The following is a 57671-nucleotide window of genomic DNA, read 5'->3' as shown; positions in this document are numbered from 1 at the left end:
CTCCTCCTCGCGGACGACGACCTGCACGTAGCCGGAGGCGTCGCGCAGGTCGAGGAAGACCACGCCGCCGTGGTCGCGGCGGCGGGCGACCCAGCCGGCGAGGGTGACGGTGGTGCCGGCATCGGACGCACGCAGCGTTCCGGCGTCGTGGGTGCGGAGCACGTCGGGCCTTTCGGTGGAGCGGAAGGAGGGGGTGGCTTACCAGCGGTCGTGCACGTGGGCGCGGATGCGCTCGTCGTACACCCGCTCGAGGTCGGCGAGCTGGGCGTCCGACAGCGGCGCCATGGTGGCTGCGGCGACGTTGCCGCGCACCTGGGTGACGTTGCGCGCGCCCGGGATGACGGTGGTGACGCCGGGCTGGTCGATCACCCAGCGCAGCGCGAAAGCCGCGGTGGGCACGGCGTCGCCGGCGATCTCGGCCACCTCGCGGGCGGCCGCGACACCGACGTCGAAAGGCACGCCGGCGAAGGTCTCGCCCACGTCGAAGGCCTCGCCGTGCCGGTTGAAGTTCCGGTGGTCGTTCTCCGGGAACGTCGTCGACTCGTCGTACTTGCCGCTGAGCAGGCCGCTGGCCAGCGGAACGCGGGCCAGGATGCCCACGCCGGCGTCGGCAGCCGCGGGCAGCAGCTCCTCCAGCGGCTTGCGCCGGAAGATGTTCAGGATGACCTGGATGGTGGCCACCCCCTCGTGCTGCAGCGCGGTGAGACCCTCGGCCACCGTCTCGACCGAGACGCCGTAGGCCGCGATCGAGCCGTCCGCCACGAACCCGTCGAGGGCGTCGTAGACGCGCTGGTCGGAGTAGACGGCGGTCGGCGGGCAGTGCAGCTGGACCAGGTCGAGGGTGTCCACGCCCAGGTTCCGGCGCGACCGGTCGATCCACGCGCGCAGGTTCTCGGGCGTGTACTGCTCCGCGGTGAAGGGGTCGGCACGGCGGCCGGCCTTGGTGGCGACGAACGGCCGGTCGGCCCGGGGCGCGAGCGCCTTGCGGATGCGCTCCTCCGAGCGGCCGTCGCCGTAGACGTCGGCGGTGTCGAGCAGGGTCACCCCGGCGTCGAGCGCGGCGTCGAGGACCTCGGCGGCGGTGTCCTCGTCGACGTCGCCCCAGTCACCGCCGAGCTGCCACGTGCCCAGCCCGATCACGCTGACGTCGGCCCCGGTCTTCCCGAGCGGTCGCTGCTCCATCGAAGAAGTCACCCCTCCACACTCGCACGCACCCGGTCGAACAGCTCACCCACGGGGACGGCGACCTGCTCACCTGTGCGCATGTCCTTGAGCTGGCCCACGCCGTCGGCGAGGTCCCGCTCCCCGATGACGACGACGTGCGAGGCACCCGACCGGTCGGCGGCCTTCATCGCGCCCTTGAGGCCGCGGTCGCCGTAGACCGTGTCGGCCGCGACCCCGGCGGCGCGCAGCTGACCGACCAGCCGCACGGCCACCCGCTTCGCCTCGGCGCCCAGCGGGACCACGAACGCCTGCACGCCCGCGACCGCGCCGACGTCGAGCCCCTCGGCCTGGACGGCCAGCAGGGTGCGGTCCACCCCGACGGCGTAGCCGATGCCGGATACGTCGGGGCCGCCGAGCGCGGCCGAGAGCCCGTCGTAGCGCCCCCCGCCGCCGATGGCCGACTGCGCGCCGAGGCCGTTGTGCACGAACTCGAACGTCGTCTTCGTGTAGTAGTCCAGCCCGCGCACCAGCCGCGGCGCCTCGGTCCAGGTCACGCCGAGGTCGGTGAGGTGCTGGCGGACGGCGTCGTAGTGCGCCTTCGTGGTGTCCGACAGGTGGTCGACCATCAGCGGGGCCTCGTCGAGCTGGGCCTGCACCTCGGGCCGCTTGTCGTCGAGCACCCGCAGCGGGTTGATCGCCGCCCGGCGCCGGGTCTCCTCGTCGAGGTCGAGCTTCGCCAGGTAGGCCACCAGCAGCTCGCGGTACTGCGGCCGGCAGGTGGCGTCCCCCAGCGAGGTCAGCAGCAGCTCGAAGTCGGTGAGCCCGAGGTCGCGGAACCCCTGCACGCCCAGCGCCACCACCTCGGCGTCCAGCGCGGGGTCGTCGACGCCGAGCGCCTCCATGTCCACCTGGGTGAAGTGCCGGTAGCGGCCGGCCTGCGGCCGCTCGTAGCGGAAGGCCGAGCCGACGGTCCAGAGCTTCGCCGGCAGTGCGGCGGCGTGCAGCCGGTGCTCGATGAACGCCCGCATGAGCCCGGCCGTCAGCTCGGGGCGCAGGGTCAGCGACCGGCCGCCCCGGTCCTCGAACGTGTACATCTCCTTGGTCACGACGTCGGTGGACTCACCGACCCCGCGGGAGAAGACGGCGGTCTCCTCGAACACCGGCGTCTCGACGTACCCGTAGCCGGCCCGGCGCAGCGGCGCGGTCAGCGCGTCCCGGACGGCGAGGAACCGTGCCGAGTCCGGCGGCAGCGTGTCGAAGGTGCCCTTCGGGGCGGTCAGCCCGCTCACAGCCCGCGCCCCTTCGGCGCCTGCGCGGCCTCGGCCAGGTAGGGGTTGGTCGCCCGCTCCCGACCGATCGTGGTCGCCGGGCCGTGGCCGGGCAGCACCACGGTCTCGTCGTCCAGCGGCAGCACGACGTCGCGCAGCGATCGCAGCATCGCGTCCCACGAGCCGCCCGGCAGGTCGACGCGGCCCACCGAGCCCGCGAACAGCACGTCCCCGGCCAGCAGCCCGGGCGCCTCACCGAGGTCGAGGGAGAACATCACCGAGCCCTGGGTGTGCCCGGGCGCGTGCCGGACGGTGAGATCCACCCCGGCCAGCGACAGCACCGCGCCGTCGTCCAACGCGCGCACCTCCGACGGGTCCGGCAGCCGGACCCCCGTGATCAGCGGCGCCAGCTGCGGCCCGTGCCAGCGCACCGGGTCGGAGAGCATCCCGAAGTCGTCGGGGTGCAGGTAGGCGGGGATGTCGTAGCCGTCGCACACCGGCAGCACCGAGAAGGTGTGGTCCAGGTGCCCGTGGGTCAGCACGACCGCGACCGGCTTGAGACCGTCATCGGCGAGCATGCGGGCCAGGGGCTCGACGGCGTCCATGCCCGGGTCGACGACGACGCACTCCTGGCCCGGCCCGGAGGCGACGGCGTAGCAGTTGGTGCCGAACGCGCCGGCGGGGAACGAGCGGATGAGCACCCGTGCAGGTTACGCGGGGCTCCCCGCCGCACCCGGCGCTGCCAGGGATCGCCCAGCCGCGGCACCTAGACTCGCACCCCGACCAGCGCCGCCGCCCGCCGCACCCGGCCGTGCACCGCGCCCCGTCCGCCCGAGGAGTCCGCCCCCGTGCCCACGAACAAGCAGCGCCGGGAAGCCGCGCAGCGCCACCTGCAGCGCCAGCTGGAGCGCCGCACCGAGCAGGCGAAGAAGCGCCGCCGCAACCTGGGGCTGCTGCTCACCGCGATCGCCGTCGTCGCGATCGTGGGCGCCGCGCTGCTCATCACCAACGTGTTCGGCGGGGACGAGGAGACCGACGACCTGGCGGCCGACCCGACGACCCCGACGGCCACCTCGTCAGCGGCGCGCACCACCAACGCCGACGGCACCGTCACCTGCGAGTACCTGCCCGACGAGTCGGGGAACACCAACCTGACCGACGTCGGGACGCCGCCGAACCCGGAGGCCACCCCCACGCAGGGCACCGCCACCCTCCTGATGAGCACGAACCAGGGGGATCTCACCCTCACGCTGGACCGGGCGCAGGCCCCGTGCGCGGCGGCGAGCTTCGTGTACCTGACCGAGCAGGGCTTCTACGACGACACCTCCTGCCACCGGCTGGTGAACGCCGAGACGTTCGGGGTGCTGCAGTGCGGCGACCCGACCGGCACCGGCGCCGGCGGTCCGAGCTACAAGTACGCCGAGGAGGTCACCCCGGACACCACGTACCCGCGGGGCACCGTCGCCATGGCGAAGACCGCCGCGCCCAACAGCACGGGCGGCCAGTTCTTCCTGACCTTCGTCGACACCGAGCTGCCGCCGGAGTACACCGTGGTCGGCTCGATCGACGAGGCGGGGCTGGCCGTGCTCGACGAGGTGGCCGCCGGTGGGGTCCAGGGCGCGGACGGCCCCGGCGACGGCGCGCCGAACATCCCCGTGACGATCGAGGACATGGCCGTCGTCGGCTGAGGCGCGGCGCCGCCGTCGGGCGCCGGCACGTCCTGGCTCACCTGGCGGGGTCCTGGCTCAGCGTCGACAGTGAGCCAGGACCCCGAACGATCAGGTGACCTGATCATCAGGGGACGACCCGGTCCGGCGGTCGCCGTGCGGGCTGCGGCTACGCGGTGACGCGCTCGACGTCGAAGACGCCGTCCACGTTGCGCACCGTCTGCAGCACCGCGCCCAGGTGCGCCGGGTCCGCCAGCTCGAAGGTGAACCGGCTGATGGCCACGCGGTCGCGGCTGGTCTGCACCGACGCCGAGAGGATGTTGACCCGCTCGTCGGCCAGCGCCTTGGTCACGTCGGAGAGCAGCCGGTGCCGGTCGAGGGCCTCCACCTGGATGGCCACGAGGAACACCGACCCCGGCGACGACGCCCACTCGACCTCGACCAGACGTTCAGGCTTGCTGCGCAGGTCCCCGGCGTTGGTGCAGTCGGTCCGGTGCACGCTCACGCCGCCGCCGCGGGTCACGAACCCGAGGACGTCGTCGCCGGGGACCGGGGTGCAGCACTTGGCGAGCTTGGCCCAGACGTCGGTCATGCCGTGCACGACGATGCCCGGGTCCCCACCGGCCGAGCGGCGCGCCACCGGCCGGCGGGTGGGGATCGCGGTCTCGGCGATGTCCTCGGTCGCGCCCTCGCTGCCGCCGAGCGCGGCCATGAGCTTCTCGACCACGGAGGCCGCGGAGAGCTGGTTCTCCCCCACCGCGGCGTAGAGGGCGGTGACGTCGGCGAACCGCAGGTCCTTGGCCAGCGTCGACAGCGCCTCGCCGCCGAGCAGCCGCTGCAGCGGTAGCCCGGCCTTGCGCATCGCGCGGGTCAGCGACTCCTTGCCGGCGTCGACGGCGTCCTCGCGGCGCTCCTTGGTGAACCACTGGCGGATCTTGGTGCGGGCGCGGGAGGAGCCGACGAAGGTGAGCCAGTCCTTCGAGGGGCCGGCCGTGGGCGACTTCGAGGTGAAGATCTCGACGACGTCGCCGTTGCTGAGCTTGCTGTCGAGCGACACGAGCGAGCCGTTCACGCGGGCGCCGATGGTGCGGTAGCCGACCTCGGTGTGCACCGCGAAGGCGAAGTCGACGGGCGTGGAGTCCCCGGGCAGGCTCACCACGTCGCCCTTGGGCGTGAAGACGAAGACCTCCTGCGGCCCCAGGTCGTAGCGCAGGGTCTCGAGGAACTCCCCCGGCTCCTGGGCCTCCCGCTGCCAGTCCAGCAGCTGGCGCAGCCACAGCATGTCGTCGGGCGAGCCGGCCTTGGGCGGCGCACCGCTCTCCCCCGCGGCCGGCTTGCCCCCGGCGCGGGCCTTCTCCTTGTACTTCCAGTGCGCCGCGATGCCGTACTCGGCGGTGCGGTGCATGTCGTGGGTGCGGATCTGCAGCTCGACCGGCTTGCCCTGCGGCCCGATGACGGTCGTGTGCAGCGACTGGTACATGTTGAACTTCGGCATCGCCACGAAGTCCTTGAAGCGGCCCGGCACCGGCTGCCAGTGGGCGTGCATGATGCCGAGCGCGGCGTAGCAGTCGCGCACCGAGTCGACCAGGATGCGGATGCCGACGAGGTCCCAGATGTCGGTGAAGTCCCGGCCGCGGACGATCATCTTCTGGTAGATCGAGTAGTAGTGCTTCGGCCGCCCGGTGACGACCGCGTCGATCTTGGCCGCCTTCAGCTGCTCGGTCACCGACGCGGCGACCTCGGCCAGGTAGGTGTCGCGGGAGGGGGCCCGCTCGGCCACCAGCCGCACGATCTCGTCGTAGCGCTTGGGGTAGAGCGTGGCGAACGCGAGGTCCTCCAGCTCCCACTTGATCGTGTTCATGCCCAGCCGGTGGGCCAGCGGGGCGAGGATCTCGAGCGTCTCGCGCGCCTTCTTCTCCTGCTTCTCGGGCGGGAGGAAGCGCAGCGTGCGCATGTTGTGCAGCCGATCGGCCAGCTTGATGACCAGCACCCGCGGGTCGCGGGACATCGCCACGATCATCTTGCGGATCGTCTCGGCCTGGGCGGCGTCACCCAGCTTCACCTTGTCGATCTTGGTGACCCCGTCGACCAGGTGGGCGACCTCCGAGCCGAAGTCGGTGGTGATCGTCTCCAGGGTGACGCCGGTGTCCTCGACCGTGTCGTGCAGCAGCGCCGCGATCAGGGTGGTCGTGTCCATCCCGAGGCCGGCGAGGATGGTGGCGACGGCGAGCGGGTGGGTGATGTAGGGGTCGCCGCTCTTGCGCTTCTGGCTGCTGTGCGCGGTCTCGGCGACGTCGTAGGCGCGTTGCAGCAGCGCCAGGTCGGCCTTGGGGTGGCTCTGCCGGTGCAGCGACGCCAGTGGCTCGAGCACGGGGCGCACCAGGCCGCTGCGCTGCCCGGCGACGATCCGCCGGGCGAGGCGGTCGCGCACCCGCCGGCGGGGGGTGCCGAAGTCGGCGTCGGGCGGGTCGGCGCCGACGTCGTCGGGACGGCGGACCGCGGGCCGCTCGGGCAGCGGGCTGCGGACCGGCGCCTCACCCACCGCATCGGCGACGGCCCCACCGGAGACCGCACCAGGCCGCGCCACAGCCGCGTCGGCGGCTACTTCGGAGGCCACGGGCGACTCCTGCGGCTGGCAGAGGGGGGACCCCCACCATGCTAGCCGGACCGCGCCCGCCGCCGCCCGGGCGGCGAGCGGGTTCTCCCTCGGTCAGGTGGTCCAGAGTGCGTGCACCGGGTGCGGTGCCAGGAGCTGCCGCCCCCCGAGGGCCGCCAGCTCGACGACCACCGAGACCGCCGCCACGACGCCGCCGAGCTGCTCGACCAGGGCCACGGCGGCGCCGAGCGTGCCGCCGGTGGCGAGCACGTCGTCGACGAGCAGCACCCGCTGACCGGGGCGGACCGAGTCCGCGTGCAGCTCCAGCGTCGCCGTCCCGTACTCCAGGGTGTAGTCGGCGGACACCCGCTCGCGCGGCAGCTTGCCCGCCTTGCGGATGGGCACCACGCCGACCCCGGCGTCGAGCGCCACCGCCGCGGCCAGCAGGAACCCGCGCGCCTCCACCCCGGCGACGACGTCGAACGGCCGCGGACCGGACCCGTGCGGCGCCGCCAGCCCGTCGACCATGCGCCGGAAGGCGGGCCCGTCGGCGAAGACCGGGGTCAGGTCGCGGAAGACGATGCCCGGTTCCGGGTGGTCGGGGACGTCGACGGTGAGGGAGGCGATGAGCTCGTCGAGCGGCTGCTCGACCGGGGCCGCGCTCACCGGCGCCGCTTGCCCGACGGCCGGCTGGAACCGGGGCGCTGCGGGCGGGCACCCGGCCGCGGGGCGGCGCTGGCGCCCCGCGGCGCGTCCGGCCGCACCGACGGCGGCGACTCGACGACGACGTCGGCGGTGACGGCACCGGGCAGCTCGGAGGCCGCGGCCGCGCCGGTGCTCCGGCGCCGGCGGGCACTGGCCACGGGGCCGGCCGGGACGGCGGCGCCGTCGGCCCGCGCGGCCGAGGAGCGCCTGGCCAGCACCCGCCGGCGCAGCGCCTGCTGGGCCGGCTCGCGCTCCTTGAGGTCGGCGACGATCGGCGTGGCGAGCACGATCGACGAGTAGGTACCGGCGGCCAGGCCCACGAAGAGCACGAGGGCCAGGTCCTTGAGGGTGCCCACGCCGAGCAGGCCGGCACCCACGAAGAGCAGCCCGGCGACCGGGAGCAGCGCGATGACCGAGGTGTTGATCGACCGCATCAACGTCTGGTTGACGGCGAGGTTGGCCGCCTCGCCCCAGGTCATGCGGGCGCTGCGCTCCAGGTCGCGGGTGTTCTCGTCGACCTTGTCGAACACGACGACGGTGTCGTACAGGGAGAAGCCGAGGATCGTGAGGAAGCCGATGACCGTCGACGGCGTGACCTCGAAGCCGACCAGGGCGTACACCCCGGCGGTGACGACGATGTCGTGCGCGAGCGCGGCCATGGCGCCGACGGCCATCTTCGGCTGGAAGCGCACGGCGAGGAAGAGCACGACGGCGACCAGGAAGACCGCCAGCGCCACGAGCGCCTGGTCGGTGATGTCCTGGCCCCACTCCGCGCTGACCGACTCCGGGCTGACCTGCTGCGGGGCGATGCCGACGGCCTCGGCCATCTCCTCCACCACGGCGCGCTCGGTCTCGTTGTCCAGCTGCGAGGTGCGGATGAGCAGCGTGTTGCCGCCGACGACCTGGGCGGAGGCGACATTGGCGCCGGCGTCCTCCGCCGCGGCGCGCGCCTCCTGCAGCTGCTGCTCGGTGCCGGGCAGCCGGAAGCTGTTGCCGCCCTCGAAGTCGATGCCGAAGTTGAACCCGCGGAAGACCATCGAGAGCAGGCACAGCAGCACCACGACTGCGGTGATCCGGTAGATCAGGCGGCTGCGACCGACGACGTCCAGGCCGGCCTCGCCGTTGTAGAGCCGGTGGGCCAGTCCGCCGCGTCCGCCGCGTCCGCCGGGCGCGGCCGGGGTGGCGGCGTCGTCGTCGCTGCCCGGGTCCTGGGGCAACCCGGCGTCGGCGAGCGCCTCCTCGCCGGTGCTCACCGGCGGCTGCTCGGAGGTCGGCTCGGCCGGGTCCGTCGGGCGGGTCATGAGGTGCTCCTGTCCTGCCGGCCGCCGACCGCGGCGGTGGCACCGACGAGTTCCCGCGCCGGTGCGGCGGGGCCCGTGCGACGGGTGTGCTCCACCCGGCCGAGGCCCGAGAACCGGTTCTTGCCGAAGTTCTTGAACCGGGAGAGCACGGCCATGAGCGGGTGGGTGAAGAGGAAGACGACGACGAGGTCGAGCACCGTCGACATGCCGAGGGTGAAGGCGAAGCCCTTCACGTCGCCGATCGCGAGCAGGTACAGGATCGCCGCGGCCAGGAAGCTGACCGCGTCCGCGGAGAGGATGGTGCGCCGCGCCCGGACCCAGGCCCGGGGAACCGCCGACCGCAGCGACCGGCCCTCCCGGATCTCGTCCTTGAGCCGCTCGAAGTACACGACGAAGGAGTCGGCGGTGATGCCGATCGAGACGATGAACCCGGCGATGCCGGCGAGGCTGAGGGTGAACCCGATCTCCCGCCCCAGCAGGATCAGGCAGGCGTAGACGACCACCGCCGAGAGGATCAGGCTGGCGATCATGACGAGGCCGAGCAGCCGGTAGTAGACCAGCGCGTACACGAAGACCAGCGCGATGCCGAGGGCGCCCGCGATGAGGCCAGCCTCCAGCTGCTCCTCGCCGAGCTCGGTGGAGATCGACTGGGCGGTCGCCTGGGTGAAGGTCAGCGGCAGGGCGCCGTACCGGAGCTGGTTGGCCAGCTCGGTGGCCGACTCCTGGTCGAAGCTGCCCTGGATGGTGGTCTGGCCGTTGATCGCGCCCTGGATGGTGGGCGCGGAGACGACCCGGCCGTCCAGGGTGAACGCCACGTTCGACCCCACGTTGGCCGCGGTGTAGTTGGCCCACGTCTCCCGCCCGCCGGACCGGAAGTCGAGCAGGACGATCCAGCTGCCGTCGGTCGGGTCGGTGGCGGCGCTGGCGTCGTCGATCTCGGTGCCCTCGATGATCGTGGGCCCGAGCAGGTACTTGACGGTGCCGTCCTCGCTGCACGCGGCCACGAAGTCCTCGGGCCGGGTCACCTCGCCCAGCAGCTCCTCCGCGTCGCAGGTCAGCGTCGCGAACTCGGCGGCGGCCTCCTCCTGCGTGACGGCGGGGGCGTCCGGGTCCGGCAGCGTGGGGTCGGCGACGGCGCCGTCGCCGGTCGCCGGGTCCTCCGCCGCGTCGCCGGTGTCCTCCGCGGCGCTCCCGTCGGCCGTCTCCCCCTCGGTCGCCTCGGCGTCGGTGCCGGGCTCCTCCTCGGCGGGGCCGGCGGGGGCCACCTCCAGCACGGGCCGGAAGCGCAGCTGCGCCGTGGCACCGAGCTCCCGGGCCTGCTCGCCGTCGTCCCCGGGCACCGAGATGACGATGTTGGAGTCGCCCTCGGTGACCACCGAGGCCTCGGCGACGCCGAGGCCGTTCACCCGCTGCTCGATGATCCGCCGGGCCAGCTCCAGGTCCTCCTGGGCCGGCGCCTGGCCGTCGGGGGTGCGGGCGGTCAGGGTCACCGTCGTACCGCCGCGCAGGTCGAGGCCGAGCTGCGGCGTCCGGGTGTCCCCGGTGAAGAAGACCAGCCCGTAGAGCAGGGCGACGATCAGCACGAACGCGCCGAAGTAGCGCCCCGCGGGGAGGGTGCGGTTGGCCACGGAGGTCCCCCGGGTCAGACGGTGCCGTCGGCCGGGCGCGCGGGGTCCTCGTCGGACGGCGCGGCCCCGGCCGGGCGGCGGACCTCGAGGATCGCCTGGCGGGCGAAGGTCGCCACGACACCCGGCGCGATCTCGAGGTCGATGGTGCTCTCACCGACCCCGGCCACCGTGCCGTGCATCCCGCTGGTCGTCATGACCGGGGTGCCGACGGTCAGGGAGGCCAGCAGAGCCGCGTGCTGCTCCTGCATCTTCTTGCGCTGTCGCGCGGGCAGCACGAACAGCACGACGGCCAGCAGGGCCAGCATGATCAGCGGGAAGTACTCCACGACAGGTGTGCCTCTCTTCCGCGACTGGTTGCTCGCGGTGGGTGCGGCCCGGGACGGGACCGCTCGGGTGCATCGGTTGCCGTACGCACGGCGACCAGGCGGGACGCGCACGGCCCGGCCTGCGAGTTGCGCGCCAGCGTCCGGGAGTCTAGGCGTCGAACAGGGTCTCTGACGACGACCCCGGTGCCTGTGGGTCTGCTGTGACCCGGCCGAGCGCGACGCCGCCGGCCGGCAGCGGCCGGCCGAGGTGCGCCCAGGCGGCCTCGGTCGCGACCCGCCCGCGCGGCGTGCGGGCCAGCAGCCCGGCGCGCACCAGGAACGGCTCGCACACCTCCTCGACCGTGTGCGGCTCCTCGCCGACGGCCACCGCCAGGGTGGCGACGCCGACCGGCCCGCCACCGAACTTGCCGACCAGCGCGTCCAGCACCTCCCGGTCCAGCCGGTCCAGGCCCAGGTGGTCGACGTCGTACAGGGCCAGCGCGGCCTCGGCGACCTCGCGGGTCACCCGGCCGTCGGCCTCCACCTCGGCGTAGTCGCGCACCCGGCGCAGCAGCCGGTTGGCGATGCGCGGGGTCCCGCGGGAGCGCCCCGCGATCTCCGCCGACCCCTCGTCGGTCAGCTCCACCCCGAGCAGCGCCGCGCTGCGGGCCAGCACCCGCTGCAGGTCGGCCGGCTCGTAGAACTCCATCTGGCCGACGAAGCCGAACCGGTCCCGCAGCGGGCCGGTGAGCAGCCCGGCGCGGGTGGTGGCGCCGACCAGCGTGAACGGGTTGATCTCCAGCGGGATCGCCGTCGCCCCGGGGCCCTTGCCGACGACGACGTCGACCCGGAAGTCCTCCATCGCCATGTAGAGCAGTTCCTCGGCGGGGCGGGCGATGCGGTGGATCTCGTCGATGAAGAGGACGTCGCCGGGGGCCAGGTTCGACAGCATCGCGGCGAGGTCGCCGGACCGCTCGATCGCCGGCCCGCTGGTGATCTTCACCGAGGTGCCCAGCTCGGAGCCGATGATCAGCGCCAGGCTGGTCTTCCCCAGCCCGGGCGGGCCGGAGAGCAGGACGTGGTCGGGCGTGCGGCCACGGCGGCGCGCCCCCTCGAGCACCAGGGCCAGCTGGCGGGCGACCTTGGGCTGGCCGATGAAGTCGTCGAGCGAGTGCGGGCGCAGCGCCGACTCGACGACCCGCTCCTCGTCCCCCGCCTGCGGCGACACCGACCACTCCGGCGCCGCCTCGGCGGCCAGCTCACCGGTCAGCGACCGGTCGAACGGCGCGGTCACGACCTACCCAGCAGCTGGAGCGCCCGCCGCAGCAGCACCGCGACCTCCACGCTCCCGGTCGCCGCGAGCTGCTCGTCGGCCACCGGGGCCAGCTGGGCGACCGCCCCCTCGGCCTCCTTGCCGCTCCACCCCAGCCCGACGAGGGCCGAGGTGAGCTGGTCCCGCCACGGGGCCACCGGCGTGACCGACGGCAGCCCGGCGGGCGCCGGCGCGTCCAGCGAGGTGTCGGTGCTGGTCGAGCCGAGGCGGTCGCGCAGCTCGAGGATGAGCCGCTCGGCCCCCTTCTTGCCGATGCCGGGGACCTGCATGAGCGCCTTGACGTCGGCCATCGAGACGGCGCGGCGGACCTCCCGCGGCGGGTGGATGGCCAGCACCGCCTGGGCCAGCCGCGGCCCGACGCCGTTCGCCGTCTGCAGCAGCTCGAACAGCTGGCGCTCGTCGTCGTCGGCGAAGCCGTAGAGGGTGAGCGAGTCCTCGCGCACGACCAGGCTGGTGGCCAGCCGGGCGGCCTCCCCCACCTGCAGCCGGGCGATCGTCCCCGGGGTGCACTGCACCGCCAGGCCGATCCCGCCGACCTCGACGACGGCGCCGTCGGGCCCCACCGCGGCCACCCGGCCGTGCACGCTGGCGATCATCGGGCCGCCACCCCCGTCCACCGGGGCAAAGTGCCGGTGGACCGCACCGGCGCGCCGATCCCACCGGCGATCGCGGCGGTCCGCAGCCGCTGCTGCGCCGGGCCGCGCCACGCGTGGCAGACCGCCAGCGCCAGGGCGTCGGCGGCGTCGGCCGGCTTGGGGGCGGTGGCGAGCCCCAGGACCCGGGTGACCATGAGGGTGACCTGCTCCTTGTCCGCGCGGCCGTTGCCCGAGATCGCGGCCTTCACCTCGCTGGGCGTGTGCCAGGCGACCGGGCGGTCGGCCTGGGCGGCGGCCAGCGCGGCGACGCCCGCCGCCTGCGCCGTGCCCGTCGCCGTGCCCTTGTTGTTCTGGGTGAACACCCGCTCGATCGCCACGACGTCGGGACGGTGCTCGCGCAACAGCGCCGTGACGGCGGTGTGCAGCTCGAGCAGCCGCAGCTCGAGGTCGAGCTCGGCCATGGTGCGGACCACGCCGACGCCGACCGCCGTCGGCCGCGCCCCCGGGCGCCCGTCGACCACGCCCCACCCGCACCGGGTGAGGCCCGGGTCGATACCGAGCACCCGCATCGTCACGCTCCCGTCAGCCGAACTGGTGTTCGACCGAGGCTAACCGCAGCCCCCGACCGGACCCCGTCAACACGCCAGGTGATCTGACGAATCGGCCCCGGGGCAGGGACCCGCCGCGAGCGCAGCGAGCGGTGGGGGCACCGGGGTCCTTCTAGGCGTCGGCGGTGACCTTCTCCATGACGTCGTCGGGCACCTCGTAGTTGGCGTAGACGTTCTGCACGTCGTCGAGGTCCTCGAGGGCGTCGATGAGCTTGAAGACCTTGGTCGCCCCGTCCTCGTCGAGCTCCACCTGGACGCTGGGCAGGAAGCCCGCGTCGGCGGAGTCGTACTCGATACCGGCCTCCTGCAGCGCGGTGCGCACGGCCACCAGGTCACCGGGCTCGCAGATGACCTCGAGCGTGTCGCCCAGGTCGCGCACCTCCTCGGCGCCGGCGTCCAGCACCGCCATCAGCACGCTGTCCTCGTCGACGTCGCCGGACTTCGGCACCACGACCACGCCCTTGCGGGAGAAGAGGTAGGAGACCGAGCCGGGGTCGGCCATCGACCCGCCGTTGCGGGTCATGGCGGTGCGGACCTCCATGGCCGAGCGGTTCTTGTTGTCGGTGAGGCACTCGATGAGCACCGCGACACCGCCGGCCGCGTAGCCCTCGTAGGTGATGCCCTGGTAGTCGACGCCACCGGCCTCGGCGCCCGATCCGCGCTTGACCGCACGGTCGATGTTGTCGTTGGGCACCGAGCTCTTCTTCGCCTTCTGGATGGCGTCGAAGAGCGTCGGGTTGCCGGCGGGGTCACCGCCGCCCGTGCGGGCGGCGACCTCGATGTTCTTGATCAGCTTGGCGAAGAGCTTGCCGCGCTTGGCGTCGATCCCGGCCTTCTTGTGCTTGGTCGTCGCCCACTTGGAGTGGCCGCTCACGGCTCTCCCCTCTCTGCGTCGGCCAGGTGAGCGCGCACGATGTCGACGAACAGCGCGTGCACCCGGCGGTCCCCGGTCAGCTCGGGGTGGAAGCTGGTGGCCACCACGTCGCCCTGGCGGACCGCGACGATCCTACCGTCGGCCGCACCGCCCACGACCCGCCCGAGGACCTGCACCCCCGGGCCGGCCTCCTCCACCCACGGCGCGCGGATGAAGACGGCGTGCAGCGGGCCCCCGCCGAGCCCGTCCAGCTCGACCCGGGTCTCGAAGGAGTCGGCCTGCCGGCCGAAGGCGTTCCGCCGGACGGTCACGTCCAGCCCGCCGACGGTCGGCTGCCCCGGCGGGGCGCCGACCAGCCGGTCGGCGAGCAGGATCATGCCCGCGCAGGTCCCGTAGGCGGGCAGCCCCGCGCGCACCGCCGCGCGCAGCGGCTCGAGCAGACCGAACCGCCCGGCCAGGGTCCCCATCGTCGTCGACTCCCCGCCGGGGACGACGATCCCGTCGACGCCGGCCAGCTCCTCCGGCCGGCGCACCGGCCGCGGCTCGGCCCCCTCGGCCCGCAGCACCGCGAGGTGCTCGCGGACGTCGCCCTGCAGCGCCAGCACCCCGATGACGGGGGCGGTCACCACCCGCGGGTGGCGTAGCGCTCGGCCGCCGGCAGCGTCGAGACGTCGATCCCGACCATCGGCTCGCCCAGCCCGCGCGAGACCTTGGCGATCACGTCGGGGTCGTCGGAGAACGTCGTCGCCTGCACGATGGCCGCCGCCCGCTGCGCCGGGTCGCCGGACTTGAAGATGCCCGAGCCGACAAACACGCCCTCGGCGCCCAGCTGCATCATCATCGCCGCGTCGGCCGGGGTGGCGATGCCACCGGCGGTGAACAGCACCACCGGCAGCTTGCCGAGCCGGGCCACCTCGGCCACCAGGTCGTACGGCGCCCGCAGCTCCTTGGCGGCCACGAAGAGCTCGCTCTCGTCGAGGGTGCCCAGCGCCTTGATGCCGGCCCGGATCGACCGCATGTGCCGGGTGGCCTCCACGACGTTGCCGGTGCCGGCCTCGCCCTTGGACCGGATCATCGCCGCGCCCTCGGAGATGCGCCGCAGCGCCTCGCCGAGGTCGGTGGCGCCGCAGACGAACGGCACGGTGAACGCGTGCTTGTCGATGTGGTGCGCCTCGTCCGCGGGGGTGAGCACCTCGGACTCGTCGATGTAGTCCACACCGAGGGACTGCAGCACCTGCGCCTCGACGAAGTGGCCGATGCGGGCCTTGGCCATCACGGGGATGGAGACGGCGTCGACGATCCCCTGGACCATGTCCGGGTCGCTCATCCGCGCGATGCCGCCCTGGGCGCGGATGTCGGCCGGCACCCGCTCCAGCGCCATCACCGCCACGGCGCCGGCGTCCTCGGCGATCCGGGCCTGCTCCGGCGTGACGACGTCCATGATGACGCCGCCCTTGAGCTGCTCGGCCATGCCGCGCTTCACGCGGTCGGTACCGGTCCGGGCGACGGACGGGTAGGGCTGCGTCGTCACAGGTTTCCGCCTTGGGGTCGAGAACGGGGGGTCCCCCACCCTACGGGCGTCAGCCGGCGAGGCGGCCGGCCACGTCGGCGTCCTTGGTCACGTCGCCCAGGCGGTCGTCGATGTCGAAGTAGCGCGGCAGCGGGCGCGTGCGGTGCAGGCCCGCCCAACGGGGGAAGCGCCGGCCGCGCAGCTCGCGGGTGTCGCGCACGGCGTCGTTGTAGAACCGGCGGGCCAGGGCGACCCGCGTCTGGGTGCCCGCCAGGTCCGCGCGCAGCGCCGCGGGGACGCCCGGCAGGCCGGGCGGCAGCTCGCGCAGCTGGTGCCCGAGCGCGTTCTCCGCCAGCTCGCGGTCCCCCGCGTCGCGGGCCGCGCGCGCCTCCGCTGCGTGCGACACCAGGCCGAGCCGGACCTCGGCGGCGAGGGCCGCTGGGTGATGGCGGGCCAGCTCCTCGGCGAGCCCGGCGCGGCGCTGCAGCTGGGCGTCCAGCGTCGCCCAGGCCCGGTCGACCCGGGCGTCCAGCCGCCGCAGCCGGGTGAGCGTCCAGCCGGTCCAGACCACCAGGAGCAGGAGCACTCCGGCGGCGAGCAGCAACCAGGCCAGAGACGTCACGGTCCCCGAGGCTAGCGGCGCGGCCGCCGTATGCGGGGAGGTCCGGCCGCGGTGCCTGTCGGCGGCACGCCGGGGAACTCGTCCTCGGGCGCCGCGGTCACCACGCCGCCGCCGGGCGGCAGGACGGTCTCGTACACCGCCAGGACGCGGCGGGCGAGCACCTGCCAGTCGTAGCGCGCGGCCACCTGGGAGCCGCGCGCGGCGAGCTCGGCGCGCCGGGCGGGGTCGGCGAGCAGGTCCGCGAGCGCCCGGCCGAGCGCGGCCGGGTCGTCGCGTCGCACCACGACTCCCGCGGCCCCGTCGTCCAGCACCCGGACGAAGGCGTCCAGGTCGCTGGCGACGACGGGCGCCCCGGCGGCCATCGCCTCGATGAGGATCACGCCGAACGACTCACCGAGCAGGTTGGGTGCGCAGTAGACGTCCACGCTCCGCAGCAGCGCCGCCTTGTCCGCCTCCGAGACCTCCCCGAGCAGGGTCACGTGCGGCCGCAGCTCGGTGCCCACCATGGACCACAGCTGGTCGGCGTCACCGCGTCCGGCGATGAGCAGCCGCACCGCCGGGTGGGTCCGGACGACGGTGCGCAGCGCCGCCAGCAGCACCGGCAGCCCCTTGCGGGGCTCGTCGAACCGCCCGACGAAGCCGATGGTGGGCGGGGCGCCCGTCCCCCGGCCGTAGCCGGGCAGCGGCGGCCCGTCGGCGAAGAACGGCACGTGCACGCCGTTGGGGATGATGACGGCGTCGCCCCCCAGGTGCTCGACCTGCACGCGCCGGGCGAAGTCGGAGACGGCGATCCGGCCGCTGATCTTCTCCAGCCAGGGCCGCGTCATGGGGCCGACGGCAGCCAGCCACTTGGAGCGGGTCGTCGCCGCGTGGAAGGTCGCCACGATCGGCCCGGTCGCGATCATGCAGACCAGCAGGGACACCGACGGGGTCGCCGGCTCGTGCACGTGGACGACGTCGAACCGGCCCTCCCGGAGCCAGCGGCGCACCCGCGCGGCCGACACGGGGCCGAACTGGAGGCTCGCCATCGAGCCGTTGTACGGGACCGGGACGGTGCGGCCGGCGAAGGTGACGAAGGGGTCGGTGACCGACTCCTCGTGCTGCGCGGGCGTGAGCACCTCCACGTGGTGGCCCATCCCGCGCAGCGTCACGGCGAAATCGCGCACGTGGTACTGGACACCACCGGGGACGTCCCAGCGGTAGGGGCAGACCAGGCCGATGCGCATCAGCCCGCGACCCCCCGGCCGGGCGCGACCGGATCGGCCGGGACGTCGGGCCAGATCCGGCCGAGCATGTGCCAGTCCTCGGGACGCTCGGCGATCCCGGCGGCGAACGCGTCGGCCACCTGCTGCATCGCCGTCCCCACCCGGTCGGCGAGCCGGCCGGGGCCCCGGACCGGCACCTCGGGCGAGATGCACATCCGCCACCCGGTCGCGGTGAACTGGCAGACCGCCGGCACGAGGGCGGCACCGGTGCGCTCGGCCAGCAGCGCCGCGCCACCGGGCATGGTGGCCGTCCGGCCGAAGAACGTCACCGGGACGCCGCCGGCACCGAGGTTGCGGTCGACCAGCAGGCAGGCCACGCCGCCGTCGGCCAGCCACTCGCGCAGGACCTCCGAGCTCGGCCGCTCCCCACCGGTGAGCGGCACCACCCGGAAGCCCAGGGACTCGCGGTAGTCGAGGAACCGCCGGTACAGCGACTCGGGGCGCAGCCGCTCGGCGACGGTCATGAAGGGGCCGTCCAGCCAATCGGTGAACCAGGCGCCTGCCGCGTCCCAGTTGCCGCTGTGCGGCAGGGCGGCGACCACCCCGCGCCCCTCGGCGCGGGCGCGCGCGATGTGCTCGATCCCGGGGACCACGCTGTCGCGCCGGATCCGCTCCGCGGTCAGCGTCGGCAGCCGGAAGGCCTCCTGCCAGTAGCGGGCGTAGGACCGCATCGCCCGGCGGGTCAGCTCCGCGAGCTCCGGCTCGGACAGCCGCCCGCCGGTCACCACCCGCAGGTTGGCGCGCAGCTGGCGGACGCCCCGGCCGTCGCGACCGGCGGCCCATTCCCCCGCCCGGTCGAACAGTGACCGCGCGGCCGGCTCCGGGAGCATGCGCACCGCCCGCCACCCCGCTGCGTACCCCGCGTCGGACAGCCGACCGGCCAGCCGCTCCCGAGCGCCGCTCACGGTTCGATCCGCCGTCCGTCCGCGGACCGCTTCACCGCCAGCACCCGCTGGGCCACCGTGACGGCGCTGCCGGCCAGCAGCACCCACAACGCCACGTGGACGGCGTACGGGATGCCCAGCCCGGTGAAGCCGGTGCCGGTCAGCACCAGGATCAGCCGCTCCGTCCGCTCGACGACGCCGACGTCGCAGGACAGCCCCATCCCCTCGGCCCGCGCCTTGATGTAGGAGGTGAGGACGCCCAGCACCAGGCAGAGCAGCGCGAGCAGGACGAGGAGCCGGTTGTCCCCGCTCCCGGCGAACCACCAGATCAGCGCGCCGAAGATGGCGGCGTCGGCGGCGCGGTCACCGGTGGAGTCCAGCACGGCACCGAAGACCGAGCCGCCGCCGCGCAGGCGGGCCAGCGCGCCGTCGAGCATGTCCAGCAGCACGAAGAGCGTGACGGTGAACGCCCCCCAGAAGAGGTGCCCGGTCGCGATGAGCCCGGCGGCGCCGGCGATCGCCCCGACGGTCCCGGTGATCGTGACCATGTCCGGGGTGACCCCGAGCCGGGCCAGCCGCACGGCCAGCGGGTTGACCACCTTGGCCACCACGGGGCGGGCGTTGACGCCGAGCACTCAGGCCTCCGGGCTCGTGGCGTGGTGGTCCGCCCAGGCGGCGGCGAGCAGGGCGCGCGTCTCCCCCAGCACCTGCGGGAGCACGCGGGTGAGCCCGATGACCGGCATGAAGTTGGTGTCCCCGCCCCAGCGCGGCACGGCGTGCTGGTGCAGGTGGTCGGCGATGCCGGCGCCGGCGACGGATCCCTGGTTCATCCCGATGTTGAAGCCGTGCGCACCGGTCACCGCCCGCACCACCCGCATCGCCGTCTGCGTGAAGGCGCCGAGCTCGGCGACCTCCGCCGGCGTGAGGTCGGTGTAGTCGGGCACGTGCCGGTACGGCACCAGCATGAGGTGGCCGGCGTTGTAGGGGTACAGGTTGAGGACGGCGAAGACCGTCTCCCCCCGCGCCACGACCAGCCCGGCGGCGTCCTCCAGGGTGGGGATGACGCAGAACGGGCAGTCGTGCGCGCCCGTCGGCTTCCCCTCCCCGCGGATGTAGGCCATGCGGTAGGGCGTCCACAGGTGCTCGAACACCGTCGCCGGACCGCCGTCGTCGGAGGAGACCGCCACCCGGTACGGCTCGTGCGGCTCTCCGGTCATCCGGGGACCGCCGCGGTGTCCGCCGTCGGGTCGGCGTTGGTGCGGGCCGCGACCCAGGCGGCGACGAACTCGACGGCGTCGTCGACCAGCACACCGTTGCGCTGGCTGCCGTCGCGGAAGCGGAAGGAGACCGCGCCGGCGTCGGCGTCGGTGGCCCCGGCGATGAGGACGAAGGGGACCTTCTGCTTGCTCGCCGTCCGGATCTTCTTCTGCATCCGGTCGTCGGAGTCGTCGATCTCCACCCGCAGGCCGCGGGCGCGCAGCTTCAGCGCGACGTCGGTGAGGTAGGGCACCTGCTCGTCGGTGACCGGGATGCCGACGACCTGGACCGGGGCCAGCCACGCCGGGAAGGCGCCCGCGTAGTGCTCGGTCAGGACGCCGAAGAAGCGCTCGATCGAGCCGAACTTCGCCGAGTGGATCATCACCGGCTGCTGGCGGCCGCCGTCGGCGGAGGTGTACTCCAGGCCGAAGCGGGCCGGCTGGTTGAAGTCGTACTGGATCGTCGACATCTGCCAGGTCCGGCCGATGGCGTCGCGGGCCTGCACGGAGATCTTCGGCCCGTAGTAGGCCGCCCCGCCCGGATCCGGCACCAGCTCCAGGCCGGTCTCCTGCGCCGCCTCCTCGAGGACGGCGGTGGCGACCGCCCACTCCTCGTCGGACCCGATGAACTTGTCGGACTCGTCGCGGGTGGACAGCTCCAGGAAGTAGTCGTCCAGCCCGAAGTCGCGCAGGAGGCCCAGCACGAACGCCAGCAGGTGCCGGATCTCCCCGGGCGCCTGCTCGGGGGTGACGTAGCTGTGCGAGTCGTCCTGGGCGAAGCCCCGCACCCGGGTCAGGCCGTGCACGACGCCGGACTGCTCGTAGCGGTAGACCGAGCCGAACTCGAACAGCCGCAGGGGGAGCTCGCGGTAGGACCGCCCGCGCGACCGGAAGATCAGGTTGTGCATCGGGCAGTTCATGGCCTTGAGGTAGTACTTCGCGTTGTCCAGGTCCATGCCCGGGAACATGGTCTCCTCGTAGTACGGGAGGTGCCCGGAGGTCTCGAACAGCCCGCTCTTGCTGATGTGCGGGGTGCCGACGTAGTCGAAGCCCTCCTCCAGGTGCCGGCGCCGGACGTAGTCCTCCATCTCCCGCTTGATCACCCCGCCCTTGGGGTGGAAGACGGGCAGCCCGGAGCCGATTTCGTCCGGGAAGCTGAACAGGTCCAGCTCGACGCCGAGCCGGCGGTGGTCGCGTCGCTCGGCCTCGGCGAGGTGCTCCAGGTAGGCCTTGTGCGCCTCCTTGCTCTCCCAGGCGGTGCCGTAGACGCGCTGCAGCTGCGGGTTCTTCTCGCTGCCCCGCCAGTACGCCGCTGCGCTCCGGGTGAGGCTGAAGGCGGGGATGCTCGACGTCCGCGGCAGGTGCGGGCCGCGGCACAGGTCGGTCCAGACCCGCTCGCCCGACCGCGGGTCGAGGTTGTCGTACATCGTCAGCTGCGCGCCGCCGACCTCGACGTCGGCGCCCTCGGCCGCGGCCCCGACGTCGTCGCCGGCGCCGCCCTTCAGCCCGATGAGCTCGAGCTTGTACGGCTCGTGGGCGAGCTCCCCCTTGGCGTCGTCGTCGCTGATCTCGCGCCGGGCGAAGTACTGCCCGGCCTTCACGATCTCCTGCATGCGCTTCTCGAGCGCCTTCAGGTCCTCGGGGGTGAACGGCCGCTCGGGGTCGAAGTCGTAGTAGAAGCCGTTCTCGACCGGCGGGCCGATGCCCAGACGGGTGCCCGGGAAGAGGTCCTGCACCGCCTGGGCGAGCACGTGAGCGGCGGAGTGCCGGATGACCGCGCGCCCGTCGGCGCTGGACGCCGCGACGGCCTCGACCTCGGCGTCGGCGTCCGGGGCCCAGGCGAGGTCCTTGAGGTCACCGGTGGCCACGTCGCGGACGACGACGGCACCGTCGGGGCCCTTGAGCGGGACGCCGGCGGCCTTGAGCGCGTCCTGGGCCGTCGTCCCGGCCGGCACCCGGATCGGTCCGACGGCGGTGGGCGAGGGCTGGGTGGACACGAGCATGCTCCAGGGGATCGAGGAACGGGCGCCCTGAGCCTAGTGCGCCCCCGCGCTCACCCCGGGACGATGCCCAGCCCCGTGGCCACCGCACCCCGCCGGTCGAGGACGCCGGCGATCCGCGCGAAGCTCTCGGGGTCGGCCGGGACGATCCGCACGGCGTCCTCCCCCAGCTCGATGCGCAGCGGCACCGCCTCCGCCCGGGAGACGGCGAACCGGCCGTCGGCGCCGCGGGTGAAGGTGAAGCGGGCGGCCACCGAGTCCTCGGTCGGGTACCCGCGGGTGGCGTGCTCGGCGAGGTGGTTGCCGAGGCCGTAGGCGACCCACTCGCCGCCGATCCGCTCGAAGGGCTGCACCACGTGCGCATGGTGGCCGAGCACGAGGTCGACGTCCGGGGAGCCCAGCAGCGCCCGCGCGGCCGCCTCCTGGGTGGGCGTCGGGTCGTTGTCGTACTCCTGGCAGCAGTGCAGGCTCGCGACGACGACCTCGGCGCCCGCCGCCCGCGCCCGCGCCGCGGCGGCCAGCATGCCGGGCACGTCCGGCAGGGCGGCGACGTCCACCGACCACTCCCGGCCGGCAGGCAGCGGCACGCCGTTGAGGCTGAACGTCGCCGCGACGTGGCCGACGCGCACGCCGTCCACGTCGACGAGCGTCGGCCGGCCGCTCTCCTCCCGGCTCCGGTAGGTGCCGGTGTGCCCGATGCCGGCCCCCGCCAGCGTGTCGATCGTGCGGGTGAGCCCGTCGAAGCCGGCGTCCAGCGAGTGGTTGGACGCCGTGGAGCACAGGTCGTACCCCGCGCCGGCCAGCGCGTCGACGATCTCCGGCTGGACGCTGAAGCTCGGGTAGCCGCGGTACGGGCCACCCTCCGGGGCGACCGGCGTCTCCAGGTGGCAGATGGCCAGGTCGGCGTCGCCGACCAGGTCGGCGACGGGCGCGAACACCCCGCTGAAGTCGTACGAGCCGTCGGGCTGCCGGGCACCGGAGGTGAGCGCCCGGCCCTGGTGCACCAGCACGTCGCCGGTCGCGAGCAGCGTGAAGCTCTCGGGCTCGGGCTCGGGCGGCGGTTCCGGGGCCGCAGCGGACGCCCCGGGCCCGGAGACGCCGGCCGGCTCGGCGGGCGCACCGGCCCCGCCACCGCAGCCGGCCAGCAGGAGCACGGCCGCCCCGGCGGCCCCCCAGCGACGCATGGCGCCGACGCTAGAGCAGGACGGCGTCGCCGACGGTCAGCTCGCCGGGCTGTCGCACCTCGGCGTAGACGCCGAGGCAGTGCTTGGGGGTGCGGACCACGGCCAGCTCGGCGGTGCCGATCCGCACCGTGCGGCCCACCCAGCTCCGCTCGTCGTCGTCGGGCAGGTCCAGGAGCACGTTGGCGCGCGGGTCGTCGGCGGAGCAGCCTTCGGGGACGTCGCCGGCCGCCGCCCGGTCGATCGCCTGGCGGGAGACGAGGTGCACGGGGGCCGCGTCGGCACCGGAGCCCCCGGGTGCCCGCTCGATGCGCACGGGCCGGCCCAGCGCACCGCTCACCGCCGCCGCGTCGGCCTCCGGAGCACCGGTGGGCGTGAGCGCGGCGAGGCCGGGTGCGTGCTTGCCGCGCAGCACCTCCCCGCTCTCCGCGTCGACGACCGTCCAGGCCCGGTCGCCCTCCGGGCCGGCCCACCCGACGCGGACGGAGTTCCGGGCCGTGCCGCCGAGGGACTTGACGGGGTAGATCCAGATCCGCGCCACGCGCCCGGTCGTCGTCACGGCCCGACCCTAGGCCGCCGACCGCGAGCGGCGCAGGCGGCGGAGCTGCGCGTCCAGGTAGGGCCGGGCGCGCCGCTGCCCACCGGTCCGGGTGATCGCGGCGGCGAGGTCGCCCAGGGCTCGGGCCAGGCGCGCCTCGTCGGCCGGCCAGCCCCGGCGGCGGCACTCCTCCAGCCACTCGACCGGGCTGCGGTGGCCCCGCTCGCCGTTGCAGCGCGAGCAGGCGGCGACCTCGTTCTCCAGCCACGACGGTCCGCCCTTGACGCGGGGCACGACGTGCTCGGTGGTGGGGCGGACCAGCGGGGAGAACCGGCGCCCGCACCACATGCAGGTCGGCCCGTCGCGGTCCAGGAGCAGCTGGAGCCGGGCGGCGCGGTCGGGCTGGGCGCTCATCGCACCCATCGTCCCGCGATCCGGGCCGGGTCGCCGCGGAACGCCGAAGGGCCAGGTCCCCTGCCTGGGTGACCTGGCCCTTCGCGTGCGGTGGGCGATACTGGGTTCGAACCAGTGACCTCTTCGGTGTGAACGAAGCGCTCTACCACTGAGCCAATCGCCCGTTGCGCCTCTGATTGTGCCAGACGCTCATCGCCAGAGCGGTACCCACCCCGGAACCCAGTCGGGGACGCCCACCAGGTGCAGGCTGACGACGAGGATGCCGTACACGAGGGCCGCCGTCGCCAGCGCGAGTAGCAGCCGCACCCAGACCGGCTGCGCGGCGACCCAGTCGGTCCAGCGCGCGACGTGGCGCTTCGTGAACTCGAGCAGCCGCTCGGCCCAGGTGAACTCGGTGGCGAGGATGAAGAGGCCCGCGATGACCGTCAGCCACCCCGGTCCGGGCAGCGGGATGGTGACCAGGCCGATGGCGACGATGAGGCCGCCGACGATCCCCACGCCCACCCGGTAGCCGTGGTTGACGCTCCGGCGCACGGCCAGCCGCCTCCGCCAGCGCGCCTCGGCCACGCGCTCGCGCAGGCTGTGCACGTCATCGGCGTCGTAGCGCGCGCGTCGCTCGTCCGGGGTCTCCGGGTGCTGGCGCACGCCCGCCGCCGGTGCCGCCGTGGTCTCTGATCCGCTCAGCTGGTCACCTGCCCGGTCGCGACTACCTCCGTCGGTGCCGACGGAGCCTGCCGACCGGGCTCGAGCAGATGCCGTATCCGGGGGAAGCCGTCGAGGCCGGTCACCTGGGAGCCTACGGCGCCGATCTCGATCTGTGACCGCATGACGTCGCACGTGGCGAGCGCCACCGGGTCGCCGAGCCCCCCGCACGACGCACGTCGCGGCGGTGGCGACCCGGCCGGTGCGACACGCCCAGCAGGTTCGGAACACCCGTCCGTGGCGCATGATGCGGGTGTGACCAGAGCACACGAAGCACGTCACTTCTCACAAGCGCCGTCGTTGGAACTGTCATGACCAGCCGATGGACTCCCGGCCACATCTCCCCCGTCACCCTGCAGCTGGTCGGCCCGCGCTCGTGGACGGAGGTCCCGGCCCTGCTCTGCTACGACCCCACCGATCCCTACGCGGTGCGCATCGCCTTCGGTGACGCCGGGGACTCGGACGACGCGGTCGACGGCGAGGAGAGCATCGCCTGGCTGGTGAGCCGGGAACTGCTCCAGGCCGGCCTCGAGCACCCCGCCGGCGACGGCGACGTCCGGGTGTGGCCCGCGCGCGCCACGGCCGACCTGCTGTACCTGCACCTGCGGGCCCCCTCGGGCGAGGCGCTCTTCGAGCTCTCCCGCGCGACGGTCGCCGCCTTCCTCCGCCACACCGAGGCCCTGGTGCCGTCCGGGTCGGAGGGCGCACTGCTGCAACTGGACGCGGAGCTCGACGCCCTGCTGTCCAACGGCGGGCCGGACTCGCCAGGACACTGACCTGCGAGAACGCTCCGGTGGACCCCCGGGGGAAGAGGGTGGGGGACCCCCCCCTGCACACCCCCTCCGGACGTCCGCTAGAGTTCTTCTCGTAACGCGGACGTGGCTCAGCTGGTAGAGCATCACCTTGCCAAGGTGAGGGTCGCGGGTTCGAATCCCGTCGTCCGCTCGGAACCTCGGGCACCGGTCGAGAGATCGGTGCCCGCGTGCGGTGGAGTGGCCGAGAGGCGAGGCAACGGCCTGCAAAGCCGTCTACACGGGTTCAAATCCCGTCTCCACCTCGTCGCTTCCTCGCGGGGCACGAGCGCGGAGGAGGGTCCGGTCGTCAGGCCGGAAAAGGGCGATTGGCGCAGCGGTAGCGCGCTTCCCTGACACGGAAGAGGTCACTGGTTCGATCCCAGTATCGCCCACCACGACAGCAGAGCCCCGGGGCTCGGCCCGGGGCTCTGCTGCGTCTCGGGACGGCGTGCCCGTGGCCGGCGCACGTGATCGAGCTCGCACCACCGCACGGCGACGATTCCCCGGGCGGCCGGCGCTCAGCTCCGCAGCGGCTCGACCCGCTCGGCCCAGAAGCGCCCGACCTGCTCGGCCAGCTGCTCCAGGGACCCGCTGTTGTCCAGGACGACGTCGGCAACCGCGCGCCGCTGCTCGTCACTCGCCTGCGTGGCGATCCGGGCACGCGCGTCGGCCTCAGTGAGGCCCCGCCCGACCAGCCGGGCGAGGCGCGTCGACAGGTCGGCCTCCACGACGACGATGAGGTCGTAGGTTCCCGCCTGCCCGGTCTCCACGAGCAGGGGGACGTCGTTGACGACGACGGCGTCGTCCGGCGCCGTGGCGACCAGCTCGGCGGACCGCTGCCGCACCATCGGGTGGACCAGCGCATCGAGCCGACGGCGGGCCTCCTCGTCGGAGAACACGATCGCCGCCAGTGCGGCGCGGTCGAGGGAGCCGTCGGCCGCGAGCACCCCGTCGCCGAACGCGGCCGCGACCGCGGCGAGCCCCGGGGTGCCCGGCTCGAGCACCTCCCGCGCGATCCGGTCGGCGTCCACGACCACCGCGCCCCGTTCGGCCAGCAACCGGGCCACGGTGCTCTTGCCCGAACCGATGCCACCCGTGAGTCCGATCCTCAGCACGCACGGACAGTAGCGACCGCCCGGACGCAGATCACGGAGAGGTAACACGCCGCCGACGCGCCGGGCGCGTCGCAGCAGTCACACGCGCACCACCGTTAACGTCTGCCCCGGCGATCTTCCCCGCCGAGAGAGGCAGAACGAGAACATGTCACGTCACACGCCCGTCGCATCCCCGTCGTCCCGCGCCGCCGGCCGGCACCGGCTCGGTGCTGCCTCGGGCGTGCGCTGCGCCGACATCCCCGCCGTCCGCGAGCGGATGCAGTACCAGCGCCCCGCCGTCGCCCACCGCAGCTCGCTGCTGCGCTGGATGTTCTCCACGCCGACCACCGGCCGCCACACCTGGAGCTTCCTCGCCGGCTCCGGCGGCCGCCCCCGCACGGCGTTCGCCATCATCCTGAGCCTCTGAAAGAGGACCCTCCAGCAGGGTCGATCGACGACGCGAAGGGCCCGTGGACACCGTCCACGGGCCCTTCGCCGTGCTCGCACCCAAGCCGACGCACCCGCGCGGGCTCGGACAGCAGCCGGGAACGCCAGAGGCCCAGGACCGCTCGGGTCCTGGGCCTCTGACGTTCAGCGCTGGCGGGTCAGACCCTCAGGTCACTCCCCGCCGGCCAGCTTGGCACGCAGCGCGGCGAGCGCCTCGTCGCTGGCCAGCGTGCCGCCGGTGCTGGCCGGGGCGTCCGGACCGGCAGCGTCGTCGCTGGAGTAGCTGCCGCCCGCCGCAGCCTCGGCGTCGGCCTCCTTGGCCGCGGCGATCTGCTTGCGGTGCGCCTCGTAGCGCGCCTGGGCCTCGGCGTACTGCCGCTCCCACGCCTCGCGGGCCTCGTCGTAACCCTCGAGCCACTCGCCGGTCTCGGCGTCGAAGCCCTCGGGGTAGATGTAGTTGCCCTGCTCGTCGTAGGACGCAGCCATGCCGTAGGCGGCCGGGTCGAAGGTCTCCTCGTCGCCGACGACGCCCTCGTTGGCCTGCTTGAGCGACAGCGAGATGCGGCGGCGGTCCAGGTCGATGTCGATGACCTTGACCAGGATCTCGTCGCCGACCTGCACGACCTGCTCCGGGATCTCCACGTGGCGCTCGGCCAGCTCGGAGATGTGCACCAGGCCCTCGATGCCCTCGTCGACGCGCACGAACGCGCCGAAGGGAACCAGCTTGGTGACCTTGCCGGGGACGACCTGCCCGATCTGGTGGGTGCGGGCGAACTGACGCCACGGGTCCTCCTGCGTCGCCTTCAGCGACAGGGAGACCCGCTCGCGGTCCAGGTCGACGTCGAGGACCTCGACGGTGACCTCCTGGCCCACCTCGACGACCTCGGACGGGTGGTCGATGTGCTTCCACGACAGCTCGGAGACGTGCACCAGGCCGTCGACGCCGCCCAGGTCCACGAACGCACCGAAGTTGACGATCGAGGAGACGACACCCGAACGGACCTGACCCTTGGCGAGCTTGTTGAGGAACTCGCTGCGGACCTCGGACTGGGTCTGCTCCAGCCACTGGCGGCGGGACAGGACCACGTTGTTGCGGTTCTTGTCCAGCTCGATGATCTTCGCCTCGAGCTCGCGACCCACGTAGGGCTGCAGGTCGCGGACGCGGCGCATCTCGACCAGCGACGCCGGGAGGAACCCGCGCAGGCCGATGTCCAGGATGAGGCCACCCTTGACGACCTCGATGACGGTGCCGGTGACGACCTCGTCGGCTTCCTTCTTGGCCTCGATCGTGCCCCAGGCGCGCTCGTACTGCGCACGCTTCTTGGAGAGGATCAGCCGCCCTTCCTTGTCCTCCTTCTGGAGGACCAGGGCTTCCACCTCGTCGCCGACGCTGACGACCTCGTTCGGGTCGACGTCGTGCTTGATGGACAGCTCGCGCGAGGGGATGACGCCCTCGGTCTTGTAGCCGATGTCCAGCAGCACCTCGTCCCGGTCCACCTTGACGATGACGCCCTCGACGATGTCGCCATCGTTGAAGTACTTGATCGTCTGGTCGATCGCCGCGAGGAAGTCCTCGGCGGTACCGATGTCGTTGATGGCGACCTGGGGAGTGCTGGAAGGACGGACCTGAGTGGAGGTCATGTGGTTGGTTGCTCCGGACGGTTTATGCGTAGGGACAGGACGACCCGCGGCCGTCGGACCGCGGGGAGGTACAGCGGGGAGAACCGGCGCGGGCATTCCCGGAAAGGGAAGGGCACGACAGACCTCTGGCGCGTCTCCATGGTACGGACGCCGGGCGCGTCCGGTCCACCTGGGTGGGAGCGGTCTTCCCCGGTCGGCGGCGTGTCACCATCGGCGTGTCATGGACGCATCCTCCGCCGGCCCGCCCCTCCCCCTCGGCAGCGACGGCTACCCGGCCGCCGGGGGCGTCGCCCGCCGCCCGGCGGGCACCGCGGAGTCGGTGCGCGCCAACCGCCGCTGGTGGGACGCGGCCGCGCCGGCCTACCTCGCCGAGCACGGCCCCGACCTGGGGGACGCCGACTTCCTCTGGTGCCCCGAGGGGCTGCGGGAGGCCGATGCGCACCTGCTGGGCGACGTCGCCGGCCGGCGGGTGCTCGAGATCGGCTGCGGCTCCGCGCCCTGCGCCCGGTGGCTGCGGACGGCCGGAGCGGAGGTCGTGGCCATGGACCTCTCCGGCGGCATGCTCGCCCGCGCGGCGGAGCTGAACCGGTCCACGGGCATCGCCGTCCCGCTGCTGCAGGCCGACGTCGGCTCCCTCCCGGTCGCCGACGCGAGCGTCGACGTCGTGTGCTCCGCGTTCGGCGGGCTGCCCTTCGTCGCCGACGTCGAGGGGGCGCTGCGCGAGGTGGCGCGGGTGCTGCGACCCGGCGGCCGGTTCGTCGCCTCGGTCAACCACCCGATGCGCTGGCCGTTCCCGGACTCGCCCGATCCCGAGGACCTGCGGATCGTGGCCTCCTACTTCGACCGCACGCCGTACGTGGAGACCGACGGTGCGGGCCGGGCCGTCTACGTGGAGCACCACCGCACGGTCGGCGACTGGGTGCGCGCCGTCGTCGGCTCGGGCCTGGTGCTGCAGGACCTGGTCGAGCCGGAGTGGACGCCGGGGCGCACCGAGAACTGGGGCCAGTGGTCCCCCGAGCGCGGCGCGCTGGTGCCCGGGACGTTGATCATCGTCTGCGGGAAGCCGGCGGCCTGATCCCCGCGCCGGTCACGCCTCCGCCGGCTCCCCCGCGATGGGCGGGCGCCCGCGCCGCACCCACAGCTCGTGCGCCGCGGCCGTGATCGCGGCCGCCAGCGGGACGAACAGCAGCGCGCCGGCGATCCCCCACAGGACGCCGCCGACCGTGACGGCGATCAGCACGGTGACGGCGTTGAGCGGCAGGCGGTTCCTCATCACCCACGGCTCGACGACGTCGTTGCCGATCTGCTGGACGACCACCACCAGCGCCAGCACCAACAGCGCCGTCGTCAGCCCGCCGGAGCCGTAGGCGACGGCCACCGCGAGGAGGCCGGCGACGAAGGCGCCGATCGTGGGGATGTAGGAGGCGAGGAACTGCAGCACGGCCAGCGTGAGCGCCAGCGGGACGCCGATGAGCAGCAGCCCGGCGCCGATGCCGACCGCGTCGAACAGCGCCACGACCGTCAGCCCGCGCACGTAACCGCCGACCGTCGTCCAGGCGGCGCGACCGGCGGCGTCGACGTCCTCGCGCACCCGGCCGGCCAACTTGCCCAGCAGCCAGCTCCACATGCCGGCCCCACCGACCAGGAAGAGGAAGGCCAGCACCACGGTGAGGAAGGCGGCGATCAGCACCTCGGCGGCGGTCTGGGCGGGGCCGAGGAGATCGCCGGCGCTCGCGCCCCCGGCCCCCGAGCCGCCACCGGAGGAGTTCGCCCACGGCACCTGGATGCCGAACCGCTCCGACAGCTGCCCGGTGACCTGCTGGAACTGGTCGCGCAGCTGGGGCAGCTGATCGACGATGCGGGCGCCCAGCCCGGCGGCGATCCCGGCCACCGCCGCCAGCAGCAGGGCGAGGGCGCCCAGAGCACCCAGCCAGCGCGGAACGCCCGTGCGCTCGGCCCACCCCACCGCGGGCGCGGCGACACCGGCCAGCAGCAGCGCCACGGCCACGGCCACCAGGGGCAGGGTGAGCCGGACCGCGAACCCGGCGAGCAACCACAGCAGGACCGCCAGCACGAGCAGCCGGCCACCCACGGCCGCCGACCGGGCCAGCCAGGGCGGGACCGGCTGCTGCTCGGGACCGGGCGTGCGTGGAGAGCTCATGCCTCCGACATGATCAGCAGCGCGGGAGCTGACACATCGGCCCGGGAGGGGCTCAGTGCGCGGCGGCGTCCCAGCTCGGCCCGACGCCGACCGAGACCTCCAGCGGCACCGAGAGCTGGGCGGCCCCGGCCATCTCCCGGCGGACCAGCGCCTCCAGGGCGTCCTGCTCCCCCGGCGCGACCTCGAGCACGAGCTCGTCGTGGACCTGGAGCAGCATCCGGGACCGCAGTCCCTCGGCGGCGATCGCCTTCTCCACGTTGAGCATCGCGACCTTGATCACGTCGGCGGCGGAGCCCTGGATGGGCGCGTTGAGCGCCATCCGCTCGGCCATCTGCCGGCGCTGCCCGTTGTCGCTGGTGAGGTCGGGCAGGTAGCGCCTGCGGCCCAGGGTGGTCTCGGTGTAGCCGGTCTGCCGGGCGTCGTCCACGACGCCGTCGAGGTAGTCGCGGATGCCGCCGAAGCGCTCGAAGTAGGCGTGCATCTGCTCGCGCGCCTCCTCCACGGAGATGCGCAGCTGCCCGGACAGCCCGTAGGCGGAGAGGCCGTAGGCCAGGCCGTAGCTCATCGCCTTGATCCGGCGCCGCATCTCCGGGTCGACCTCCTCGATCGGGATGTCGAACGCCTTGGACGCGACGAAGGAGTGCAGGTCCTCCCCCGAGGTGAACGCCTCGATGAGCCCCTCGTCGCCGGAGAGGTGCGCCATGATCCGCATCTCGATCTGGCTGTAGTCCGCCGTCATGAGCGACTCGTAGCCCTGGCCCACGACGAACGCCTGCCGGATCCGGCGGCCCTCGGCGGTGCGGATCGGGATGTTCTGCAGGTTCGGGTCGGTCGAGGAGAGCCGGCCGGTGGCCGCGATCGTCTGCTGGAACGTGGTGTGGATGCGGCCCGCGTCGTCGACCATCGGGATGAGGCCGTCGATGACGGTGCGCAGCCGCGTGACGTCGCGGTGGCGGAGCAGGTGCTCCAGGAACGGGTGCCCGGTCGTGGCCAGCAGGCCGGTCAGCGCCTCGGCGTCGGTGGTGTAGCCGGTCTTGTTCTTCTTGGTCTTGGGCAGACCCAGCTCGTCGAAGAGCACCGCCTGCAGCTGCTTCGGGGAACCGAGGTTCACCTCCCGGCCGATGACGGCGTAGCACTCGGCCGCCGCCGCGGCGACGCCGTCGGCGAACTCCTTCTGCAGGTCGTGCAGGAACTCCAGGTCCGCGGCGATGCCCCGGTACTCCATCGCGGCGAGCACCCGGGTGAGCGGCAGCTCGATCTCGCCGAGCAGGTGGCCGCCACCGCGCTGGCCGAGCACCTGCTCCAGCGCATCGGAGAGGTCGTTGACCGCGACGGCCTTGAGGACGTCGGCCTTCGCGGCCTCGGCGGCCCGGTCGTCCTCGCTGGGCCCGAGCCCGTCCAGGGTGAGCTGACCGTCGGCCTCGGCGGCGTCCTTCAGCTCCCGGCGCAGGTAACGCACCGCGAGGTCGCCCAGGTCGAACGAGCGCTGCCCGGGCAGTGCGAGGTAGGCGGCCAGCGCGGTGTCGCTGACGACCCCGGCGAGCTCCCACCCGCGCGCCCAGATGGCCAGCAGCGGGCCCTTCACCTCGTGCACGACCTTGGGGCGCTCGGCGTCGGACAGCCACGCGGCGAGCGCCTGCTCGTCGGCGACGTCCAGGGCCGGGCCGAGGTCGACGAAGGCGGTGTGGTCGTCCGCGGCGGCCAGCGCCAGCCCGGTGAGCTCACCGGTGCCGCGACCCCACGTGCCGCGGAAGATGACGCCGGTCTGCCCGGTGCGGGCGTGGGCGTCCAGCCAGGAGCCGAGCTCGCCGGCCGGGACCTCGTCGACGGTGACGTCGAAGCCGCCCTCGACCTCCGGCTCGGCGCTGGTCAGCGTGGCGAACAGCCGGTCGCGCAGCACGCGGAACTGCAGGTTGTCGAAGAGGGTGTGCACCTCGTTGCGGTCCCAGGCCTGGACGGCGAGGTCCTGCGGCCCGACCTCGAGGGGAACCTGCCGGTCGAGCTCGGTGAGGCGCCGGTTCTGCAGCACGGAGGAGAGGTGCTCGCGCAGCTTCTCCCCCACCTTGCCCTTGACCGTGTCGACCTGGTCGACCAGGGCGTCGAGGGAGCCGTACTCCCGCACCCACTTGGCGGCGGTCTTCTCACCGACGCTCGGGATGCTGGGCAGGTTGTCGCTCGGGTCCCCCCGGAGGGCGGCGAAGTCGGGGTACTGCACGGGGCTCAGCCCGTACTTGGCCTCGACCTCCTCCGGCGTGAACCGGGTCATGTCCGAGACGCCCTTGCGCGGGTAGAGCACGGTGACGTGCTCGTTGACCAGCTGCAGCGCGTCGCGGTCGCCGGTGGCGATCAGCACGTCCATGCCGTGCTCCACCGCCTGCACGGTGAGCGTGGCGATGACGTCGTCGGCCTCGTAGCCCTCGGCGGTGATCACCGGGACCCGGAGCGCGCCGAGCACCTCCTGGACGAGGCTCACCTGGCCGCGGAAGTCGGTCGGGCTCTCGGCCCGGTTGGCCTTGTACTCCGCGTAGATCTCGCTGCGGAAGGTCTTCCGGCCGACGTCGAAGGCGACGGCGAGGTGGGTGGGCTGCTCGTCGCGCAGGATGTTGATCAGCATCGACGTGAAGCCGTAGACGGCGTTCGTCGGCTGGCCCGTGGTGGTCGAGAAGTTCTCCACCGGCAGCGCGAAGAACGCGCGGTAGGCCAGCGAGTGCCCGTCGAGCAGGAGCAGGCGCGGGCGCGTGCCCGTGCTCGAGGGGGCGGCGGGCGCGGAGGTGGCAACCGGAGCGGACATCGTCGACGATCCTAGGGGCGGCTCCCGACAGAACCGGGGCGCCGACCGCTGGCTACGGTGCCAGCCGTGACCACCCCTCCCCCGGACTGGCTGCCCGACGGCATCAGCAGCCCTCTCGACGACAAGCTCGGCGTGCGGATCACCGACTGGAACCCCGACCGGCTGGTCGCCACGATGCCGGTCGCCGGCAACGAGCAGCCCTTCGGTCTGCTGCACGGCGGGGCCACCTGCACGCTCGCCGAGACGATCGGGTCCATGGCCGCGGCCGTCGGCGCCGGCCCGGACCGGCAGGTAGTCGGCATCGAGCTCAACGTCAGCTATCTCCGCGCGGCGACGGCCGGCACGGTGACGGCCGTCTGCACGCCGGTGCGCCGTGGGCGGACGCTCTCCACCTTCCTGATCGACATCACCGACGACCAGGGCCGTCGGACCGCCACCGCACGGCTGACCTGCATGTCGATGGCCGCGCGGGGCTGAGCCCGCCGGATCGGCCGCGTCCCCCGCCCGGTCTACATCTCGCGACTGTCCGCAACGCCCGCAGCACGGCGTGTCGCGGAAAGGTCACAGCTCGGCGCACGGTGGCGGCTTGACCGCGCAACTGCGTTAGGTTCCTGCCTCAACGAATCCGCCGAGGAGGTCGAGTGACGCACCCGACGGACCGTGTCCGCCGGCACGGTCGACGATGCAGGCCCGCACGCGCGTGGTCTGGGAAGCCGGCCGGCACACCGGGGAGCGGCGGCCTCACGGCCCTGCGCCTGCTGCTGGTCGCGCTGTTCACCGCCGGCCTCGCCACGCTGACCCCGGGCGCCGCGCACGCAGCGGAGGACCCGGCGGAGACCGCGAGCGAGCAGGTCTCCGGCACCCTGCGCACCAGCCTCAGCGGCCCCATCGAGGGGGTCGAGGTCGTCGTCACCACGCCGGACGGCGACGAGGTCGGCACCGACGAGACCGACGAGAACGGCCGGTTCGCCGTCGAGCTGCCCGGCCCCGGCGAGTACACGGTCACCGTCCCCGAGGACGCGCTCCCCGAGGGGGTCGAGTTCAACTCGGGCAACAGCCGGACCGTCACCGTCGACCCCGGTCGCAACCAGGGCGTCATCATCGGCCTCGACGACGGCAGCCGGAACTCCGGCGGCGGCACGGTCCGGTGGGTCCAGCTGCTGGTGGACGGCCTGCGCTTCGGCCTGCTGATCGCCATGGCCGCGGTCGGCCTGTCGCTGATCTTCGGGACGACCGGCCTGACCAACTTCGCGCACGGGGAGCTGGTGACCATCGGCGCCATCGCCGCCTGGTTCATCAACGTCGAGGGCGGGGTGCCGCTGATCCCGGCCGCGTTGCTGGCGATGGTGATCGGCGCGGTCGTGGGCCTGCTCAACGAGCGCCTGCTGTGGCGGCCGCTGCGCAGCCGGGGCACCGGCCTGGTGGCCGCCCTGGTCATCTCGATCGGCCTCTCGCTGCTGCTGCGCTACGCCTACCAGATCTTCTTCGGGGGCAGCTCGCAGGCGTACGCCGACTACCGCGGGCAGCGCGCCGTCGACTACGGCCCGTTCAACATGACCGACAAGGACCTCTACTCGATCGTCATCGCGCTGGTCGTACTCCTGCTGGTCGCGCTGATGCTGCAGCGGACCACGATGGGCAAGGCGATGCGCGCGGTGGCCGACAACCGCGATCTCGCGGCGTCGTCGGGCATCGACGTGAACCGGGTGATCCTGGTCGTCTGGATGATGGGCGGCGCGCTGGCCGCGCTGGGCGGCGTGCTGCTCGGGCTGTCCGACGAGGTCCAGTGGGACATGGGCTTCCGGCTGCTCCTCCTGATGTTCGCCGGGGTGACCCTGGGCGGGCTCGGCACCGCCTACGGCGCGCTGGTCGGGAGCATCGTCGTGGGCGTCTTCGTGCAGATGTCCACGCTGGTCATCCCCAACGACGTCAAGTACGTCGGCGGGCTCCTGCTGCTGATCGTGATCCTCATGGTCCGACCGCAGGGCATCCTCGGCAGCCGGGTTCGGGTGGGTTGAGCAATGGGTGAGTTCATCGACGCGCTGGCGATCGCGGTCAAGGCAGGAATCGGCTTCCAGGCCGTCTTCCTGGCCCTCCTGGCGCTCGGCATCAACATGCAGTTCGGCTACGCCGGACTGCTCAACTTCGGCCAGATCGCCTTCGCCATGGTCGGCGCCTACGGGATCGCGGTCTCGGTCAGCCAGTGGGGGCTGAACTTCTGGGTCGGGGTCGCCATCGGGCTCGCCGCCGCGGTGGTCCTGGCGCTCCTGCTGGGCCTCCCCACGCTGCGGCTGCGCGCGGACTACCTCGCCATCGCGACCATCGCGACGGCGGAGGGGCTGCGGCTGCTGTTCCGCTCGGTGTCGGCGACGCCGGTCACCAACGGCTCCCGCGGCATCTCCGGCTTCAACCGCGGCTTCGTGGAGCTGGCCCCGTGGGACACCAGCCGCCGCTACCGCCTGCTCGGCACCTTCTGGAGCGGTGCGGACCTGTGGGTGACGGCGGTGGGCTGGACGCTGGTCGCCCTCGGCTGCCTGCTGGTGTGGGGCCTGGTCCGCAGCCCGTGGGGCCGGGTCGTGAAGTCGATCCGCGAGGACGAGGACGCCGTCCGCGCGCTCGGCAAGAACGTGTACGTCTACAAGATGCAGGCGCTGGTCCTCGGCGGCGTCTTCGGTGCCCTCGGGGGCATGGTCTACGCCCTCGGCACCGGGTCGGCGACCCCGGACCAGTACCAGAACGCCAACACGTTCCTCGCCTACGTGGCGCTCATCCTGGGCGGCGCCGCGCGCGTGCTCGGGCCCGTCGTGGGCGCCATGCTGATGTACTTCATCATCCAGTTCGCCGACTCCGGTCTCCGGAGCATGATCGAGACCGGCGTCATCCCCGAGGGCCTGCTGTCGACGACCGACGTCGCCCAGATCCGCTTCGTCATCATCGGTCTCGGGCTGATCCTGCTGCTGGTGTTCCGCCCGCAGGGGATCTTCGGCGACCGACGAGAGGTGATGCTCGATGCCCGCTGAGCCCATCCCCACCGGCGCCACGGCGTCCGGCGCCCGCATGCTGGCCCGCGAGGCGCTGCGCGACGTGCCCTGGGAAGTCGGCGTCGCCAAGCCCGACCCGGCGATCGTCGTCGACGGGGTGACCCGCACCTTCGGCGGGCTGACCGCCGTGTCGGTCGACCACCTGGAGGTCCAGCGCGGCGGGATCACCGGGCTGATCGGCCCCAACGGGGCCGGGAAGACCACGTTGTTCAACCTGCTCACCGGGTTCGACCAGCCCGACAGCGGGACCTGGTCCTTCGACGGGCGGCCGCTGGGCAAGATGGCGTCGCACCAGGTGGCCCGGCTCGGCGTCGTGCGCACCTTCCAGCTCACCAAGGCGCTCTCCCGGCTCACCGTGCTGCAGAACATGCTGCTCGGCGCCCAGGGGCAGAAGGGCGAGGGCTTCTTCTCGGCGCTCGTCCCCGGGCTGTGGCGGGCGCAGGAGCGGGCCAACACCGAGAAGGCGCTGGAACTGCTCCGACGGTTCAAGCTCGACGCCAAGAAGGACGAGTTCGCCGGCACCCTGTCCGGTGGTCAGCGCAAGCTCCTCGAGATGGCCCGGGCGCTGATGAGCGACCCGAAGGTGGTCATGCTCGACGAGCCGATGGCCGGCGTGAACCCGGCCCTGACCCAGAGCCTGCTCGGGCACGTCAAGGACCTGCGCGAGCAGGGCATGACGGTCATCTTCGTCGAGCACGACATGGACGTGGTCCGCGACATCAGCGACTGGGTCGTGGTGATGGCCGCGGGCAACGTGATCGCGGAGGGGCCGCCGGAGTCGATCAGCCAGAACCAGGCCGTGGTCGACGCCTACCTCGGCGCCCACCACGACGCCCCCCTCAGCCTCGAGGAGGAGGACGCGCAGCTCGCCGAGGCCGAGGACACGATCGCGCGGCAGCAGGGCCGGGGCGGGGACACCCTCCGCTCCGACGGCACGCACCGGAAGGGCGGCGACCGATGACGATCGATCCGGGCGCGGGCGGGGACCCGCGCACCAGCACGAACCCCGAGTACGAGTTCGACCGGCCGGTCGACCAGGGCACCGGCGCGCCGGTCGCCACGGGAGAGGACGGCCCCACGGCCGGCGTCTCCCCCGCCGAGCTCGCCGCCACCCGGCCCGAGCACACCCGGCTGGCCGAGGGCGCCCTGGTGCGGGCCGACGAGCTCGTCGCCGGCTACGTCCCCGGGGTGAACATCCTCAACGGGTGCGACTTCTACCTGCAGGAGGGCGAGCTGGTCGGCATCATCGGCCCCAACGGGGCCGGGAAGTCGACGCTGCTCAAGGCCCTCTTCGGGCTGATCCCGGTGCGCTCGGGCACGGTGACGCTGCGCGGGGAGGACATCACCTCCGCGCCCGCGCACCGGCTGGTGTCCCTCGGTGTGGGTTACGTGCCGCAGAACAACAACGTGTTCCCCTCGCTCACCATCGAGGAGAACATGCAGATGGGCGCCTACCTGCGGCCCAAGGTGTTCAAGGAGCGGTTCGACTACGTCGCCGAGCTGTTCCCCATGCTCGGTGAGCGGCGTCGGATCAAGGCGGGCTCGCTCTCCGGCGGCGAGCGGCAGATGGTCGCCATGGGCCGGGCGCTGATGATGGAGCCGTCGGTGCTGCTGCTCGACGAGCCCTCGGCCGGCCTCTCCCCCGTGTACCAGGACGAGGTGTTCATCCGGTGCCGCCGGATCAACGCCACCGGGGTCTCGATCATCATGGTCGAGCAGAACGCCCGGCGCTGCCTGCAGATCTGCGACCGCGGCTACGTCCTCGACCAGGGGCGCAACGCCTACACCGCGACCGGCGAGTCGCTGATGCACGACCCGAAGGTCATCGAGCTCTACCTCGGGACGCTGGCCAAGGCGCACTGACCCCCGCTCGGCACGCACACGGCGCCGGCACCCCGCACGGGGTGCCGGCGCCGTCGTCGTCCTGACCGGTGCGCCGCGGGTGGCCCCGGGCCCGTGGTCGCGACCCCAGGCGTCTGCCACCGCGGCGACGACCGCACGGCTGCGGCGACGGCGCGCAGCGGTGTGCACTGCGACCGGGCAGACGCACAGGGGCCCGGCACCGATGCGGTACCGGGCCCCTGGTGGCTGTCAGCGGATCAGCGATCCGCTCGCCGGGTTCAGCCGCGCGCCGGGCCGATGCCCTGCGCGTTGAGCCCCTCGATGATCCGGGCGGACTCGTCGAAGCCGATGACCACGATGGCGTCGGGGTTGAGGTCGACCATCTGCTGCACCTCGGCGTCGTAGTTCGCCGCCGTGGGGTCGTAGATGACCAGCTCGATGCTGTCCTCCGCCAGCCCGCTGCTCACCAGGTTGTCGACGGTGTTCTCCGCCAGCCCGGTGCCGTAGGAGTCGTTGCGGGCGAGGATCCCGACGGTGCTCACACCGTCAGCGATGATCTCGTCGGCCAGGGCGCGAGCCTGCAGCGTGTCCGGCGGGGCGGTGCGGAAGTACAGCCCGCCGTCGTCGTAGTTGGTGAACTCGTCGGACGTGTTCGCCGGCGAGATCTGCACGACACCGGCACCGGTGACCTTGTCGATGACCGTCCGGGTGACGGCCGAGGACGCCGCACCGACGATCACGTCGACGTTCTGCTGCAGCAGGGCGTCGACCGACTGGGTCGCGATGTCGGTCGAGGTGTCACCGGAGTCACGCTGGATGAGCTGCACCGGCTGGCCGAGCACGCCGCCGACCCCGTTGATCTCCTGGACGGCCAGCTCGGCGGCGGCGATCTCCGGGGGGCCTAGGAAGGCCAGGTCGCCGGTCTGCGGGAGCAGGGTGCCGATGACGAGCGGGTCGTCGGAGGTGGCGCCCGGCGGGGCCGGCGCAGGGCCCTCGTCCTCCGCGGCGTTCGCCTCGTCGCCGGCGAGCACGAACTCGGTCTCGTCGGCGGCGATCGTGTTGTCGTCGCCGAACTGCAGGATGCCGAAGCTGGCCACGGAGGGCTCACCGGGCGCGGCGAAGGCCAGCGGGCCGGAGACGCCGTCGTAGTCGGGGTTGCCCCCGGCGTTGACGATCTCCTGACAGGAGGCGAAGTCCGTGCAGGTCTCCCCGCCGAAGGTCACGCCGTTGATGTAGGGGGCGAACACGGCGGGGTCGGCGCTGCCCGCCAGCGACGCGGCGATCGCGGAGATCATGATCGCGTCGTAGGTCTCGCCGGCGTAGTTGAAGTCGACCAGGTTCGGGTCGACCTCGAGCAGCCGGTTGGTGAAGTCCTCACCCAGGTCGGTCAGGGGCGTGGTGCCCTTCATCCCGGCGAGCGCGCCCTCCTCGGTGAACGACTCCCCGAGCGCGTTGCCCATGTTGCCGTCGGTGCCGTAGACGTTGACCTGCTTCTCGCCGCTGTCGCCGCCGCCCTCGGCCGACGTGCCACCGTCCTCGTCGCCGCCACCGCAGGCGGTCAGCGCGAGCAGGGCGGCACCGGTGACGGCGATGCTGCGGGCAGTAGTGCCAGTGCGCATCAAATGACTCCCAGTGTCATCAGTGCGCCCGGCGCCGGCGCGCGTACGCGACGACCGCCGACCGGGCGCCGATCGGTGCGCAGAACCTAGCTGCCGTCCGGAAGGTTGCACCCGGCCCGAGAGGGACCGTGATGAGGTCGTGACCTCGGTGTCCGCATGGTGGAACCGCGGGCACGGTCGGTGATCGCCAGGCGACGCTGCGGCGCGACAGACCTGCCGGAACGCCGTCCGGGATCAGGCGGTGCTGTCGTCGGGCGTCGCGGTGGCCGTCAGGATCGACTCCGCGAGGGCCTTCATGCTGGTCCGCTGGTTCATGGCGGTGCGCTGGATCCAGCGGAACGCCTCGGCCTCGGTCATGCCCTGGTCGGCCATCAGCCGGCCCTTCGCCCGCTCGACGACCTTGCGGGTCTCCAGCCGCTCCTCGAGCGACTTCACCTCGCCGTCGAGCGCGGTCATCTCGGCGAACCGGCCCCGCGCCACCTCGATGGCCGGCACGAGGTCGTTCTTGGAGAACGGCTTGACCAGGTACGCCATCGCCCCGGCGTCGCGCGCCCGCTCCACCAGCTCGCGCTGGCTGAACGCGGTGAGCACGATGACCGGCGCCACGCGGGCCGAGGCGATCTGCTCGGCGGCGGAGAGCCCGTCGAGCACCGGCATCTGGATGTCGAGGATGACCAGGTCGGGGCGGAGCTCCTCGGCGCGTTCCACGGCCTGCTGGCCGTCACCGACCTCGGCGACGACCAGATACCCCTCCTCCTCGAGCATCTCCTTGAGGTCGAGACGGATCAACGCCTCGTCCTCGGCGATCAGAACCCGGATCGGCTCGCTGCTCACGGGGTGGCAGCCTATCGGCGTGGGCGCCGGCCCACCGCCCGGCTACTCTTCTCGGGCGCCGGTCGCACCTGGCCGGCACGCCCCCGTACCCCAATCGGCAGAGGGAGCGGATTCAAAACCCGCGCAGTGTGCGTTCGAGTCGCACCGGGGGCACCGAGCGGTCACCGTTCCACCGGGTCGGCCGCCCGGCGTGCGATGGCGAGCGTGAGCAGCCCGGCGACGAGGAAGATCGCACCGAGCACCGCCCACCCCGCCGCGCCGTGCTCGACGGCGGTCGCGGTGACCACCAGCGGCGCGGCCATCGCACCGAGGGCGTAGCCGGTCTGGCTCACCCCCTGGTACGCCCCGGCGCGGCGCTCGTCGGCCAGCTCGAAGGCCAGCCCCCAACTGCCGGCCTCACCCCACATCTCGCCGGCGGTGTGCGCGAGGGCCGCGAGCACCAGCACGCCGACCGCCACCACGACGCCGCCGAGGCCGGCCGCCGCGTACAGCGCGCACGCCACCGCCAGCATGGCCCCGGCCAGCGCCACGGCGCGCCCGGCGGTGGGGATGTCGTGGGTGCCGCGCGCGGCCCGGACCTGGAAGAGCGCGATGAGCACCGTGTTCAGCACGAGGAGCACCGAGACGGTCACCGGGGGCGCGGCCGTCCCGCCGGCCACCCAGAGCGGGACGCCGACGGTCTGCAACCCGAAGTGCATGGCGAGGACCGCGTTGAGGCCGGCGACGGCCAGGTAGCGCCCGTCCCGCAGCGGCGAGCGACCTCCCGGCGCCTGCGCGAGCGTGACGGCCGGGGTGTCGCCGCAGCGCCCCCGCACGAGCGCCGGGAGGCCGAGCAGCGGCAGGCAGGAGAGCAGCACGAGGACGCCGACCGCGGCGAGCGTGGCCCGGTAGGCGCCCGCGGTGTCGTGCAGCAGCGCACCCGCGGCCAGGCAGGTGCCCAGGCCGATGAAGACGTTGGTCACCACCCGCAGCCGCGCCCGCACGCCGACGCGGTCCGCGCCGGGGAAGCACCTGGCCAGCAGTGCGGAGCGGGCGGTGCCCTGGACCTCGCGGAACCCGACCGCACAGCAGGCGGTGAGGACGAACGCGACCGCGCTCGTCGCGATGCCGTACGCCAGCAGTGCCACGCCCTGGGCGGCGGTCGCCGCCAGCAGGACGCGTTCCGCGCCGACGCGGTCGGCGAGGTAGCCGGCACCGAAGCTGCCGGCCACGCCGACGGCTCCGGCGACGACGAGTCCTAGCCCCACCGTGGTGGGCGCCAGGCCGACGACCCGGGTGAAGAAGAGCGCGCTGACGCTGTAGAACAGCCCGCTGCTGAGCGACCCGGCCATGGTGGACCAGGTCAGCGCCCGGGCCAGCGGGTCGGACGGGCGCAGCGTGGAGGAGGCGGCCGCCGACCATCTCGCCGGCGCCGCCGCGATCGCGGAGGGCACGGGGGAGTTCTGCCAGCCGGAGACGGGAAGACCGATCGATGTAGCGTTGTACTTCATGATCCGCTACGAGCTGGCCGGGATGGACCTGGCGGACGTCCGCTTCGCCATCTCGCCGCTCAACGAGCTCGTCTTCTCCCTGCGGGCGTGGCGCGACCCCGGCCGCTACCCGCTGCACCTGCCCTGGCTGCACCGCGTCGAGGCCGCACGCCCGGACCTCGACGGGGACGTGCTGCTGGCCCTGACCAACGAGGAGCTGTGGACGCCGGACTTCCTCACCCCGCGGCCGCACTCCCCGCTGACCCGGATCGAGGAGGAGCTCCGCGCAGTGGCGGACACCGACCCCGCGGTCGTCGTCCGCGACCTCCGCGTGCTGCACGACCCCCTGCCGCCGGCGCTGCGCGGGAGCCCGCAGGCGGTGCGCGCCCGGATCGTCGACGCGCTGCTCGGGTACTGGGAGCGATCGTTCGCCGAGGACGCGTGGCCGCGGATGCGCGCGGTGCTCGAGGCCGACGTCGTCCACCGCGGACGGGAACTGGCCCAGCGCGGGATGGCGCACACGTTCGCCCACCTCGGCGAGACGGTGAGCTTCGCCGACGGCGTCGTCTCGGTGCGCCTGAAAGCGGCGATCAGCTACACCCGGTCGACCAGCGGGGAGGGGCTGACGCTCGTGCCCACGCTGTTCGGGCGCACCGCCTCCGCCCCCATCTCGCCCGAGGAACCGCCGCTGGTCATGTACGCCGCCCGCGGGGTGGGCACGCTGTGGGAGAGCCGGCGGCTGACCTCTCCGGCGGCGCTCGCGGGCCTGATCGGAGCTGTCCGCGCCGGGCTGCTCACCGAGCTGGCCACCCCGTCGTCGTCCACCGAGCTCGCGGTGCGCCTGGGGGTCACCACCCCCGCGGTCAACCAGCACCTGCGCGCGCTGCGCGCCGCCGGCCTGCTCCTCTCCGCCCGGCACGGGCGCTCGGTGCTCTACCGCCGCTCCGACCTCGGCGACCGGCTCGTCGCCGGCAGCGGGCCGGACGGCCCCGGTACCGCGCCCGGGTGCCCTCCCCGGTCGCGCTGAGCGACGCAATACGGTGGCACCGTGACCGAGCCCGCGCCGCACATGACGCCCGAGCAGTTCCGGCAGCACGGCCACGAGGTGGTCGACTGGATCGCCGACTACTGGACGCGCATCGCCTCCTTCCCGGTGCGCTCGCAGGTCTCCCCCGGCGACGTCCGCGCGGCGCTGCCCGCGGATCCCCCGGAGTCGGGTGAACCGTTCTCCGCGGTGCTGGCCGATCTGGACCGCGTGGTCATGCCGGGCATCACGCACTGGCAGCACCCGGGGTTCTTCGGCTACTTCCCGGCCAACACCTCCGGCCCGTCGGTGCTCGGCGACCTGGTCTCGGCGGGCCTGGGCGTGCAGGGCATGTCCTGGGTGACCAGCCCGGCGGCGACCGAGCTGGAACAGCACGTCATGGACTGGTTCGCCGGCCTGCTGGGCCTGCCGGAGTCCTTCCTCTCCACGGGCAGCGGCGGGGGCGTCGTCCAGGACTCCAGCTCCGGGGCGAACCTCGTCGCGCTGCTGGCCGCCCTCCACCGCGCCTCCGGCGGGGCCACCGTCCGCGGCGGGGTGCAGCCCGACCGCGCCACCGTCTACGTGTCCGCCGAGACGCACTCGTCGATGGAGAAGGCCGTGCGCATCGCCGGCCTGGGCAGCGATGCGGTCCGGATCGTGGAGGTCGACGGCGACCTCGCGATGAACCCGGGGGCGCTCGCCGCCCGGCTCGAGCGGGACGTCGCCCGCGGGTACCGGCCCGTGCTGGTCTGCGCGACCATCGGCACGACGTCGACCACCGCGGTCGACCCGCTGGCCGCCATCGGTCCCATCTGCCAGCAGCACGGCGTCTGGCTGCACGTCGACGCCGCGTACGCCGGCGTGAGCGCGGTCGCCCCCGAGCTGCGCGAGTTGCAGGCCGGCGTCGAGTGGGCCGACAGCTACACCACCGACGCCCACAAGTGGCTGCTCACCGGCTTCGACGCGACGCTCTTCTGGGTCGCCGACCGGGCGGCCCTCACCGGCGCCCTGGCGATCCTCCCCGACTACCTGCGCAACGCCGCCACCGACGCCGGCGCCGTCGTCGACTACCGCGACTGGCAGATCGAGCTCGGCCGGCGCTTCCGCGCGCTCAAGCTCTGGTTCGTCCTCCGCTGGTACGGCGCGGAAGGGCTGCGCGCCCACGTCCGGGGGCACGTGGCGCTGGCCCAGGAGCTGGCCGGCTGGGCCGCGGCCGACGACCGGTTCGACGTCGTCGCACCGCACCCGCTGTCCCTGGTCTGCCTCCAGCCCCGCTGGCCGGCCGGTGTCGACGCCGACGTCGCGACGATGACGCTGCTCGACCGCCTCAACGACGGCGGCGAGGTCTTCCTGACGCACACCACCGTGCGCCGGGAGGTGGTCCTGCGCGTCGCGATCGGCTCGCCGGCGACGACGCGGGCGCACGTCGAGCGGGTGTGGGCCCTGCTGACCGAGGGCCACGACTGGCTGGCCGCCGACTTCGCCACCCAGGCCGCCGAGCAGGCCGCGGCACGCGCCGCCGAGCGCGAACGGGCCGAGCGCGAACGGGCCGAGCAGCCGGCTGCGCAGCCGGACGGGGAGCGCACCGGCGACACGGCGGGCGCGGGCCCCGCCTGAGCGGCGGGGCCGGGGCTCACCGGTCCAGGGACCGGATGAGCCCCTCCTGCGCCACGGTGGCCACGTGCCGGCCGTCGGCGGACCAGATCTGCCCGAAGCAGAGCGCGCGCCCTGCCGACGCCGCGGGGCTGTCGGTCTCGTAGAGCAGCCAGTCGTCGGCACGCACCGGCTGGTGGAACCACACGGCGTGGTCGAGGCTGGCGCCGATGAAGTCCGGCCACCCCCCGCCCAGCCGGGCGAACCCCGCCGAGAGCAGGGTCAGGTCGCTGACGAACGTCAGCGCCGCCGCCTGCACCACCGGGTCGTCCCCCAGCTCGCCGGCGACGCGGAACCAGGTCCACGACTGCGTGTGCGGCGGCGACTTGGGCGGCGCGGCGAACGGGTCCTGCTGGAAGCGCTGCTCGACGACCCGCCCCATCGCCGCCATGAACGCGGCCCGCTCGCCGTGCCGGGCCACGACCTCGTCGGTGCCCATCATCTCGTCGGGGCCGGGCGCCTCCGGCATGGGCAGGGAGTGCTCCGCCACGGCGGGCTCCCCCGCGTGGAAGTCGGCGGTGAGAGCGAAGATCGCCACGTCCTCGCCCCCGCGCCGCTGGCAGGCGATGACCCGCCGGGTGGAGAACGAGCGCCCGTCGCGGATCCGGTCGACGGAGTAGCGGATCTCCTCCGACGGGTCGCCGGGCCGGAGGAAGTAGGAGTGCAGCGAGTGCACGCCCCGCTCGCCGGGCACGGTGCGGCCCGCGGCCACGAGCGCCTGGCCGGCCACCTGCCCGCCGAAGATCCGCTGCCGCTCACTGCTCGGCGTCTTGCCGACGAACACGTCGGGCTCGCGCTCGGCGAGGTCGAGCACCGACAGCAGCGCCGCCGCCTGGGTGTCCTGCGGCCCCCCGGTCACGAGTCCGTCCCCACCTCGTGCACGCGGATGAGGTTCGTGGACCCGACCGTGTTGGGCGGGCTGCCCGCCACCACGACCACCCGGTCGCCCACCTTCAGCCGGCCGATGGACAGCAGCGAGAAGTCCACCTGCGCCACCATGTCGTCGGTGTGCTCCACCATGGGCACCAGGAAGGTCTCCACGCCCCACGACAGGGCGAGCTGGCTGCGCACCCTCGCGTCGACGGTGAACGCGAGCAGCGGCTGCCTGGGGTGCAGCGCCGCGAGCCGCCGGGCGGTCTCCCCCGTCTGCGTGAAGGTGGCCAGCGCCTTGACGTCCAGGGACTCCCCGATGTCCCGCGCCGCCCGGACGATCGCGCCGGAGCGGGACCGCGACCGCCGTGCCACCTCGGGCACCCACAGGTGGTCGCTCTCGACCGCCTCGATGATCCGGTCCATCGTCCGGACCGCGCCGATCGGGTACGCCCCGACGGAGGTCTCCCCCGAGAGCATCACCGCGTCGGCGCCGTCGAGCACGGCGTTGGCGACGTCGGAGGCCTCCGCGCGGGTCGGCCGCGAGTTGGTGATCATCGACTCGAGCATCTGGGTCGCCACGATGACCGGCTTGTTGCGCTCGCGGGCCGCCTGGATGGCCCGCTTCTGCACCAGCGGCACCTGCTCGAGGGCGAGCTCCACGCCCAGGTCCCCGCGAGCGACCATGATGCCGTCGAACGCCTCGACGATGGCATCGAGGTTGCGCACCGCCTCGGGCTTCTCCAGCTTGGCGATGACCGGGACGGAGATGTCCTCCTGGCGCATGATGTCGCGGACCAGCGCCACGTCCGCGGGCGAGCGCACGAAGGACAGCGCGATGAAGTCCACGCCGAGGTGCAGGGCGAACCGCAGGTCGCGCTCGTCCTTGTCCGACAGGGCCGGCACGCTCACCGCCACCCCGGGCAGCGAGAGCCCCTTGTTGTTCGACACCTTGCCGCCCTCGACGACGAGGCAGAAGACGTCGGGGCCCTCGACGCGGACGACGCTGAGGGAGAGGTTGCCGTCGTCCACCAGGAGCCGGTCCCCCACCCGGACGTCGTTGGCGAGGTCCTTGTAGGTGGTCGAGACCCGCTCCGCGGTGCCCTCGACGTCCTCGACGGTGATGCAGACCTCGCTGCCGGTCGCCCAGGTGACCGGACCGTCGGCGAAGGTGCCCAGCCGGATCTTGGGCCCCTGGAGGTCCGCCAGGATGGCCACGGCGTGGCCGGTGCTGTCGGAGGCCTGCCGCACCAGGTGGTAGGCGGTCGCGTGGTCCTCGTGGGAACCGTGGCTGAAGTTGAGGCGGGCGATGTCCATCCCCGACTCGACGAGGGCGGTGACCTGCTCGGCGGAGCTGGTGGCCGGACCGAGGGTGCAGACGATCTTCGCGCGGCGGGACATGGGGATAACGCTAGTGCCACGACGAACTCGGTGGCGGAGCGACCCGGGCCCGGTTCCCGCGTGTCGGTGATACCGACCGGTAGGAACCGGGCCCGGGGCTGGAGCGGGTGCTGCTACCGCAGCGCGACCGCCGTCGGGGTGACCGGCCGGGGCAGCATGGACTCCCCGGTCAGCCAGGTGTCGACGGCGGCAGCAGCGGCGCGACCCTCCGCGATCGCCCAGACGATGAGCGACTGGCCCCGGCCCATGTCGCCGGCCACGAAGACGCCGGGCACGGTGGACATGAACTCCCCGTCACGGGAGACGTTGCCCCGGCCGTCGACCTCGACGCCGAGGGTGTCGACGAGGCCCTCGCGCTGCGCCCCGGTGAAGCCCATGGCGAGGAACACCAGGTCGGCGGGGAGCTCTCGCTCGGTCCCCTCGATCTTCTGGAACCGGCCGTCGACGCGCTCGACCTCGTGGAGGAGCAGCGCGCGGACGTTGCCGTTCTCGTCGCCGAGGAACCGCTCGGTGTTGACCGAGTACAGCCGCTCGCCGCCCTCCTCGTGCGCGCTGGAGACGCGCATGATCATCGGGTAGGTCGGCCACGGGTTGCTGGCCTGGTCGCGACGGTCCGGCGGCGCCGGCATGATCTCCAGCTGCGTGACCGAGGCCGCGCCCTGGCGGTGGGCGGTGCCGAGGCAGTCGGCACCGGTGTCACCGCCACCGATGATCACGACGTGCTTGCCGTGGGCGTTGATCGGCGGGTCGTCGAGCTCGCCGAGAGCCTGGCGGTTGCCGTAGGGCAGGTACTCCATGGCCAGGTGGATGCCGGCCAGCTCACGGCCGGGAGCCGGGAGGTCGCGGCCGATGGTCGCGCCGCCGGCGAGCACCACGGCGTCGAAGTCGCCACGCAGCTGCTCGACCGACAGGTCACCCTCGCCGCTACCGCCCACCTCGACGCCGGTGACGAACCGGGTGCCCTCGGCGCGCATCTGGTCCAGCCGCCGGTCCAGGACGGACTTCTCCATCTTGAACTCGGGGATGCCGTAGCGGATCAGCCCGCCGATGCGGTCGGCCCGCTCGTAGACGGTCACGTCGTGGCCGGCCCGGGTGAGCTGCTGGCCGGCGGCCAGCCCGGCGGGGCCGGACCCGACGACGGCGACCTTCTTGCCGGTGCGCTCGGCCGAGGTCTGCGGCTGCACCCAGCCCTCGTCCCAGGCGCGGTCGATGATCTCCCACTCGATCTGCTTGATGGTGACCGGCGACTCCTGCAGGTTCAGCACGCAGGAGCCCTCGCACGGCGCCGGGCAGAGCTTCCCGGTGAACTCCGGGAAGTTGTTCGTCGCGTGCAGCCGCTCGATCGCGTCGTGCCAGTCGTCGCGGCGGGCGAGGTCGTTCCACTCCGGGATCAGGTTCGCCACCGGGCAGGCGTGGTGGCAGAACGGGATGCCGCAGTCCATGCAGCGGGCGGCCTGCTTGCGCACCTCCGCCGTCGGGAACAACGGGTCCTCCCCCTTCTGGCGCCGGGTGTAGACGTCCTTCCAGTCCAGGAGGCGGACCTCGACGGGGCGGCGCGGCGGGAGGTCGCGCTCGTACTTCAGAAAACCGGTCTGGTCAGCCACGTGCCGCCTCCATCACTGCTCGGTCCACGTCCGTACCGGCGGCCTCCGCGGCCCGTCGGGCCTCCAGTGCCCGCCGGTAGTCGCGCGGCATGATCACGCTGAACTGCTCCGACCAGCGGCCCCAGTCGGCCAGCAGCGCGGTCGCCACGGTCGACTCGGTGTCGGCCGCGTAGCGCACGAGCACGTCGCGCAGCCACTGCGCCGACTCGCCGTCCAGCGGTTCGACGTCCACCATCTCGGGGTTCACCCGGTGACGGGCCAGGTCGAGCACGTAAGCGATGCCGCCGGACATGCCGGCGGCGATGTTGCGCCCGGTCGCGCCCAGGATCACCGCGCGGCCGCCGGTCATGTACTCGAGGGCGTGGTCGCCCACGCCCTCCACGACGGCGAGCGCCCCGGAGTTGCGGACGCAGAACCGCTCGCCGACCCGGCCCCGGAGGAAGATCTCCCCGCCCGTGGCGCCGTAGCCGATGACGTTGCCGGCGATGACGTTGTCCTCGGCCGCGAACGACGCCTCGCGGGACGGCCGCACGATGATCCGGCCGCCGGACAGCCCCTTGCCGACGTAGTCGTTGGCGTCACCGAACAGCCGCATGGTGATGCCGCGCGGCACGAACGCGCCGAACGACTGCCCGGCCGACCCGCCGAAGGTGAGGTCGATCGTGCCGTCGGGCAGCCCCTCGCCGCCGAAGCGGCGGGTGACCATCGACCCCAGCATCGTGCCCACGGTGCGGTTGACGTTGCGCACCGGCAGCTCCAGGCTCACCGGTCGCGCGTCGAGCAGCGCCCCCTCGCACAGCTGGATGAGCGTCTGGTCCAGCGCCACGTCCAGGCCGTGGTCCTGGCCGCGCACGGCCCGCCGCGGCGTGCCCTCGGGCAGCTCGGGCACCACGAGCACCGGTGCGAGGTCGAGGCCCTGCGCCTTCCAGTGGTCGACGGCCTGGCGGGTGTCCAGCAGCTCGGCGTGGCCGACGGCCTCGTCGATGGACCGGAAGCCCAGCTCGGCCAGGTAGGAGCGCACCTGCTCGGCGAGGAACTCGAAGAAGGTAACCACGAACTCCGGCCGCCCGGTGAACCGCTTGCGCAGCTCCGGGTTCTGGGTGGCGACGCCGACCGGGCAGGTGTCGAGGTGGCAGACCCGCATCATGACGCAGCCGGAGACCACCAGCGGCGCGGTCGCGAAGCCGAACTCCTCGGCCCCCAGCAGCGCCGCGACGATCACGTCGCGACCGGTCTTCATCTGGCCGTCGACCTGCACCACGATGCGGTCGCGCAGCCCGTTGGCCAGCAGGGTCTGCTGGGTCTCCGCCAGACCGAGCTCCCACGGCGAGCCCGCGTGCTTCAGCGAGGTGAGCGGCGCGGCACCGGTGCCGCCGTCGAACCCGGAGATCAGGACGACGTCGGCGTGCGCCTTGCTGACACCCGCCGCGACCGTGCCGACGCCGACCTCGGCGACGAGCTTGACGTGCACCCGCGCCTGGTCGTTGGCGTTCTTCAGGTCGTGGATGAGCTGCTTGAGGTCCTCGATCGAGTAGATGTCGTGGTGCGGCGGTGGGCTGATCAGGCCGACGCCCGGCGTCGAGTGCCGGGTCCGGGCGACCCACGGGTAGACCTTGCCGCCGGGCAGCTGCCCGCCCTCGCCGGGCTTGGCGCCCTGCGCCATCTTGATCTGGATGTCGTCGGCGTTGACCAGGTACTCGCTGGTGACGCCGAACCGGCCGGAGGCCACCTGCTTGATCGCCGAGCGGCGCAGGTCGCCGTTCGGGTCGGGGGTGAACCGGTCGGGGTCCTCACCGCCCTCGCCGGTGTTCGAGCGACCGCCGAGGCGGTTCATGGCGATGGCGAGGGTCTCGTGCGCCTCCTGCGAGATCGAGCCGTAGCTCATCGCGCCGGTGTTGAAGCGCTTCACGATCTCGCTGACCGGCTCCACCTCGTCGAGCGGCACGGGCGGACGCACGCCGGTCTTCAGCGTGAACAGGCCGCGCAGCGTGGCGGCTTCCTCGGACATCTTGTCGACGGTCTGCGTGTACTTCTCGAAGACGTCGTACTGCCGGGAGCGCGTGGCGTGCTGCAGGAGGAACACCGTCTCGGGGTTGAACAGGTGCACCTCGCCCTCGCGGCGCCACTGGTACTCGCCGCCGACCTCGAGGCGGCGGTGCGCGGTCTCGGTGGGGTTCTCCGGGTAGGCGCGGCGGTGGCGCATGGCCACCTCCTCGGCCAGCACGTCGATGCCGACGCCGCCCAGGGGGCAGGAGGTGCCGGTGAAGTACTCGTCGACGAGCTCCTGGGAGAGGCCGACGGCCTCGAAGATCTGCGCCATCGTGTACGAGCCGACGGTGCTGATGCCCATCTTGCTCATGACCTTCAGGACGCCCTTGCCCAGCGCCTTCACCACGTTGCGCACCGCCTGGGCGGGCTCGACGCCGGTGAGGACGCCGTCGCGGATGAGGTCCTCGATCGACTCGAAGGCCAGGTAGGGGTTGACCGCTGCGGCGCCGTAGCCCAGCAGCAGCGCGACGTGGTGCACCTCGCGGCAGTCGCCGGACTCGACGACGAGGCCGACCTCCATGCGGGTCTTCTCCCGCACCAGGTGGTGGTGCACCGCGGCGGTCATCAGCAGCGACGGGATGGGAGCGCGCTGCTCGTCGCAGTCGCGGTCGGAGAGCACGATGATCCGGGCGCCGGCGGAGATGGCCTTGGAGACCTTGGTGCGCAGCTGCTCGATCGCCTCGGCCAGCGCCGTGCCGCCGCCGTTGACGTCGAAGTGACCGGTGACCCGGACGGCGGCGTACCCGGGCAGGTCGCCGTCGTCGTCGATGTGCAGGATCTTGGCCAGCTCGTCGTTGTCGATGACCGGGAAGGGCAGGTAGACCTGCCGGCAGGACGCCGGGGTGGCGGCGAGCAGGTTCTGCTCCGGGCCGAAGGTGCGGCCCAGGCTGGTCACCAGCTCCTCACGGATGGCGTCCAGCGGCGGGTTGGTCACCTGCGCGAACAGCTGACCGAAGTAGTCGTAGAGCAGCCGGGAGCGGTCCGACAGCGCGGCGATGGGGGTGTCGGTACCCATCGAGCCGATCGGCTCGGCGCCGCTGGCCGCCATCGGCGTGACCAGCATGCGCAGGTCCTCCTCGGTGTAGCCGAAGAGGAGCTGACGGCGCACGACCGACTCGTGGCTGGGCCGGGAGCGACGGCGCTCGGGCAGCTGCGGCAGGTGCACCAGGCCGGCGTGCAGCCAGTCGTCGTAGGGGTGCTCCGCGGCCAGGGCGCCCTTGACCTCCTCGTCGGAGACGATCCGCCCCGAGGCGGTGTCGACGAGGAACATGCGGCCCGGCTGCAGCCGGCCCTTGGCCACGACGTCGGCTGCCGGGATGTCGAGCACGCCGACCTCGCTGGCCATGACCACCAGGTCGTCCTTGGTGTGCCACCAGCGGCCCGGGCGCAGGCCGTTGCGGTCGAGCACCGCGCCGATCAGCGTGCCGTCGGTGAAGCAGACGGCGGCGGGGCCGTCCCACGGCTCCATGATCGAGGAGTGGAAGCGGTAGAAGGCCCGGCGGGCGGCGTCCATCTCGGCGTGGTTCTCCCACGCCTCGGGGATCATCATCAGCACCGCGTGCGGCAGCGAGCGGCCGGACAGGTGCAGCAGCTCGAGGACCTCGTCGAAGGTCGCCGAGTCGCTGAAGTCGCTGGCGGTGACCGGGAAGATCCGGTCCAGGCCGAGCTCGCTGGCCGGGCCGGCCGGGCCGTCGAACAGCTCGGTCTCCAGCTTGGCCTCGCGGGCGCGCATCCGGTTGCGGTTGCCCTTGATCGTGTTGATCTCCCCGTTGTGCGCGATGAAGCGGAACGGGTGGGCCAGCGGCCAGCTCGGGAAGGTGTTGGTGGAGAACCGGCTGTGCACCAGCGCGATCGCCGACTCGTAGCGCTCGTCGCGCAGGTCGGTGAAGAACAGCGGCAGCTGGTCGGTGGTGAGCATGCCCTTGTAGGTGATCGTGCGCGACGACAGCGAGGCGATGTACAGCGAGCTGCCCGCGTCGACGGCGGCCCGCTCGGCACGCTTGCGCAGCACGAAGGAGCGCCGCTCCAGCCGGGTGACCCCGTTGCAGACGACGTTCCCGCCGAAGGCCTTCTCGTCGGCCCGGCCGCCCATGGTCTCGGCGACGAAGACCTGGGCGAAGTGCGGCATCACCGCCCGCGCCGTGGGGCCGAGGTCCGCGCCCTCGGGCTCGACCGGGACGTCGCGCCAGCCGAGGACGGTGAGCCCCTCCTCCTCGGCGAGGCGGGCCACGTCGTCGTACCGGGCGGCGCGCTCGGCCTCGTCGGTCGGCAGGAACGCGATGCCGACCGAGTACTCGCCGAGCGGCGGCAGGTCGAAGCCCACGCTGGCGCGCAGCAGCGCGTCGGGGATCTGGGTGAGGATGCCGGCCCCGTCACCCGAGTTCGGCTCGGCGCCGGCGGCGCCGCGGTGGTCGAGGTTGTGCAGCGCGGTGAGACCGGCGGCGACGATCCGGCGGCTCCGGCGGCCACGGGCGTCGGCCACGAAGGCGACACCGCAGGCGTCCTTGTCGTTGGCCGGGTCGTAGAGCCCGCTGGGGGCGGGCACGGCGGAGAACGGCACAGCGCTGGCGGGGGCTGCCGCGGTGGCGGTGGCGGGAAGGTCGGTCATGTCACTCCCGTCGTCGGCGCACCGTCGTCCCTCGGAGCGAGGGGTGGACGGGGGGCGGGGGCCCGGGCCGGGGGTCAAGGGCGGCGGTCAGGGGCGGCACGTGCGGAGGCGCGGGGACCGGCCGGACACAGGTGGCCCCGACCGGCAGCGGCGCGCGAGCCCACCGGTTGGTGCCGGCAGGCCGTCGTCCGCGGGGCAGCGCTGGCCCGGTCCGACACTACGACCCGGCCAGGATCGCTGGCGGGTCAGCCGGAAGAGTACACAGCCGTAACACCGTCCTGACACGTCCGAAGCCGATCCGTGACGGTGCACACGCCCACCGGCCGCGGGTCGTCGCACCGGACCGGCGGTGCCGCCGTCAGCCCGTGGTCGGCGGTCGGTGATCGTCGTCACGCGCCCCGGCCGCCGAGGCCCCGGACGACTCGCCGGACGCCTCGGCCGCCGGCCCGGAGGACGGGCGGGGACCGCGGTCGACGACCTCCCTGGGGCGCCCGCGCTGCCAGACGAAGTAGGCGACGGCGAGCAGGCCGACGACGATCGAGGTGAAGACGTTGACCCGGACTCCGAAGAAGGTCTCCGCGGGGTCGGTGCGCAGCAACTCGATCCACAGCCGCCCGGCGCAGTAGGACGCCACGTAGAGCGCGAACGCGCGGCCGTGGCCGAGCCGGAAGCGGCGATCGGCCCAGATGACCAGCGCCGCGGCCGCGAGGTTCCACAGCATCTCGTAGAGGAACGTCGGGTGGAACGTCCCGAGGACGACCGGCTCACCATCCGCGCCGGTGACCGCCTGGCCCCCGCTCCACTCGTAGATGGTCAGCGCCCAGGGGAGGTCGGTCGGGCCGCCGTAGAGCTCGTTGTTGAACCAGTTGCCCAGCCGGCCGATCGCCTGGGCGACGAGCAGCCCGGGCGCCAGGGCGTCGGCGAACGCGGGCAGCGGGATGCCGCGCCGCCGGCAGGCGATCCACGCCCCCACCCCGCCGAGCGCGATCGCGCCCCAGATGCCGAGGCCGCCGTCCCAGATGGCGAAGGCGCGCAGCGGGTCGCCGCCCTCGCCGAAGTACGGGCGGGGGCTGGAGATCACGTGGTAGAGCCGGCCGCCGGCGATGCCGAAGGGGACGGCCCAGATGGCGATGTCCAGCACGTCGTCGGCGTGCCCGCCCCGGGCGACCCAGCGCCGCTGGGTCAGCACGATGGCGGCGACGATCCCGGCGATGATGCACAGCGCGTAGGCGCGGATCGGCAGCGGACCGAGGTGCCAGACGGCCTGGGTGGGGCTGGGGATGGCCGCGAGGACGCTCACGCGCGCACCTCCGCCCGGCGGACGCCGTCGGCCAGGTCCCGGGTCAGCACGCGGACGCCCTCGGTCCCCCGCCCCTCGAGCAGCTCCCGCACGTACGCGGAGCCGACGATGACCCCGTCGGCGAACGCGGCCACCTCCGCGGCCTGGTCGCCGTCCGAGACGCCGAGGCCGACGCAGACGGCGAGGTCGGGCGCGGCCTCCCGGGTGCGGGCCACGAGCCGCTCGGCGGCGTCGCCGACGGTGGCACGGGTGCCGGTGACCCCCATGGTCGAGGCCGCGTACACGAACCCGCGGCAGGCGGCGGTGGTGGACCGCAACCGGGCGTCGGTCGACGACGGGGCGACGAGGAACACCCGGTCGAGGTCGGACCGCTCGGCGGCGGCGATCCACGCACCGGCCTCGTCGGGGATGAGGTCGGGGGTGATGGCCCCCGCTCCCCCGGCCGCGGCCAGATCGGTCGCGAACCGCTCGACGGCGTAGCGCTCGATCGGGTTCCAGTAGCTCATCACCACCGGGACGGCGCCGGCCGCGGCCACCGCCTCGACGGCCCGCAGGACGTCGCGCATGCCCACCCCGGCCCGCACGGCGACGTCCACCGCCTGCTGGATGACGGGTCCGTCCATGCCGGGGTCGCTGTACGGGACGCCGACCTCGATCACGTCCGCCCCCGCCTCGACGGCCGCCACCATGGCGGCGATCGACCCCTCGACGTCCGGATAGCCGACCGGCAGGTAGGCGATCAGCGCCGCCCGGCCCTCGGTCCTCGCCGCGCCGAGCCGCTCGGCCAGCCTGCTCACGCCATCTCCCCTGCGTCCGGGCCGGCCACGGCCTCGTCGTTGGTGACCCCGCCCTCGGTGGGCTGCTGATCGGTGTCCAGGCCCGGGCCCGGGGCGGCGTCGTCCCGGTCGCCCAGCCCGAACCACCGGGACGCGGTCTCCACGTCCTTGTCGCCGCGGCCGGAGAGGTTGACCAGCAGCAGCGAGTCCGGACCCAGCTCGCGCCCCAGCGCCAGCGCCCCCGCGAGGGCGTGCGCCGACTCGATCGCCGGGATGATGCCCTCGGTCCGGCAGAGCAGCGCGAATGCCTCCATCGCCTCGGCGTCGGTGACCGGCCGGTACTCCGCCCGCCCGATGTCGTGCAGGTAGGAGTGCTCCGGGCCGACGCCCGGGTAGTCCAGCCCCGCGCTGATCGAGTGCGACTCCACGGTCTGGCCGTTCTCGTCCTGCAGCAGGAAGGACCGGGCGCCGTGCAGGACGCCGGGCGAGCCCCCGGTGATCGTGGCCGCGTGGCGGTCGGTGTCGACGCCGTCGCCGCCGGCCTCCAGGCCGATCAGCCGCACCCCGTCGTCGGGGACGAAGGCGGTGAAGATGCCGATGGCGTTGGACCCCCCGCCGACGCAGGCCAGGACGGCGTCGGGCAGGCGCCCCTCGCGCTCGAGCACCTGGGCACGGGCCTCGTCGCCGATCACCCGCTGGAAGTCGCGGACCATCGCCGGGAACGGATGCGGCCCCGCGACGGTGCCGAAGACGTAGTTGGTGGTCTCGACGTTGGTGACCCAGTCGCGGAAGGCCTCGTTGATCGCGTCCTTGAGGGTGCGCGAGCCGGTGGTGACCGGGACGACCTCGGCGCCGAGCAGCCGCATGCGGGCAACGTTCAGCGCCTGGCGCCGGGTGTCCTCCTCGCCCATGTAGACGGTGCAGGACAGCCCCATCAGGGCCGCCGCGGTGGCGGTGGCGACGCCGTGCTGGCCGGCGCCGGTCTCCGCGATGACACGGGTCTTGCCGATCCGCCGGGTGAGCAGGGCCTGGCCCAGCACGTTGTTGATCTTGTGCGAGCCGGTGTGGTTGAGGTCCTCGCGCTTGAGCAGGACCCGCGCGCCGCCCGCGTGCGCCGCGAACTTCGGCACCTCGGTGACCGGGCTCGGCCGGCCGGTGTAGTCACGCTGCAGGCGGGCGAACTCGCTGAGGAACGCCGGGTCGACCCGCATCGCCTCGTAGGCCTCGGTCAGCTCGTCGAGGGCGGCGATCAGCGCCTCGGGGACGAACCGGCCCCCGAAGACCCCGAAGTGCCCGGTGGCGTCCGGCCAGCCCGGTCGCGCCGGGAGCGAGAGGTCTCCGGTCTGCGGTGGGCTGGTCGTCGTCATGCGCACAGTGTCCCGCGCCGGGGACCACGAGCGGCGCAGGGGTGCGCGGGACGTCACCGGATCGGTCGAGTGCCCCGGCACGGGATCAGAACGGGGGTGGGTCGGCGTCCGGCTCGGGTGGTGGCGGTGGTGGTTGCGGTGGTGCGGTGAGGACGCGGTAGCCGGGTGGTCGGGTGGTGCGGGTGACCCCGGTGGGGGTGATGACGGTGAGCACGCCGTCGTCGCCCAGGGTGTGGGTCCAGCCGGGGGCGAAGGTCTTGAGCCGGTGGTGGTGGCGGCACAGGCAGCACAGGTTCTCGCAGGCGGTGGCGCCGCGGTCGGCGTGCGGGATGACGTGGTCCAGGTCGGCCCAGCCGGCGGGCACGGTGCAGCCGGGGTGCCGGCAGGTGCGATCCCGCGTTGCGAGAAAGCGTTGCTGGGCGGCCGAGGGCCGGTAGCGGTCCACCGGACCCGGTGGGCCGAGCAGCGGGCAGCCGCAGGACCGGTCGGGGTGGTCGGGGTGGTCGGGGCAGCCGCGGGTGGCCAGCTTCTCCAGCTCGGCGCGGCCGGTGACCGCCCGCAGTCTTCCGGTGGCGTCGGTGAGCGCGATGGTCAGGCTGCCGCCGGGTGGGGCCTGCACGCCTGCGGCATCCAGGGCGGCGAGCAGTTCGCGCAGGTGGGCGGCGGTGATCGGCTCCCCGTCCACCTCCCCGACCGGGGACGCGGCGCCGGGTGGGGTGAAGGCGGCCGGTGCGGGGGCGCCGGCGGCGAGGAACCCGGCCGGGGTCAGCGCGGACAGCGGGGCCACCACGGTCAGCTGCGCGGTCACCACCGGCTGCTCTTGCCACGGGCGCAGCAGCAGATCGGCCAGCGCTCCGGCGCGCAGCATC

At 73.4% G+C, this 57671-nt stretch carries 51 protein-coding genes and 5 tRNA genes (1 of these 56 running past the window's edge); 15 read left to right on the top strand and 41 right to left on the bottom strand.

What is annotated here, in order from left to right; all coding sequences use genetic code 11:
* The 4 genes in view from aspS to ACI8AG_RS15340 are tightly spaced (at most 36 nt apart) and all read right to left on the bottom strand, a layout consistent with a single transcriptional unit that may run on beyond the window.
* A protein-coding gene (gene aspS, locus ACI8AG_RS15355) for an aspartate--tRNA ligase (RefSeq protein WP_456597729.1) crosses the window boundary here: on the bottom strand, positions 1-162 show its 5' end (the start). Its footprint begins 1614 nt before the window's first position; the window shows 162 of its 1776 coding nt (coding positions 1-162); its start codon is at positions 160-162; the stop codon falls past the left edge of the window.
* Positions 163-198: 36 nt separating this feature from the next.
* Positions 199-1182, bottom strand: coding sequence for an aldo/keto reductase (locus tag ACI8AG_RS15350; protein ID WP_456597728.1), 984 nt, complete (start codon positions 1180-1182; stop codon positions 199-201).
* Between the two features lie 8 nt (positions 1183-1190).
* Complete coding sequence (hisS, locus tag ACI8AG_RS15345) at positions 1191-2453, bottom strand: histidine--tRNA ligase (protein WP_456588637.1); 1263 nt, start codon at positions 2451-2453, stop codon at positions 1191-1193.
* Positions 2450-3133 carry an MBL fold metallo-hydrolase gene (locus tag ACI8AG_RS15340; protein ID WP_456597727.1) on the bottom strand — a complete coding sequence of 228 codons (684 nt, stop codon included), beginning with the start codon at positions 3131-3133 and terminating at the stop codon, positions 2450-2452. The genes hisS and ACI8AG_RS15340 overlap by 4 nt, the downstream gene beginning before the upstream one ends.
* Positions 3134-3280: 147 nt before the next feature.
* Here ACI8AG_RS15340 and ACI8AG_RS15335 point away from each other — a divergent pair, with 147 nt between their 5' ends.
* On the top strand, positions 3281-4120 hold the full coding sequence (locus tag ACI8AG_RS15335) for a peptidylprolyl isomerase (protein ID WP_456597726.1): 840 nt from the start codon (positions 3281-3283) through the stop codon (positions 4118-4120).
* 148 nt (positions 4121-4268) lie between these two features.
* On the opposite strand, the gene ACI8AG_RS15330 is transcribed toward ACI8AG_RS15335, so the two are convergent.
* From ACI8AG_RS15330 to ACI8AG_RS15225, 22 genes are all read right to left on the bottom strand, one after another.
* The gene (locus tag ACI8AG_RS15330; protein ID WP_456597725.1) at positions 4269-6716 is read right to left on the bottom strand and encodes a RelA/SpoT family protein; all 2448 of its coding nucleotides are present in this window, start codon (positions 6714-6716) and stop codon (positions 4269-4271) included.
* A gap of 93 nt (positions 6717-6809) precedes the next feature.
* Positions 6810-7361 (bottom strand): adenine phosphoribosyltransferase, encoded by a 552-nt coding sequence (locus ACI8AG_RS15325; RefSeq protein WP_456597724.1) that lies wholly within the window; start codon positions 7359-7361, stop codon positions 6810-6812.
* Positions 7358-8701 (bottom strand): protein translocase subunit SecF, encoded by a 1344-nt coding sequence (secF, locus tag ACI8AG_RS15320; protein ID WP_456597723.1) that lies wholly within the window; start codon positions 8699-8701, stop codon positions 7358-7360. The genes ACI8AG_RS15325 and secF overlap by 4 nt, the downstream gene beginning before the upstream one ends.
* On the bottom strand, positions 8698-10329 hold the full coding sequence (gene secD / locus ACI8AG_RS15315) for a protein translocase subunit SecD (protein ID WP_456597722.1): 1632 nt from the start codon (positions 10327-10329) through the stop codon (positions 8698-8700). Before secD ends, secF begins: the two co-directional genes overlap by 4 nt.
* Before the next feature lie 14 nt (positions 10330-10343).
* The gene (gene yajC / locus ACI8AG_RS15310; protein WP_456597721.1) at positions 10344-10655 is read right to left on the bottom strand and encodes a preprotein translocase subunit YajC; all 312 of its coding nucleotides are present in this window, start codon (positions 10653-10655) and stop codon (positions 10344-10346) included.
* A gap of 148 nt (positions 10656-10803) precedes the next feature.
* Positions 10804-11928, bottom strand: a complete 1125-nt coding sequence (ruvB, locus tag ACI8AG_RS15305; RefSeq protein ID WP_456597720.1) for a Holliday junction branch migration DNA helicase RuvB — start codon at positions 11926-11928, stop codon at positions 10804-10806.
* Positions 11925-12563 (bottom strand): Holliday junction branch migration protein RuvA, encoded by a 639-nt coding sequence (ruvA, locus tag ACI8AG_RS15300; RefSeq protein ID WP_456597719.1) that lies wholly within the window; start codon positions 12561-12563, stop codon positions 11925-11927. The genes ruvB and ruvA overlap by 4 nt, the downstream gene beginning before the upstream one ends.
* A complete protein-coding gene (ruvC, locus tag ACI8AG_RS15295) occupies positions 12560-13132 on the bottom strand; it encodes a crossover junction endodeoxyribonuclease RuvC (RefSeq protein ID WP_456597718.1) in 573 nt (190 codons plus the stop codon). Before ruvC ends, ruvA begins: the two co-directional genes overlap by 4 nt.
* A 151-nt stretch (positions 13133-13283) precedes the next feature.
* On the bottom strand, positions 13284-14045 hold the full coding sequence (locus ACI8AG_RS15290) for a YebC/PmpR family DNA-binding transcriptional regulator (protein ID WP_456588626.1): 762 nt from the start codon (positions 14043-14045) through the stop codon (positions 13284-13286).
* Positions 14042-14671: a pyridoxal 5'-phosphate synthase glutaminase subunit PdxT gene (pdxT, locus tag ACI8AG_RS15285; RefSeq protein WP_456588625.1), complete on the bottom strand. Its 630-nt coding sequence runs from the start codon at positions 14669-14671 to the stop codon at positions 14042-14044. The genes ACI8AG_RS15290 and pdxT overlap by 4 nt, the downstream gene beginning before the upstream one ends.
* Complete coding sequence (gene pdxS, locus ACI8AG_RS15280) at positions 14668-15576, bottom strand: pyridoxal 5'-phosphate synthase lyase subunit PdxS (RefSeq protein ID WP_456597717.1); 909 nt, start codon at positions 15574-15576, stop codon at positions 14668-14670. The genes pdxT and pdxS overlap by 4 nt, the downstream gene beginning before the upstream one ends.
* Before the next feature lie 49 nt (positions 15577-15625).
* Entirely contained in the window at positions 15626-16177 is a 552-nt protein-coding gene (locus ACI8AG_RS15275) for a hypothetical protein (protein WP_456588623.1), read from the bottom strand.
* An 11-nt stretch (positions 16178-16188) separates the two neighbouring features.
* Positions 16189-17403, bottom strand: a complete 1215-nt coding sequence (locus tag ACI8AG_RS15270; protein WP_456588622.1) for a glycosyltransferase family 4 protein — start codon at positions 17401-17403, stop codon at positions 16189-16191.
* Positions 17403-18347 (bottom strand): phosphatidylinositol mannoside acyltransferase, encoded by a 945-nt coding sequence (locus ACI8AG_RS15265; RefSeq protein ID WP_456597716.1) that lies wholly within the window; start codon positions 18345-18347, stop codon positions 17403-17405. The genes ACI8AG_RS15270 and ACI8AG_RS15265 overlap by 1 nt, the downstream gene beginning before the upstream one ends.
* Positions 18344-18961 (bottom strand): phosphatidylinositol phosphate synthase, encoded by a 618-nt coding sequence (pgsA, locus tag ACI8AG_RS15260; protein ID WP_456597715.1) that lies wholly within the window; start codon positions 18959-18961, stop codon positions 18344-18346. The genes ACI8AG_RS15265 and pgsA overlap by 4 nt, the downstream gene beginning before the upstream one ends.
* Positions 18962-19543 (bottom strand): HIT family protein, encoded by a 582-nt coding sequence (locus tag ACI8AG_RS15255; protein ID WP_456588619.1) that lies wholly within the window; start codon positions 19541-19543, stop codon positions 18962-18964.
* Positions 19540-21585, bottom strand: a complete 2046-nt coding sequence (gene thrS, locus ACI8AG_RS15250; protein WP_456597714.1) for a threonine--tRNA ligase — start codon at positions 21583-21585, stop codon at positions 19540-19542. Before thrS ends, ACI8AG_RS15255 begins: the two co-directional genes overlap by 4 nt.
* Positions 21586-21635: 50 nt before the next feature.
* Positions 21636-22766, bottom strand: coding sequence for a CapA family protein (locus ACI8AG_RS15245; protein ID WP_456597713.1), 1131 nt, complete (start codon positions 22764-22766; stop codon positions 21636-21638).
* 10 nt (positions 22767-22776) lie between these two features.
* A complete protein-coding gene (locus tag ACI8AG_RS15240) occupies positions 22777-23322 on the bottom strand; it encodes an MOSC N-terminal beta barrel domain-containing protein (protein ID WP_456597712.1) in 546 nt (181 codons plus the stop codon).
* Positions 23323-23331: 9 nt separating this feature from the next.
* On the bottom strand, positions 23332-23715 hold the full coding sequence (locus tag ACI8AG_RS15235; RefSeq protein ID WP_456588615.1) for an HNH endonuclease: 384 nt from the start codon (positions 23713-23715) through the stop codon (positions 23332-23334).
* A 91-nt stretch (positions 23716-23806) separates the two neighbouring features.
* A tRNA-Val gene (locus ACI8AG_RS15230) sits at positions 23807-23878 on the bottom strand.
* A gap of 26 nt (positions 23879-23904) precedes the next feature.
* Positions 23905-24360, bottom strand: a complete 456-nt coding sequence (locus ACI8AG_RS15225) for a TIGR02611 family protein (protein ID WP_456597711.1) — start codon at positions 24358-24360, stop codon at positions 23905-23907.
* 368 nt (positions 24361-24728) lie between these two features.
* Here ACI8AG_RS15225 and ACI8AG_RS15220 point away from each other — a divergent pair, with 368 nt between their 5' ends.
* The 4 genes from ACI8AG_RS15220 (at position 24729) to ACI8AG_RS15205 (ending at position 25606) form a co-directional block, all read left to right on the top strand.
* On the top strand, positions 24729-25193 hold the full coding sequence (locus tag ACI8AG_RS15220; protein WP_456588613.1) for an SsgA family sporulation/cell division regulator: 465 nt from the start codon (positions 24729-24731) through the stop codon (positions 25191-25193).
* Positions 25194-25289: 96 nt separating this feature from the next.
* A tRNA-Gly gene (locus tag ACI8AG_RS15215) sits at positions 25290-25362 on the top strand.
* A gap of 41 nt (positions 25363-25403) precedes the next feature.
* Positions 25404-25474 (top strand) — tRNA-Cys (locus tag ACI8AG_RS15210).
* A 57-nt stretch (positions 25475-25531) separates the two neighbouring features.
* Positions 25532-25606, top strand: a tRNA-Val gene (locus ACI8AG_RS15205).
* A gap of 123 nt (positions 25607-25729) precedes the next feature.
* Here the strand turns inward: ACI8AG_RS15205 and coaE are convergent.
* Positions 25730-26326 carry a dephospho-CoA kinase gene (coaE, locus tag ACI8AG_RS15200; protein WP_456597710.1) on the bottom strand — a complete coding sequence of 199 codons (597 nt, stop codon included), beginning with the start codon at positions 26324-26326 and terminating at the stop codon, positions 25730-25732.
* Between the two features lie 145 nt (positions 26327-26471).
* Here coaE and ACI8AG_RS15195 point away from each other — a divergent pair, with 145 nt between their 5' ends.
* Entirely contained in the window at positions 26472-26732 is a 261-nt protein-coding gene (locus ACI8AG_RS15195; protein ID WP_456588611.1) for a hypothetical protein, read from the top strand.
* A 191-nt stretch (positions 26733-26923) separates the two neighbouring features.
* Here ACI8AG_RS15195 and rpsA read toward each other — a convergent pair whose 3' ends face one another.
* A complete protein-coding gene (gene rpsA / locus ACI8AG_RS15190; protein ID WP_456588610.1) occupies positions 26924-28393 on the bottom strand; it encodes a 30S ribosomal protein S1 in 1470 nt (489 codons plus the stop codon).
* A gap of 220 nt (positions 28394-28613) precedes the next feature.
* Here rpsA and ACI8AG_RS15185 point away from each other — a divergent pair, with 220 nt between their 5' ends.
* Positions 28614-29468, top strand: a complete 855-nt coding sequence (locus tag ACI8AG_RS15185) for a class I SAM-dependent methyltransferase (protein WP_456597709.1) — start codon at positions 28614-28616, stop codon at positions 29466-29468.
* Positions 29469-29480: 12 nt separating this feature from the next.
* On the opposite strand, the gene ACI8AG_RS15180 is transcribed toward ACI8AG_RS15185, so the two are convergent.
* Entirely contained in the window at positions 29481-30554 is a 1074-nt protein-coding gene (locus ACI8AG_RS15180) for an AI-2E family transporter (protein ID WP_456597708.1), read from the bottom strand.
* A 52-nt stretch (positions 30555-30606) separates the two neighbouring features.
* Positions 30607-33345: a DNA polymerase I gene (polA, locus tag ACI8AG_RS15175; protein ID WP_456597707.1), complete on the bottom strand. Its 2739-nt coding sequence runs from the start codon at positions 33343-33345 to the stop codon at positions 30607-30609.
* 66 nt (positions 33346-33411) lie between these two features.
* On the opposite strand from polA, the gene ACI8AG_RS15170 reads away from it, so the two are divergent.
* From ACI8AG_RS15170 to ACI8AG_RS15150, 5 genes are all read left to right on the top strand, one after another.
* A complete protein-coding gene (locus ACI8AG_RS15170; RefSeq protein WP_456588606.1) occupies positions 33412-33822 on the top strand; it encodes a PaaI family thioesterase in 411 nt (136 codons plus the stop codon).
* Between the two features lie 164 nt (positions 33823-33986).
* A complete protein-coding gene (locus tag ACI8AG_RS15165; RefSeq protein ID WP_456597706.1) occupies positions 33987-35363 on the top strand; it encodes a branched-chain amino acid ABC transporter permease in 1377 nt (458 codons plus the stop codon).
* A 3-nt stretch (positions 35364-35366) separates the two neighbouring features.
* The gene (locus tag ACI8AG_RS15160; protein ID WP_456588604.1) at positions 35367-36365 is read left to right on the top strand and encodes a branched-chain amino acid ABC transporter permease; all 999 of its coding nucleotides are present in this window, start codon (positions 35367-35369) and stop codon (positions 36363-36365) included.
* The gene (locus ACI8AG_RS15155) at positions 36355-37347 is read left to right on the top strand and encodes an ABC transporter ATP-binding protein (RefSeq protein ID WP_456597705.1); all 993 of its coding nucleotides are present in this window, start codon (positions 36355-36357) and stop codon (positions 37345-37347) included. The genes ACI8AG_RS15160 and ACI8AG_RS15155 overlap by 11 nt, the downstream gene beginning before the upstream one ends.
* Positions 37344-38249 carry an ABC transporter ATP-binding protein gene (locus tag ACI8AG_RS15150; RefSeq protein WP_456597704.1) on the top strand — a complete coding sequence of 302 codons (906 nt, stop codon included), beginning with the start codon at positions 37344-37346 and terminating at the stop codon, positions 38247-38249. The genes ACI8AG_RS15155 and ACI8AG_RS15150 overlap by 4 nt, the downstream gene beginning before the upstream one ends.
* A gap of 257 nt (positions 38250-38506) precedes the next feature.
* On the opposite strand, the gene ACI8AG_RS15145 is transcribed toward ACI8AG_RS15150, so the two are convergent.
* Positions 38507-39847: an ABC transporter substrate-binding protein gene (locus tag ACI8AG_RS15145; RefSeq protein ID WP_456597703.1), complete on the bottom strand. Its 1341-nt coding sequence runs from the start codon at positions 39845-39847 to the stop codon at positions 38507-38509.
* Positions 39848-40081: 234 nt separating this feature from the next.
* The gene (locus ACI8AG_RS15140; RefSeq protein WP_456597702.1) at positions 40082-40681 is read right to left on the bottom strand and encodes an ANTAR domain-containing response regulator; all 600 of its coding nucleotides are present in this window, start codon (positions 40679-40681) and stop codon (positions 40082-40084) included.
* 79 nt (positions 40682-40760) lie between these two features.
* On the opposite strand from ACI8AG_RS15140, the gene ACI8AG_RS15135 reads away from it, so the two are divergent.
* Positions 40761-40834: transfer RNA gene (locus ACI8AG_RS15135), tRNA-Leu, on the top strand.
* Between the two features lie 8 nt (positions 40835-40842).
* On the opposite strand, the gene ACI8AG_RS15130 is transcribed toward ACI8AG_RS15135, so the two are convergent.
* Complete coding sequence (locus ACI8AG_RS15130) at positions 40843-42012, bottom strand: MFS transporter (RefSeq protein WP_456597701.1); 1170 nt, start codon at positions 42010-42012, stop codon at positions 40843-40845.
* Here ACI8AG_RS15130 and ACI8AG_RS15125 point away from each other — a divergent pair.
* Together ACI8AG_RS15125 and ACI8AG_RS15120 are read left to right on the top strand one after the other, a co-directional pair.
* Positions 42011-43177, top strand: a complete 1167-nt coding sequence (locus tag ACI8AG_RS15125; protein ID WP_456597700.1) for a DUF5937 family protein — start codon at positions 42011-42013, stop codon at positions 43175-43177. The two genes, ACI8AG_RS15130 and ACI8AG_RS15125, sit on opposite strands and share 2 nt — an antisense overlap.
* Positions 43178-43198: 21 nt before the next feature.
* Positions 43199-44791 carry a pyridoxal-dependent decarboxylase gene (locus ACI8AG_RS15120; protein WP_456597699.1) on the top strand — a complete coding sequence of 531 codons (1593 nt, stop codon included), beginning with the start codon at positions 43199-43201 and terminating at the stop codon, positions 44789-44791.
* Positions 44792-44807: 16 nt separating this feature from the next.
* Here ACI8AG_RS15120 and ACI8AG_RS15115 read toward each other — a convergent pair whose 3' ends face one another.
* The 8 genes from ACI8AG_RS15115 to ACI8AG_RS15080 form a co-directional block, all read right to left on the bottom strand.
* A complete protein-coding gene (locus ACI8AG_RS15115) occupies positions 44808-45686 on the bottom strand; it encodes an acyl-CoA thioesterase (RefSeq protein ID WP_456588596.1) in 879 nt (292 codons plus the stop codon).
* Positions 45683-47098, bottom strand: a complete 1416-nt coding sequence (gene pyk / locus ACI8AG_RS15110) for a pyruvate kinase (protein ID WP_456597698.1) — start codon at positions 47096-47098, stop codon at positions 45683-45685. The genes ACI8AG_RS15115 and pyk overlap by 4 nt, the downstream gene beginning before the upstream one ends.
* Before the next feature lie 113 nt (positions 47099-47211).
* Positions 47212-48702, bottom strand: a complete 1491-nt coding sequence (locus ACI8AG_RS15105; protein ID WP_456597697.1) for a glutamate synthase subunit beta — start codon at positions 48700-48702, stop codon at positions 47212-47214.
* Entirely contained in the window at positions 48695-53359 is a 4665-nt protein-coding gene (gene gltB / locus ACI8AG_RS15100; protein ID WP_456597696.1) for a glutamate synthase large subunit, read from the bottom strand. The genes ACI8AG_RS15105 and gltB overlap by 8 nt, the downstream gene beginning before the upstream one ends.
* Before the next feature lie 358 nt (positions 53360-53717).
* A complete protein-coding gene (lgt, locus tag ACI8AG_RS15095) occupies positions 53718-54659 on the bottom strand; it encodes a prolipoprotein diacylglyceryl transferase (RefSeq protein ID WP_456597695.1) in 942 nt (313 codons plus the stop codon).
* A complete protein-coding gene (trpA, locus tag ACI8AG_RS15090; protein ID WP_456597694.1) occupies positions 54656-55456 on the bottom strand; it encodes a tryptophan synthase subunit alpha in 801 nt (266 codons plus the stop codon). Before trpA ends, lgt begins: the two co-directional genes overlap by 4 nt.
* Positions 55453-56802, bottom strand: a complete 1350-nt coding sequence (trpB, locus tag ACI8AG_RS15085; protein ID WP_456597693.1) for a tryptophan synthase subunit beta — start codon at positions 56800-56802, stop codon at positions 55453-55455. Before trpB ends, trpA begins: the two co-directional genes overlap by 4 nt.
* An 85-nt stretch (positions 56803-56887) precedes the next feature.
* Positions 56888-57671 (bottom strand): HNH endonuclease signature motif containing protein (locus ACI8AG_RS15080; RefSeq protein WP_456597692.1); only part of this gene is annotated, 784 nt, incomplete at its 5' end.

It is taken from the genome of Blastococcus sp. SYSU DS0552 (assembly GCF_054050815.1).
The sequence above is the reverse complement of the archived record's forward strand: the minus strand, read 5'-3'. Positions and strand labels throughout refer to the sequence as shown.

Coding starts and splice junctions, on each gene's coding strand:
- ACI8AG_RS15130 (WP_456597701.1), bottom strand. CDS start 42,012: ATGGCCGGGTCGCTCAGCAGCGGGCTGTTCTACAGCGTCAGCGCGCTC.
- ACI8AG_RS15235 (WP_456588615.1), bottom strand. CDS start 23,715: ATGAGCGCCCAGCCCGACCGCGCCGCCCGGCTCCAGCTGCTCCTGGAC.
- thrS (WP_456597714.1), bottom strand. CDS start 21,585: ATGCTCGTGTCCACCCAGCCCTCGCCCACCGCCGTCGGACCGATCCGG.
- ACI8AG_RS15185 (WP_456597709.1), top strand. CDS start 28,614: ATGGACGCATCCTCCGCCGGCCCGCCCCTCCCCCTCGGCAGCGACGGC.
- polA (WP_456597707.1), bottom strand. CDS start 33,345: ATGTCCGCTCCGGTTGCCACCTCCGCGCCCGCCGCCCCCTCGAGCACG.
- ACI8AG_RS15160 (WP_456588604.1), top strand. CDS start 35,367: ATGGGTGAGTTCATCGACGCGCTGGCGATCGCGGTCAAGGCAGGAATC.
- ACI8AG_RS15195 (WP_456588611.1), top strand. CDS start 26,472: ATGTCACGTCACACGCCCGTCGCATCCCCGTCGTCCCGCGCCGCCGGC.
- ACI8AG_RS15155 (WP_456597705.1), top strand. CDS start 36,355: ATGCCCGCTGAGCCCATCCCCACCGGCGCCACGGCGTCCGGCGCCCGC.
- trpB (WP_456597693.1), bottom strand. CDS start 56,802: ATGACGACGACCAGCCCACCGCAGACCGGAGACCTCTCGCTCCCGGCG.
- ACI8AG_RS15145 (WP_456597703.1), bottom strand. CDS start 39,847: ATGCGCACTGGCACTACTGCCCGCAGCATCGCCGTCACCGGTGCCGCC.
- ACI8AG_RS15220 (WP_456588613.1), top strand. CDS start 24,729: ATGACCAGCCGATGGACTCCCGGCCACATCTCCCCCGTCACCCTGCAG.
- ACI8AG_RS15270 (WP_456588622.1), bottom strand. CDS start 17,403: ATGCGCATCGGCCTGGTCTGCCCCTACCGCTGGGACGTCCCCGGTGGT.
- rpsA (WP_456588610.1), bottom strand. CDS start 28,393: ATGACCTCCACTCAGGTCCGTCCTTCCAGCACTCCCCAGGTCGCCATC.
- ACI8AG_RS15150 (WP_456597704.1), top strand. CDS start 37,344: ATGACGATCGATCCGGGCGCGGGCGGGGACCCGCGCACCAGCACGAAC.
- ACI8AG_RS15255 (WP_456588619.1), bottom strand. CDS start 19,543: ATGACCGGAGAGCCGCACGAGCCGTACCGGGTGGCGGTCTCCTCCGAC.
- secF (WP_456597723.1), bottom strand. CDS start 8,701: ATGACCCGCCCGACGGACCCGGCCGAGCCGACCTCCGAGCAGCCGCCG.
- ACI8AG_RS15350 (WP_456597728.1), bottom strand. CDS start 1,182: ATGGAGCAGCGACCGCTCGGGAAGACCGGGGCCGACGTCAGCGTGATC.
- pyk (WP_456597698.1), bottom strand. CDS start 47,098: ATGTCCCGCCGCGCGAAGATCGTCTGCACCCTCGGTCCGGCCACCAGC.
- ACI8AG_RS15125 (WP_456597700.1), top strand. CDS start 42,011: ATGGTGGACCAGGTCAGCGCCCGGGCCAGCGGGTCGGACGGGCGCAGC.
- ruvC (WP_456597718.1), bottom strand. CDS start 13,132: ATGCGGGTGCTCGGTATCGACCCGGGCCTCACCCGGTGCGGGTGGGGC.
- gltB (WP_456597696.1), bottom strand. CDS start 53,359: ATGACCGACCTTCCCGCCACCGCCACCGCGGCAGCCCCCGCCAGCGCT.
- ruvA (WP_456597719.1), bottom strand. CDS start 12,563: ATGATCGCCAGCGTGCACGGCCGGGTGGCCGCGGTGGGGCCCGACGGC.
- ACI8AG_RS15245 (WP_456597713.1), bottom strand. CDS start 22,766: ATGCGTCGCTGGGGGGCCGCCGGGGCGGCCGTGCTCCTGCTGGCCGGC.
- ACI8AG_RS15180 (WP_456597708.1), bottom strand. CDS start 30,554: ATGAGCTCTCCACGCACGCCCGGTCCCGAGCAGCAGCCGGTCCCGCCC.